We start from the raw sequence: 56,709 nt of genomic DNA, 5'->3' as shown, positions 1-56,709 counted from the left end.
CGCGTCACTTCGCCCGCGCCTTCCAGAGCGAGACCGGTACGACCCCCGGCCGGTACGTCGACCGGGTCCGTCTCGAACACGCCCGCCGCCTCCTGGAGGACACGGGCGACGGCATCGAGGAGATCTCCCGCGCCTGCGGCTACGGCACGCCCGAGGCCATGCGGCGCGCCTTCGTCAAGAGCCTCGGGGCGGCCCCGGTCGAGTACCGCCGCCGGTTCCGCCCCGCCGACGTCCGGTGAACCCGGCCCAAGCCCCTGAGAAAGGGACATCCATGCAGATCGCCATGGTCCTCTACGACCGCTTCACCGCGCTCGACATCGTGGGGCCCTACGAGGTCTTGAGCCGCGTCCCGCACGCGCAGGTCGACTTCGTCGCCGCGCAGGCGGGGCCCGTATACGCCGACACGGGATTCCTCGCCCTCACGGCCGACAAGACCCTGGCCGATGTGCCGCACCCCGACATCGTCGTGGTGCCGGGCGGGCCCGGGACCTTCGCCGAGATCGAGAACAAGGCCCTCCTGGAGTGGCTCAGGGCCGCCGACACCACCAGCACCTGGACGACGTCCATCTGCTCGGGCTCGCTGCTGCTCGCCGCCGCCGGCCTCCTGGAGGGTCGCCGCGCCACCTCCCACTGGCTCACCCTGGACTTCCTGCCGCAGTACGGCGCCGAGCCCACGAGCGAGCGGGTGGTGCCCGACGGCAAGTACGTCACCGCGGCCGGGGTCTCCGCCGGCATCGACATGGGCCTGACCCTGGCCGGGAAGATCACCGGCGACGAACACGCCCAGGCGATACAGCTGTTGATCGAGTACGACCCGCAGCCGCCCTACGACGCGGGCTCCCCGCAGAAGGCGCCCGCCCACCTCGTCGAGGAGTTCCGCACGGACAGCCGATTCAGCCTGACGTAGTCCAGGTGAAGCGCGGCTGCCTGCGCTCCAGGAACGCGGCGACGCCCTCCGCGGTGTCGCCGCTTGCGCGCGCCTGCTCCGCCCAGTGACCGTCCCGGTCGGTTCGCCCGTCCGCGAACTCCTTCGCCGCGGCCTGCGTCAGCTGTGAACGCGACGCCAGGACCCGGGTGACCTCCACGACCCGCTTGCCGAGTTCGCCCGCCGGCAACACCTCGTCCACCAGCCCCGTACGCAGCGCCCGCTCGGTGTCGATCAACTCGCCCGAGAACAACAGGTACTTGGCGGTCGCCGGCCCCACCAGGGACACCAACCGCCGCGTGGAGGACGCCGGATACACGATCCCGAGCTTCGCCGGCGTCACCCCGAACAGCGACCCCTCCTCGGCGAACCGCAGATCACAGGCCGCCGCCAACTGCGAACCACCACCCACACAGTGTCCCCGGACCGCGGCCAGCGTCGGCTTCGGGAACGCGGCCAGCGCCTCTTCGGCGGCCACGGCCAGCGCCTGCGGCTCCTGAGGGGACCCCTGGAGCGTCGAGATGTCGGCGCCCGCGCAGAACGTCCCGCCCTCACCGGTCACCACCAGCGCCCGTACGGCCGGATCGGCGGCCAGCGTGTCGAGCAGCGGCGGCAGCGCCCGCCACATCGCGGCCGTCATCGCGTTGCGCTTGGCCGGATGGTGGATGACGACGGTGGCGACCGAGTCGGCGACGCTGTGCAGCAGCTGGGGCTCCATGGCCCGGATGCTATCCGCCCGCACCGAACGGCCGATCAAGAAGGTCCGTCCGACGGTGCGCGGCCCACGGTTCGCACGGCCCTCAAACCCGTACAACCCGAATAGTTCGCCAAGTCGGCACGAGCGGGACAGGAGCGGTCCCACATCTGACGGCGTCATACGCCAACGGTCAAAAACGCTCGATACCTGCTGACTTGTGTTCAGTTCCACGGTCCGGACGTGCGCGTTACCAACACTCGACGTGTGGTGACAATCGAGCGCGAGGGTGGCGACCGGACGATGGAGAACCACGGGCGGGGGTCCGGCCCACGCCCAGCAGGCGGCGCGGACGAGCCCCTCGGTCAGCGGCCGCCGGATCCACTGCCGTACGAGGGCGTCTGGCGGTTCACCGCTCCCGCCGTCGACGCCTCGGTCCCGCAGGCGCGGCACGCCGTACGGGACCTGCTGTACCGCCAGGGCGTGCCGGTCTCGGACGACCTGGTCCAGGGAGTGTTGCTGATCGTTTCGGAGCTGGTCACGAACGCCGTGCGGCACGCGGCGTTGCTGTCGCCGACGCTCGCGGTGGAGGTCGCCGTCGGCGCCGAGTGGCTGCGGGTGTCCGTCGAGGACAACCACCCCTACCGCCCGACCGCGCTGGAGGCCGACCACGGCCAGACCGGCGGCCGCGGGCTGCTCCTGGTGCGTGAGATCACGCGGGAGGCGGGCGGCGTGTGCGACGTCGAGCACACGGCGAGCGGCGGCAAGGTGATCTGGTCCGCCGTCCCGCTCAAACCCGTGCGCGTGCCCTAGTTCCCGTCACTCCCGTCACCAGTCGGTCGACGGGCCTGTCAGCTCTCTGATCGCGGGACGGGCCGCGTCGAGCACCGTCATGAACCAGGACGAGAAGGTGTCCTTCGCATGGCGCTCCGCCAGCTCGGCGGAGGTCACGAAGGCCGTCGCGCCGACCTCCTCCGCATCCGGCCGCAGCGGGGACTGCACCAGGCCGACGAAGAGATGGTTGTACTCCTGCTCCACCAGACCCGAGTCGGGGTCCGGGTGGTTGTAGCGGACCGTGCCCGCCTCCGCGAGCAGCGACGGCGAGACGCCGAGTTCCTCGTGCGTGCGCCGGGCCGCGGCCGCGAAGGGCGCCTCGCCGGGGTAGGGGTGACCGCAGCAGGTGTTGGACCACACACCGGGGGAGTGGTACTTGCCGAGCGCCCGCTGCTGGAGCAGCAGCCGGCCTCGCTCGTCGAAGAGGAACACGGAGAAGGCGCGGTGCAGCTGCCCCGGCGGCTGATGGGCGGCGAGCTTCTCCGCGGTGCCGATCGTCACACCGTTCTCGTCGACCAGTTCCAGCAAAATCGCGTCTGCGGCGCCGTTCGACGGACTGTGCGTCGCGGTCGCAGGTGTGATCGGCATACCCATCCTTCGCATCGGTCTTGCGCCCCAAGTGTGCCGTACGAAACCGGCGCTCCCGGAAGTTGATCGTGCCCGGCGCGGCGGGCCCGGAACCGCCTGCGGGGACGCTGTGGGCATGAGGACGCGACCGATCACCGGATCGCTGCATTCCGTCCGTACTGGCGTTTTATCGGACCGTGCGTCTGTTTCAGTGACAGAGCCGGGCCTCGTGCTTCGCGTGCCCGACCGGCTCCAGCTGGAAGGTGCAGTGCTCCACGTCGAAGTGGTCGCCAAGGCAGCCCTGGAGCTCGTGCAGCATCTTCTCGTGGCCGATCGCGTTCAGGACGTCGGAGCGCACCACCACATGAGCCGACAGCACCGGCATGCCGGACGTGATCGTCCAGGCGTGCAGGTCGTGGACGTCCTCGACACCGTCCAGGGCGAGTATGTGGGCCCGTACGTCCGCCATGTCGACATCTTTGGGGGCCGACTCCAGCAGCACGTCCAGGGTCTCGCGCAGCAGCTTGAAGGTGCGCGGCACGATCATCAGGCCGATGACCAGCGAGGCGACCGGGTCGGCGGCCTGCCAGCCGGTGGCCAGGATCACCACCGCCGAGATCAGCACCGCCAGCGAGCCCAGCGCGTCCGCGGCCACCTCCAGGAAGGCGCCGCGCACGTTCAGGCTCTCCTTCTGGCCGCGCATCAGCAGCGTCAGCGAGATCATGTTCGCGACCAGGCCGATGGCGCCGAACACGATCATCAGGCCGCCCTCGGTGTCCGCGGGCGTGAAGAACCGCTGGATCGCCTCGTACAGCACATAGCCGCCGACGCCGAGGAGCAGCAGGCAGTTGGCGAGGGCGGCGAGGATCTCCGCGCGGGCGTAGCCGAAGGTCCGCTTCTCGCTCGGCGGGCGGTTCGCGAAGTGGATGGCGAGCAGGGCCATGCCGAGGCCCAGCGCGTCGGTCGCCATGTGCGCCGCGTCCGCGATCAGGGCCAGCGAGTCCGCGAGCACGCCGCCGACGATCTCGACCACCATGACGCCGAGCGTGATCGACAGCGCGACGCGCAGCCTTCCCCGATAGGCGGCCGCCGCCGTGCCGGTCGTGGGCGCGTGCGTGTGCGCATGCCCGTGATCGTGCCCAGCCCCCATGAGAAAGCCGCCCTTCCGTGGTTCGTCCGACGGTCGGAACATCCGCCCGGGATCACAGTGAACTACGGGCGGGGGGTATCGGGCAACGCGGCACTGAACACCGTTGTCATGTGCCCTGACCTGCGGAAACGATCCGCAGGTCAGGGGCCCTGCATGATCAGCCGCTCGACCGGCCGCCGTGGTGCAGCAGCCACCCCTGCCACGCCGACTCGACCATCTCGCGTATCCCGCGCCGAGCCGTCCAGCCGAGTTCCTCGGCGGCCAGCGCGGCCGAGGCGACCGCGCGCGGCGCGTCCCCGGGGCGCCGTGCTTCCACGACGGCGGGGCGCGGGTCGCCGGTGACCTCGCCGATGACGGTGATCAGCTCGCGCACGGAGACGCCCTCGCCGCGACCGATGTTGACCGTCAGATCGCCGCTCGCGTCCGCTGCGGTGAGCCGGCGGGCCGCCGCCAGGTGCGCCTCGGCGAGGTCGGCGACATGGATGTAGTCGCGGACACAGGTGCCGTCGGGCGTCGGATAGTCGTCGCCGAAGATCCGCGGGGCCTCGTCGCGGGTGAGCCGGTCGAAGACCATGGGGACGATGTTGAAGACGCCTGTGTCCGCCAGCTCGGGCGAGGCGGCGCCCGCGACGTTGAAATAGCGCAGGCACACGGTCGCGATGCCGTGCGCCCGGCCCGTCGCCCGCACCAGCCACTCACCGGCGAGCTTGGTCTCGCCGTACGGGTTCACCGGCGCGCACGCCGTGTCCTCCGTGATGAGATCCACATCGGGGTTGCCGTAGACGGCGGCGGACGACGAGAAGACGAATCGTTTCACCCCCGCCTCGGCGACCGCCTCCAGGAGCGTGGCGAGGCCGCCCACGTTCTCCCGGTAGTAGCGCGTCGGCTGCGCCACGGACTCCCCGACCTGCTTGCGCGCGGCGAGGTGCACCACACCCGTCACCGCATGCTCGGCCAGGACCCGCTTCAGCAGGTCACCGTCGAGCGAAGAGCCCTCGACCAGTGCGACGTCCGACGGGAGCCGCTGGGGAAACCCGGCCGAGAGATCGTCCAGTACCAGGACACGCTCTCCGGCATGGGTCATGGCCCGCGCCACATGTGCTCCGATGTAGCCGGCTCCGCCTGTGATCAGCCATGTCATGGTCGCCCACCCTATGTGGAGGAACAGGCGAGACACACAATGTCCGCGATGCCCCGGTCTGTGAGCACGAGTTTGTGGGCGGCCCCCGGGATCCCCGATGATGATCGCGGCAGGGCTCTGGGCGAACCACGTTGATCGCTCCGCCAAACGGCCGGTGAACGCAGGCTTCCCATCATCCGATAGCCTCTGCCGACACGCCGCCCGGCCCGCCCTTCGGGCGGACGACGTCCCCTTGACGACAGGGCCCCGCCAACGGGCGCTGCCACCCACGTACATGACCGGCGCGGACACGCCGGCACCCAGGGAGTGAGTTTTCGGTTGTCGACCGCCATCCTCACCGGTCAGCCGGTCCCCGGATCGTCGATCGAGGGCGATCTGCGGTCCCTCGGCTACGACGTCCGGATCGCCACCGACCCGGCCGACGCCGAGACGCTCCTCGCCCAGGTGCCCGGTGACCAGCGGGTCGCCCTCGTCGACGCCCGCTTCGTCGGCCACCTGCACGCGCTGCGCCTCGGCCTGACCGACCCCCGCTTCCCGCTCGCCGCGATCCCGGGCGCCGTCACCGCCCAGCCCGCCGGCCGCCAGGCCCTGACCCGCGCGGTGGCCCGGGAGAACTCCGCGGGCGGCGGTACGGCGGTGGCCGTCGACAGCCTCGCCGACCGCATCGTCACCGCCCTCGACGACGAAGGCACCGACGTCCACCGCCCCGAGCTCGGCAGCCTGGTCGCCGCCGTCCCCGCCGACCCGCAGGCCCGCAACGAGGCACGGCAGGCCGTCGCGAACGTCGATGACGAGGCCGTACGCCTGAAGTCGGCCGTGAAGTCCCGCGACGGCTTCTTCACCACCTACTGCATCAGCCCGTACTCCCGCTACATCGCCCGCTGGTGCGCCCGCCGGGGCCTGACCCCGAACCAGGTCACCACCGCTTCCCTGCTCACCGCGCTCGTCGCGGCGGGCTGCGCGGCCACCGGGACCCGCGGCGGGTTCATCGCGGCAGGCCTCCTGCTGATCTTCTCGTTCGTGCTGGACTGCACCGACGGCCAGCTCGCCCGCTACTCGCTTCAGTACTCCACGCTCGGCGCCTGGCTGGACGCCACCTTCGACCGGGCCAAGGAGTACGCCTACTACGCCGGACTCGCCCTCGGCGCGGCCCGCGGCGGCGACGACGTCTGGGCCCTCGCCCTCGGCGCGATGGTCCTGCAGACCTGCCGGCACGTCGTGGACTTCTCCTTCAACGAGGCCAACCACGACGCCACCGCCAACACCAGCCCCACGGCCGCCCTCTCCGACAAGCTCGACAGCGTCGGCTGGACGGTGTGGGTGCGGCGGATGATCGTGCTGCCGATCGGTGAGCGCTGGGCGATGATCGCGGTGCTGACCGCGGTCACGACCCCGCGCATCACCTTCTACGCGCTGCTCATCGGCTGTGCCTTCGCGGCGACGTACACCACGGCGGGCCGCGTTCTGCGGTCGCTGACGCGGAAGGCTCAGCGCACGGACCGGGCGGCGCAGGCGCTGGCGGACCTCGCCGACAGTGGGCCGGCGGCCCAGGGCCTGGCCCGGTTCCTCCGGAAGCTTCCGGCCCGGGGCCCGCTCGGATCGCGTGCCTTCGTCGCGCTGCCGGGCGCCGTGCTCCTGGTCGGCGCCGCGGCACTGGAGCCGTACGGCAGCGTGCTCCCCGTCGCCATGGCCGCCCTCTACGTCCTCACCTCGGCCGCCGCCGTGGCCCAGCCCCTCAAGGGCGCCCTGGACTGGCTGGTCCCGCCCCTCTTCCGCGCCGCCGAGTACGGCACCGTTCTGCTGCTCGCGGCCAAAGCGGAGGTGAACGGAGCCCTTCCCGCGGCTTTCGGCCTGGTGGCGGCCGTCGCCTACCATCACTACGACACGGTGTACCGCATCCGCGGCAATGCCGGAGCGCCCCCGGCCTGGCTGGTGCGCGTCATCGGGGGGCACGAAGGGCGGACGCTGCTCGTCATCGTCCTGGCCGCCGCGCTCACCGCCTCGCAGTTCAAGGTCGCGCTCACGGCCCTGGCCGTGGTTGTGGCCCTTGTGGTGCTCGTCGAGAGCATCCGCTTCTGGGTGTCCTCCGGGGCACCCGCCGTACACGATGAAGGAGAACCCGCATGATCGGCCTCGTGCTGGCGGCCGGCGCCGGACGGCGTCTGCGCCCCTACACCGACAGCCTTCCCAAGGCTCTGGTGCCGGTGGGGCCCGCGGGCATAGAGGGCGAACCAACGGTTCTCGATCTGACCCTCGGCAACTTCGCCGAGATCGGTCTCACCGAGGTCGCGATCATCGTCGGCTACCGCAAGGAGGCCGTGTACGAGCGCAAGGAAGCCCTGGAGCAGAAGTACGGCCTGAAGCTCACCCTCATCGACAACGACAAGGCAGAGGAGTGGAACAACGCCTACTCCCTGTGGTGCGGCCGTGACGCCCTCAAGGACGGCGTGATCCTCGCCAACGGCGACACCGTGCACCCGGTCTCCGTCGAGAAGACGCTGCTCGCCGCCCGCGGCGAGGGCAAGAAGATCATCCTCGCCCTGGACACGGTGAAGAGCCTGGCCGACGAGGAGATGAAGGTCGTCGTCGACCCCGAGAAGGGCATGACGAAGATCACCAAGCTGATGGACCCCGCCGAGGCGACCGGTGAGTACATCGGCGTGACCCTCATCGAGGGGGACGCGGCACCCGAGCTGGCCGACGCGCTCAAGACCGTGTGGGAGACCGACCCGCAGCAGTTCTACGAGCACGGCTACCAGGAGCTCGTGAACCGCGGCTTCCGTATCGACGTGGCGCCGATCGGCGACGTCAAGTGGGTGGAGATCGACAATCACGACGATCTCGCCCGCGGACGGGAGATCGCGTGCCAGTACTGACCCGACTGATCCCGTCGCCGCTCGTCGTCGACATCCGCCCGGGTGCCCTCGACGACCTGGCCTGTGTGCTCGCCGACGAGCGCATCTCGCACTCCGGCAAGCTGGCCGTAGCCGTCAGCAACGGCTCCGGTGCCCGGCTGAAGGAGCGGCTCGCTCCCGCGCTGCCCGGCGCGACCTGGTACGAGGTCGGCGGCGGCACCCTCGACGACGCGGTCCGGCTGGCCGGTGACATAAAGTCCGGCCACTACGACGCCGTCGTCGGACTCGGCGGCGGCAAGATCATCGACTGTGCCAAGTTCGCCGCGGCGCGCGTCGGCCTGCCCCTGGTCGCCGTACCGACGAACCTCGCGCACGACGGTCTGTGCTCGCCGGTCGCCACCCTCGACAACGACGCGGGCCGCGGCTCGTACGGCGTGCCGAACCCGATCGCCGTCGTCATCGACCTCGACGTCATCCACGAGGCCCCGGCCCGCTTCGTGCGGGCCGGCATCGGCGACGCGATCTCCAACATCTCGGCGATCGCGGACTGGGAGCTCGCCAACCGTGTCAACGGCGAGAAGATCGACGGCCTCGCCGCCGCGATCGCCCGCCAGGCCGGCGAGGCGGTACTCCGGCACCCCGGCGGCATAGGGGACACCCACTTCCTCCAGGTACTCGCCGAGGCGCTGGTGCTCAGCGGTATCGCCATGTCGGTGTCGGGTGACTCCCGCCCGTCCTCCGGCGCGTGTCACGAGATCAACCACGCCTTCGACCTGCTGTTCCCCAAGCGCGCCGCCGCCCACGGCGAGCAGTGCGGACTGGGCGCGGCCTTCGCGATGTACCTGCGCGGAGCCCACGAGGAGTCGGCCTACATGGCCGAGGTGCTGCGTCGGCACGGACTGCCGGTACTGCCGGCGGAGATCGGCTTCACGGACGACGAGTTCGTCCGCGCCGTGGAGTTCGCTCCGCAGACCCGGCCCGGCCGCTACACGATCCTCGAACACCTCGACCTGACAACCGACCAGATCAAGGACATCTACGCCGACTATGTCAAGGCCATCGGTAGCTGAACTCCGCCCCGTCGTTCACCCCCCGGGGGTGAAGGACCGGCGCAGCGGTGAGCACTGGATGGGACGCCTCTACATGCGTGAGGTGTCCCTGCGGGTCGACCGCTACCTGGTGAACACCAGGGTCACGCCCAACCAGCTCACATACCTGATGACCGTCTGTGGTGTCCTCGCGGCCCCGGCACTCCTGGTGCCGGGGATCCCGGGGGCGGTGCTCGGCGTGGTCATGGTCCAGCTGTACCTGCTCCTGGACTGTGTCGACGGCGAGATCGCGCGCTGGAGGAAGCAGTACTCGCTCGGCGGGGTCTACATGGACCGCGTCGGCGCCTACCTCACCGATGCCGCGGTGCTCGTCGGCTTCGGCCTGCGCGCCGCCGACCTGTGGGGCAGCGGCCGTATCGACTGGCTGTGGGCCTTCCTCGGCACGCTGGCCGCGCTCGGCGCGATCCTGATCAAGGCGGAGACCGACCTCGTCGGTGTCGCCCGGCACCAGAACGGGCTGGCGCCGGTCAAGGAGGCCGCCTCCGAGATGCGCTCCTCCGGCATGGCGCTGGCCCGCAAGGCCGCCGCCGCGCTCAAGTTCCACCGGCTGATCCTCGGCATCGAGGCGTCCCTGTTGATCCTGGTGCTGGCGATCGCCGACCAGGCCCGCGGTGACCTGTTCTTCTCCCGGCTCGGCGTCGCGGTGCTGGCCGGCATCGCGCTGCTGCAGACCCTGCTGCACCTCGTGTCCATCCTCGCTTCGAGCAGGCTGAAGTGAGCGGCATGAAGGTCGGCGCGGTGATCATCACCATGGGAAACCGCCCCGACGAGCTCCGTGCCCTGCTCGACTCGGTCGCCAAGCAGGACGGCGACCGGGTCCAGGTCGTCGTGGTCGGCAACGGCTCCCCGGTGCCCGACGTCCCCGAAGGCGTCCGCACGATCGAGCTGCCCGAGAACCTCGGCATCCCCGGCGGCCGCAACGTCGGCATCGAGGCCTTCGGCCCCAGCGGCCGCGATGTCGACATCCTGCTGTTCCTCGACGACGACGGCCTCCTCGCCCACCATGACACCGCCGAGCTGTGCCGCCAGGCCTTCGAGGCCGACCCCAAGCTCGGCATCATCAGCTTCCGCATCGCCGACCCGGACACCGGCGAAACCCAGCGCCGCCACGTCCCCCGGCTGCGCGCCTCCGACCCGATGCGCTCCTCCCGGGTCACCACCTTCCTCGGTGGCGCCAACGCCGTGCGGACCCAGGTCCTCGCCGAGGTCGGCGGGCTGCCGGACGAGTTCTTCTACGCCCATGAGGAAACCGACCTGGCATGGCGGGCCCTCGACGGGGGCTGGATGATCGATTACCGGTCCGACATGGTGCTGTACCACCCGACGACCGCACCCTCCCGGCACGCGGTCTACCACCGCATGGTCGCCCGCAACCGCGTCTGGCTCGCCCGCCGCAACCTCCCCGCCCCCCTCGTCCCGGTCTATCTGGGCGTCTGGATGCTGCTCACGCTCCTGCGCCGCCCCTCCCGGCCCGCCCTGAAGGCATGGTTCGGCGGATTCAGGGAAGGCTGGACCACCCCGTGCGGTCCCCGCAGGCCCATGAAGTGGCGTACGGTGTGGCGGCTGACTCGACTGGGCCGGCCTCCCGTCATCTGACAAGCTCGACCCTTAGAGCAACCGGGCCGTACCGGGCCCGAGGGTTCATGCCAGGCCCGCACAGGCTGCGCATCTCGAAGACGAAAGTTTCAACTGGTGAGTGAGACAACGCACGACGGTTCAGTCGCGGTGAGCGCGCCTCCGTCGCCCGACGAGGGCCTCACGGCGGCACAGCTCGCCGCCAAGTACGGGCTGTCCGTGAGCGGCGCCCGCCCCTCGCTGTTCGAGTACGTCCGCCAGCTCTGGGACCGGCGGCACTTCATCCTCGCGTTCTCGCGGGCGAAGCTGACCGCCCAGTACAGCCAGGCCAAGCTCGGCCAGCTGTGGCAGGTGGCCACGCCCCTGCTGAACGCGGCGGTGTACTTCTTCATCTTCGGCCTCATCCTCAAGGCCGACCGCGGCATGAACCGCGAGGTGTACATCCCGTTCCTCGTCACCGGCGTGTTCGTGTTCACCTTCACCCAGAGCTCGGTGATGGCGGGCGTACGCGCGATCTCCGGCAACCTCGGCCTGGTCCGCGCCCTGCACTTCCCGCGCGCCTCGCTGCCGATCTCCTTCGCGTTGCAGCAGCTCCAGCAGCTGCTGTTCTCGATGATCGTGCTGTTCGTGGTGGCGGTCGGTTTCGGCAGCTACCCGCGCCTGTCCTGGCTGCTCATCGTGCCGGTGCTGGCGCTGCAGTTCCTCTTCAACACCGGCCTCGCGATGATCATGGCCCGCGCGGGCGCCAAGACCCCGGACCTGGCCCAGCTCATGCCTTTCGTGATGCGTACCTGGATGTACGCGTCCGGCGTGATGTTCTCCATCCCGATCATGCTTGAGGACCGGCCGGACTGGATCGCGACCGTCCTGCAGTGGAACCCGGCCGCGATCTACATGGACCTGATGCGCTTCGCCCTCATCGACGGCTACGACTACTCGAACCTGCCCCACCTCGCCTGGGCGGCCGCGCTCGGCTGGGCCGTGCTGTTCGCCGTCGGCGGCTTCGTCTACTTCTGGAAGGCGGAAGAGAGGTACGGCCGTGGCTGAGCAGAAGACGGATGCCCGCATCCCCACCGTCATCGCCGACGAGCTGCACATCGTCTACCGCGTCAACGGCGCCAAGACCGGCAAGGGCAGCGCCACCGCCGCCCTCAGCCGCATCCTGAAGCGCGGCGAGGAGCGGGGTGTACGCAAGGTGCATGCCGTGCGCGGCGTCTCCTTCGTCGCCTACCGCGGCGAGGCCATCGGCCTCATCGGCTCCAACGGCTCCGGCAAGTCCACCCTGCTGCGCGCCATCGCCGGTCTGCTCCCGCCCGAGAAGGGCAAGGTCTACACCGACGGCCAGCCCTCCCTGCTCGGCGTGAACGCGGCCCTGATGAACGACCTGACCGGCGAGCGCAACGTCATATTGGGCGGGCTCGCCATGGGCATGTCCCGCGAGCAGATCAAGGAGCGCTACCAGGAGATCGTCGACTTCTCGGGCATCAATGAGAAGGGCGACTTCATCACCCTGCCGATGCGCACCTACTCCTCCGGCATGGCGGCCCGGCTCCGCTTCTCCATCGCTGCGGCCAAGGACCACGACGTCCTCATGATCGACGAGGCGCTGGCCACCGGCGACCGCAAGTTCCAGAAGCGCTCCGAGGAGCGCATCCGCGAGCTGCGCAAGGAAGCCGGCACCGTGTTCCTGGTCAGTCACAACAACAAGTCGATCCGCGACACCTGCAACCGCGTTCTGTGGCTGGAACGCGGCGAGCTGCGGATGGACGGTCCTACGGACGAGGTCCTCAAGGAGTACGAGAAGTTCACGGGCAAGTAGTCCACCCGGACATGGGCCGAGCGGCCCAGCAGGCTTCCCACGGCCCCGCCGGAACTGCCCCGGCGGGGCCCGCGTCTGCAAAGGAAACGTCAACTCCGGCTGGCCATAGGAATCTTGACGCCAATCGGTGCGTTGTTGTGATGTGCAGGACACCCGCACGGGTCGCGCCCCGTTGTACAACGTAAGCTGTACCGGTACCGAAACGCGGCAAGTGGGGCGATAACGCGCGACACCCCTCTCTCCGGGCTGCGGCGCCGACAGTCGGGCGGCGTGTCCGAAATAGTGCGCATTGGGTCTGCGGTGTAGAACGGGAGATGTGACGGCAATGGCTACGGAAACTCCCCAGCTCCACGCAGCATGTGCCGTCCCCGCGCCAGGCAGTCCGCGGTGACGGGACCAAGCGCGCGCCCAGGTGATCCGGAGCGCGGCACGCTCGACAAGGCCGCCGCGGAGAACTTCCCCGTGGCGCCGTTCTTCCTGCCCAGGGCCTGGCGCACCGACCTCATGGCCGTCTACGGCTTCGCCCGCCTCGTCGACGACATCGGCGACGGCGACCTCGCCCCCGGCGGCGCCGACGCCCGTCTGCTCGGCGTGTCGCCCGAGGACGCCGAGGACCGCCTGATCCTCCTCGACGCCTTCGAGGCCGACCTGCGCCGCGTCTTCGACGGCACCCCGCGTCACCCCCTGCTGCGCCGTCTGCAGCCGACCGTCCGCCGCCGCTCGCTGACCCCCGAGCCCTTCCTCGGCCTGATCGCCGCCAACCGCCAGGACCAGCTCGTCGGGCGGTACGAGACCTACGACGATCTCCTTGCCTACTGCGAACTGTCCGCCAACCCGGTCGGCCGCCTCGTCCTCGCCGTCACCGGCACCGCGACCCCCGAGCGGATCCGCCGCTCCGACGCGGTGTGCACGGCGCTGCAGATCGTCGAGCACCTCCAGGACGTCGCCGAGGACCTCGGCCGTGACCGGATCTATCTGCCGGCGGACGACATGAAGCGTTTTCACGTCGAGGAAACCGATCTGGCGGCAAAAACAGCAGGCGCATCGGTGCGCGCACTGGTTGCATACGAAGCCGAACGTGCCCGGAACCTCCTGAATGAAGGCACCCCCCTGGTGGGTAGCGTCCACGGCAGGCTCAAGCTGCTGCTCGCGGGTTTCGTTGCGGGGGGAAGGGCGGCGATCCGTGCGATCGCCGCCGCCGAATACGACGTACTTCCCGGCCCGCCGAAGGCCAGCAAGCTCCAGCTGCTGCGCGAGGTGGGCGTGACTCTGCGAGGAGAGGGGTGATCCGGACCGTGGAGTCTGCACCACACGCGTCCGCACCGGTACTCGCCGCCTACAGCTACTGCGAGGCCGTCACCGGACAGCAGGCCCGTAACTTCGCCTACGGCATCAGGCTGCTGCCCACGTCCAAGCGCCGCGCGATGTCGGCGCTGTACGCGTTCTCGCGCCGCGTCGACGACATCGGCGACGGCGCGCTGACCGCCGAGGTCAAGATCGCCAGGCTCGAGGACACCCGGAAGCTGCTGACCCGGATCCGTGACCGGTCGGTCGACGAGGACGACATCGACCCCGTGGCCGTCGCCCTCACGCATGCCGCCGACATCTTTCCGATCCCGCTCGGCGGCCTGGACGAGCTCATCGACGGCGTCCTGATGGATGTGCGCGGCGAGACCTACGAGACCTGGGACGACCTGAAGGTCTACTGCCGCTGTGTCGCGGGCGCCATCGGCCGCCTCTCGCTCGGTGTCTTCGGCACGGAGGCGGGGGTGCGTGGCGCCGAGCGCGCGTCGGAGTACGCCGACACGCTCGGGCTCGCCCTGCAACTCACCAACATCCTGCGCGACGTCCGCGAGGACGCCGAAGGAGGGCGCACCTATCTGCCCTCCGACGACCTGGCCAAATTCGGCTGCTCGAACGGCTTCAGCGGGTCGACACCACCGGAGGGCTCCGACTTCGCGGGCCTCGTGCACTTCGAAGTGCGTCGGGCCCGCGCCCTTTTCGCCGAGGGCTACCGGCTGCTCCCCATGCTGGACCGGCGCAGCGGCGCCTGCGTCGCCGCGATGGCCGGCATCTACCGCCGCCTCCTGGACCGCATCGAGCGCGACCCGGAGGCCGTGCTGCGCGGCCGGGTCTCCCTGCCCGGGCGCGAGAAGGCGTACGTCGCGGTGCGCGGCCTGAGCGGCCTGGACGCCCGGCATGTCACTCGTCGAACCGTCAGTCGTACCGTCAGGAGGCGTGCCTGATGGACATTCCGGTCCAAGGTGATGCCACCGGCGAAAAGTGGCGGGCAACCCTCCGCTGCCGGGCCGCGTCCCTGACTGAGACGACCGGCCGTGCACCGTTCGAGCACCGGCACGGCGGTCGCGCAGGGGAGGGTGCACGATGACCGACGGCATGGGGTCCGAAGGGTCGCTCGCGGACATCCCGGGACGCCCGGGGAGGGACGCCGTCGTGGTCGGCGGCGGGCTCGCCGGCATCACCGCCGCGCTCGCGCTCGCCGACGCCGGAGTGCGTGTCACCCTGATCGAGGGCAGGCCGAGGCTCGGTGGCCTGGCCTTCTCCTTCCAGCGCGGCGAACTGGTCGTCGACAACGGCCAGCACGTGTATCTGCGCTGCTGCACCGCCTACCGCTGGTTCCTCGACCGGATCGAGGGATCGGCGCTGGCACCACTGCAGGATCGTCTCGACGTGCCCGTGGTCGACGTCGCGCGGCCCGAGGGGCGGCGGCTCGGCAGGCTGCGGCGCGACGAACTGCCCGTACCCCTGCACCTGGGCCGGAGCCTGGCGACCTATCCGCATCTGTCGCTCGCCGATCGCGCCAAGGTCGGGCGTGCCGCGCTCGCGCTCAAGGGCCTCGACCTCGCCGATCCGATCCTGGACACGCAGGACTTCGGCAGCTGGCTGACCGCGCACGGTCAGTCGGCGCGTGCCATCGAGGCCCTGTGGGATCTGGTCGGGGTCGCCACCCTCAACGCGGTCGCGGGCGACGCCTCGCTGGGGCTCGCCGCGATGGTGTTCAAGACCGGTCTGCTCTCCGACCCGGGCGCGGCCGACATCGGATGGGCGCGCGTCCCGCTGGGCGAACTGCATGACCGGCTGGCCCGCAAGGCTCTCGACTCCGCGGGCGTTCGTACCGAGGTCCGTACACGCGTCACCTCCATCTCCACTGACGAAAACGGGCGTTGGAGCGTTCAGGTTCCCGGCGAGACGCTCCGGGCGGACGCGGTCGTACTCGCCGTGGCGCAACGCGAGGCGTACGACCTGCTGCCCGGGGGTGCCCTCGACGCGCCGGAACAGCTGCTGGAGATCGGGACCGCGCCGATCCTCAATGTCCATGTCGTGTACGACCGCAAGGTGCTCAGCCGCCCGTTCTTCGCGGCCCTCGGCACCCCCGTGCAGTGGGTGTTCGACCGGACCGACGCCTCCGGGCTCAAGGACGGCCAGTACCTCGCCCTGTCCCAGTCCGCCGCGCAGGACGAGATCGACGAGCCCGTCGCCGCATTGCGCGAGCGGTATCTGCCCGAGCTGGAGCGGTTGTTGCCCAGGGCGCGCGGCGCGCAGGTGAAGGACTTCTTCGTCACCCGGGAGCGGACCGCGACGTTCGCTCCCACTCCCGGCGTCGGGCGGCTGCGGCCCGGCGCCCGTACCAAAGTCCCCGGCCTCTACCTGGCCGGAGCGTGGACCGCCACAGGGTGGCCCGCGACCATGGAGAGTGCGGTCCGCAGTGGCGTGAGTGCGGCCGGCGCCGCGCTGAGCGCCCTGGGCCGGCCCCGCCCCAGCCACCTCTTCGACGTCGAGGAGGCGGCGTGATGCTGAACCAGCGCACGGCGGCAGGCCCCCGCACCCCCGGTACCGCAACAAGAGGAGAGACCGTGCCCACTGTGCCCCCGGCCGAGAAGGCCGCTCGAGAGACCGCGGTGGACGTGACCGCGCTCCTGGAGCGCGGGAGGACCCTGGCCACACCGGTACTGCGGGCGGCGATCGACCGCCTGGCCCCTCCCATGGACACCGTTTCCGCCTACCACTTCGGCTGGATCGACGCCGAGGGCAACCCCACGGCCGGTGACGGCGGCAAGGCCGTACGCCCCGCCCTCGCGGTGCTCTCCGCCGAGGTCACCGGCGCCGCACCCGAGGTCGGCATCCCCGGCGCCGTCGCCGTCGAACTCGTCCACAACTTCTCCCTGCTGCACGACGACCTGATGGACGGCGACGAACAGCGCCGCCACCGCGACACCGTCTGGAAGGTGCACGGCCCCGCCCAGGCCATCCTCGTCGGCGACGCCCTGTTCGCCCTCGCCAACGAGGTCCTGCTGGAGCTCGGCACCGTCGAGGCCGGACGCGCCACCCGCCGTCTGACCACCGCCACCCGCGCCCTGATCGACGGTCAGGCACAGGACATCTCCTACGAGCACCGCGACCGCGTCAGCGTCGAGGAGTGCCTGGAGATGGAGGGCAACAAGACAGGCGCCCTGCTCGCCTGCGCCAGCTCCATCGGCGCGGTCCTCGGCGGCGCTGACGACCGCACCGCCGACACCCTGGAGAAGTACGGCTACCACCTCGGCCTCGCCTTCCAGGCCGTGGACGACCTCCTCGGCATCTGGGGCGACCCGGTCTCCACCGGCAAGCAGACCTGGAGCGACCTGCGCCAGCGCAAGAAGTCCCTGCCGGTCGTGGCCGCCCTCGCGGCCGGCGGTTCCGCCTCCGAGCGGCTCGGCGAGATCCTCGCCGCCGACGCAAAGAGCAGCGACTTCGAGAACTTCTCCGAGGAGGAGTTCGCGGCCCGCGCCGCCCTCATCGAGGAGGCGGGCGGCCGGGAGTGGACCGCCGAGGAGGCGCGCCGCCAGCACGCCGTCGCCGTCGAGGCCCTCGACGCCGTCGACATGCCCGAGCAGGTGCGGGCGCGGTTCACGGCGCTCGCCGACTTCGTCGTCGTACGGAAGAGATGATCACCACCGGGCGAAGAGAGATGATCAATATCGGTCGAATAGCCCTCGCGTAGTCGCCGGCCGGTGTGGCGGGAACCAGCGCACCGGCCGACGGCGGACCCACAGCAGACGCACTACCAGGAGCACTGCACGAAGGGGAAGCCATGACAGCGACGACCGACGGAAGCACCGGGGCACTCCCGCCCCGGGCAGCCGCGGCCAGCGACACCGAGAACCCCGTGGCGGCCGGGGTGCACGAAGCCGCCGTACGCGCGGTCCGGCGCGCCACCGACTTCCTGCTGGCGAAGCAGGACGCCCAGGGCTGGTGGAAGGGCGACCTGGAGACGAACGTCACCATGGACGCCGAGGACCTGCTGCTCCGTCAGTTCCTGGGCATCCGCGACGAGCCGACCACCCACGCCGCCGCCCTGTTCATCCGCGGCGAGCAGCGCGAGGACGGCGCCTGGGCCACCTTCTACGGCGGGCCGGGCGAACTCTCCGCCACCATCGAGGCGTATGTCGCCCTGCGCCTGGCCGGCGACGCGCCGGACGCCCCGCACATGGCCAAGGCCTCCGCCTGGATCCGCGAGCAGGGCGGCATCGCCGCCGCCCGGGTCTTCACCCGGATCTGGCTGGCCCTGTTCGGCTGGTGGAAGTGGGAGGACCTGCCCGAACTCCCTCCGGAGCTCATCTACTTCCCCAAGTGGGTCCCGCTCAACATCTACGACTTCGGCTGCTGGGCCCGGCAGACCATCGTCCCACTGACGATCGTCTCCGCGAAGCGCCCGGTACGGCCCGCGCCGTTCCCGCTCGACGAACTGCACACCGACCCCGCCCACCCCAACCCGCCCAAACCCCTTGCCCCGGCAGCCAGTTGGGACGGAGCCTTCCAGCGGCTCGACAAGGCGCTGCACCAGCTGCGCAAGGTCGCCCCGCGCAGGCTGCGCAGAGCCGCCATGAACAGCGCCGCCCGCTGGATCATCGAGCGGCAGGAGAACGACGGCTGCTGGGGAGGCATCCAGCCGCCGGCGGTCTACTCGATCATCGCCCTGCACCTGCTCGGCTACGACCTCGAACATCCCGTGATGCGCGAGGGGTTGGTGTCGCTGGACCGTTTCGCGGTCTGGCGCGAGGACGGGGCCCGGATGATCGAGGCCTGTCAGTCGCCGGTCTGGGACACGTGCCTGGCGACCATCGCGCTCGTGGACGCCGGTGTGCCCGCCGACCATCCGCAGATCGTCAAGGCCGCGGACTGGATGCTGGGCGAGGAGATCGTCCGGCCCGGCGACTGGGCGGTCAAGCGGCCCCAACTGCCGCCGGGCGGCTGGGCGTTCGAGTTCCACAACGACAACTACCCCGACATCGACGACACCGCCGAGGTGGTCCTCGCGCTGCGCAGGGTCAAGCACCACGACCCGGAGCGGGTGAAGGGCGCGATCGGGCGCGGGGTGCGGTGGAACCTCGGGATGCAGTCGAAGAACGGGGCGTGGGGCGCCTTCGACGTCGACAACACCAGCCCGTTCCCCAACCGGCTGCCGTTCTGCGACTTCGGCGAGGTCATCGACCCGCCGTCGGCGGACGTCACCGCGCACGTCGTCGAAATGCTCGCCGTCGAGGGCCTCGCCCACGACCCGCGCACCCGGCGCGGCATCCAGTGGCTGCTCGCCGAACAGGAGCCGGACGGCTCGTGGTTCGGGCGCTGGGGCGTCAACTACGTCTACGGCACCGGGTCGGTGGTGCCCGCCCTGGTGGCGGCCGGGCTCCCGGGCTCGCACCCGGCGATCCGCCGGGCCGTGACCTGGCTGGAGTCCGTCCAGAACGACGACGGCGGCTGGGGCGAGGACCTGCGCTCCTACAAGTACGTCAAGGAGTGGAGCGGCAAGGGCGCCTCGACCGCCTCGCAGACCGCGTGGGCGCTGATGGCGCTGCTGGCCGCGGGGGAGAAGGACTCCAAGGCCGTCGAGCGCGGCATCGAGTGGCTCGCGGCCACCCAGCGGGAGGACGGCTCCTGGGACGAGCCGTACTTCACGGGGACCGGCTTCCCGTGGGACTTCTCGATCAACTACCACCTCTACCGGCAGGTGTTCCCGCTCACCGCGCTCGGCCGGTACGTCCACGGAGAGCCCTTCTCCGACCGGCACAAGGGCAGCTGATGAGCACCCCGCCCGCTCCGGTGCCGCTGCTGATCGCCTGCGCGCTCGGCATCGAGCAGTTCGCCCTGCGCACCAGCGACCGCGGCGGCGCCGGCGGGCCGGTCACCGTGCTCCGTACGGGCATGGGGCCCAGGGCTGCCGAGCGCTCCGTCACCCGGGTGCTGGCCGACCCGGCCCTGAGCGGGGCCGCGGTGCTCGCCACGGGCTTCTGCGCGGGGCTCGCTCCCGGTATGCACCCCGGCGATCTGGTCGTCGCCGAGGAGACTCGGGATCCGGGCGGAACCGTTCCGTGCGTCGGAACGGACCTACTCGTCAAAGAGCTCGCGCGGGCCGTCCCCGGCCGCACCGTCCACACCGGACCGCTCACCGGTTCCGACCACATCATCCGTGGTCAGGAACGGTCCGATCTGTGCGCGACCGGCGCAATCGCGGTCGACATGGAGTCGGCGGCCACGCTCCTGAGCGCCGTCCGCGCGGGCGAGCGCCCGGTTGCGGCCGTACGAGTGGTCGTGGACGCTCCAGAGCATGAACTCGTCCGGATCGGCACGTTGCGCGGTGGAATATCGGCTTTCCGTGTCCTTCGTTCCGTTCTCCCCGCTTTCTTCGAATGGCACCGTTCTTTGCTGCTCCCCAGGAGGTGAGCCAGATGGCCATGCCGCTGCGTCAATCCATCAAGGTCGCTACATACTTGGCCGAACAGAAGCTCCGCAGGCGGGACAAGTTTCCGCTGATCGTCGAGCTGGAACCGCTCTTCGCCTGCAACCTCAAGTGCGAGGGCTGCGGCAAGATCCAGCACCCGGCCGGAGTGCTCAAGCAGCGCATGCCGGTCGCGCAGGCGGTGGGAGCGGTGCTCGAATCCGGCGCGCCGATGGTGTCCATCGCCGGCGGTGAGCCGCTGATGCACCCCCAGATCGACGAGATCGTGCGCCAACTGGTGGCCAAACGGAAGTACGTGTTCCTGTGCACCAACGCCATGCTGCTGCGCAAGAAGATGGACAAGTTCACGCCCTCCCCGTACTTCGCCTTCGCGGTGCACATCGACGGCCTGCGCGAGCGGCACGACGAGTCCGTGGCGAAGGAGGGCGTCTTCGACGAGGCCGTGGAGGCGATCAAGGAGGCCAAGCGGCGCGGCTTCCGGGTCACCACCAACTCGACCTTCTTCAACACCGACACCCCGCAGACGATCATCGAGGTCCTCAACTACCTCAACGACGACCTCAAGGTCGACGAGATGATGATCTCGCCCGCCTACGCCTACGAGAAGGCCCCCGACCAGGAGCACTTCCTCGGCGTCGAGCAGACCCGCGAGCTGTTCAAGAAGGCCTTCGCGGGCGGCAACCGCAGGAAGTGGCGGCTCAACCACTCGCCGCTGTTCCTCGACTTCCTCGAAGGCAAGGTCGACTTCCCGTGCACCGCCTGGGCGATCCCGAACTACTCGCTGTTCGGCTGGCAGCGCCCCTGCTACCTGATGAGCGACGGGTACGTCCCCACGTACCGCGAGCTGATCGAGGACACCGACTGGGACAAGTACGGCCGCGGCAAGGACCCGCGCTGCGCCAACTGCATGGCGCACTGCGGCTACGAGCCCACCGCCGTCCTGGCCACCATGGGCTCGCTCAAGGAGTCGCTGCGCGCCATGCGTGAGACGGTCTCCGGGACCCGGGAGTGACGCCATGACCGCCATCTCCTTGGGTGTCCCCGAGGTACCCCTCCGGCCGATCGCCGAGCGGCGCGTGTCGCGGCAGATCCAGGTCGGCCCGGTGGCGGTCGGGGGCGGTGCCCCCGTGTCGGTGCAGTCGATGACGACGACCCGTACGTCCGACATCGGCGCCACCCTCCAGCAGATCGCGGAACTCACCGCGTCCGGCTGCCAGATCGTCCGCGTCGCCTGCCCCACGCAGGACGACGCGGACGCCCTCGCGACCATCGCCCGCAAGTCGCAGATCCCGGTGATCGCGGACATCCACTTCCAGCCCAAGTACGTGTTCGCCGCGATCGAGGCGGGCTGTGCGGCCGTACGGGTCAATCCCGGCAACATCAAGCAGTTCGACGACAAGGTCAAGGAGATCGCGCGGGCCGCCAAGGACCACGGCACGCCGATCCGCATCGGCGTGAACGCCGGGTCGCTCGACAGGCGGCTGCTGCAGAAGTACGGCAAGGCGACGCCGGAGGCGCTGGTGGAGTCGGCGCTGTGGGAGGCGTCGCTCTTCGAGGAGCACGACTTCCGGGACATCAAGATCTCGGTGAAGCACAACGACCCCGTGGTGATGGTCAACGCCTATCAGCTGCTCGCCGAGCAGTGCGACTATCCGCTGCACCTCGGGGTGACCGAGGCCGGCCCCGCCTTCCAGGGCACGATCAAGTCGGCCGTCGCCTTCGGCGCGCTGCTGTCGCGGGGGATCGGCGACACCATCCGGGTGTCCCTGAGTGCCCCGCCCGCCGAGGAGGTCAAGGTCGGCATCCAGATCCTGGAGTCACTGGGCCTCAGGCAGCGGCGTCTGGAAATCGTCTCCTGCCCGTCGTGTGGCCGCGCCCAGGTCGACGTCTACAAGCTGGCCGACGAGGTCACGGCGGGCCTCGAAGGCATGGAAGTGCCGTTGCGTGTCGCGGTCATGGGGTGTGTGGTCAACGGCCCCGGTGAGGCGCGGGAGGCGGATCTGGGGGTCGCCTCCGGCAACGGCAAGGGGCAGATCTTCGTGAAGGGCGAGGTCATCAAGACCGTCCCCGAGTCGAAGATCGTGGAGACCCTGATCGACGAGGCGATGAAGATCGCCGAGCAGATGGAGCAGGACGGGGCCGCATCGGGCGCCCCCACCGTCACGGGGACACCAGAAGTGACTGTGAGTTGAAGCAAGGCACGGACCGAGAGGGGGCCCGAGCGTGACGATTCTGGAGAGCATCCGGGGACCACGTGACCTGAAGGCGCTGTCCGAGGCGGAACTCGGTGAACTGTCCGACGAAATCAGGGAGTTCCTGGTGCACGCGGTCGCCAGGACCGGCGGACATCTCGGGCCCAACCTGGGGGTGGTGGAACTCTCCATCGCGCTCCACCGGGTCTTCGAGTCACCGGTCGACCGGATCGTCTGGGACACCGGTCACCAGAGTTACGTACACAAGCTCTTGACGGGGCGTCAGGACTTTTCCAAGCTGCGCGGCAAGGGAGGCCTGTCCGGCTACCCCTCGCGCGAGGAGTCCGAGCACGACATCGTCGAGAACAGCCACGCCTCCACCGCGCTCGGCTGGGCCGACGGGCTCGCCAAGGCCCGTCAGGTGCAGGGGGAGAAGGGCCACGTCGTCGCGGTGATCGGCGACGGGGCGCTCACCGGCGGCATGGCGTGGGAGGCACTGAACAACATCGCGGCCGCCAAGGACCGGCCGTTGATCATCGTCGTCAACGACAACGAGCGGTCGTACGCACCGACCATCGGGGGCCTCGCCAACCACCTCGCGACCCTGCGCACGACCGACAGCTACGAGAAGGTCCTGGCCTGGGGCAAGGACGTACTGCTGCGGACCCCGCTCGTGGGCAACACGATCTACGAGTCCCTGCACGGCGCGAAGAAGGGCTTCAAGGACGCCTTCGCCCCGCAGGGCATGTTCGAGGACCTGGGCCTGAAGTACGTCGGCCCGATCGACGGGCACGACATAGGGGCCGTCGAGTCCGCGCTCAGGCGTGCGAAACGCTTCCACGGGCCCGTCCTCGTCCACTGCCTCACGGAGAAGGGGCGCGGCTACGAGCCCGCCCTCGCCCACGAGGAGGACCACTTCCACACCGTCGGTGTGATGGACCCGCTGACCTGCGAGTCGCTCGCGCCGTCCAACGGGCCTTCCTGGACCTCGGTGTTCGGGGACGAGATCGTGCGGATCGGGGAGGAGCGCGAGGACGTCGTGGCGATCACGGCGGCCATGCTGCACCCGGTCGGGCTCGGCAAGTTCGCGGAGCGGTTCCCCGACCGGGTGTGGGACGTCGGGATCGCCGAGCAGCACGCGGCCGTGTCGGCGGCGGGGCTCGCGACGGGTGGACTGCACCCCGTCGTCGCCGTGTACGCGACGTTCTTGAACCGCGCCTTCGACCAGCTCCTCATGGATGTCGCGCTGCACCGGTGCGGGGTGACCTTCGTGCTGGACCGGGCCGGCGTCACCGGAGCCGACGGGCCCTCCCACAACGGCATGTGGGACATGTCGATCCTCCAGGTCGTGCCCGGCCTCAGGATCGCCGCGCCGCGCGACGCCGACCAGCTGCGGGCACAGCTGCGGGAGGCCGTGGCCGTCGACGACGCGCCGACCCTGGTGCGGTTCCCGAAGGAGTCGGTCGGGCCGTCGATCCCGGCGGTCGACCGGGTGGGCGGGCTGGACGTACTGCATCGGGACACCGGCGAGCCGGATGTCCTGCTGGTCGCCGTCGGCGTGATGGCCCCGGTGTGCCTCCAGGCCGCCGAACTGCTCCAGGCCCGCGGGATCAACTGCACCGTCGTGGACCCACGGTGGGTCAAGCCCGTCGATCCCGCGCTCGCGCCCCTGGCCGTACAGCACCGGTTGGTGGCCGTCGTGGAGGACAACAGCCGCTCGTCCGGGGTCGGCGCCGCCGTGGCGCTGGCGCTGGGCGACGCCGATGTCGACGTGCCCGTACGCCGGTTCGGCATCCCGGAGCAGTTCCTCGCGCATGCCAAGCGGAGCGAGGTGCTCGCCGACATCGGGCTCACGCCCGTCGAGATCGCCGGACGGATCAGCGCGAGCCTGGCCCTCAAGGAGGCCGAGGACGGTCTCGCCGGGGCGAAGCGGGGCGACGGCGGCCAGGGCGGTCGTAGCGTCGTGCCGGTCAACGGAAACGCCGTGCCGGGCAAGGGGAAAGCCGTGCCGGGCAAGGGGAAAGCCGTGCCGGGCAAGGAGAAGGCCGTGTCGGTCAAGGAGAAGGCGGAATGACCACCGAGTTCGACCTCGGCAGACTCCTGTCCGAGCGCGGAGCCGAGCGCTACGAGCTGCACGCCAGGTATCTCAACCACCAGCTCCCGCGCATGCTGCACACCATCGGCTTCGACAAGGTCTACGAGCGGGCCGAGGGCGCGTACTTCTGGGACGCGGACGGCGACGACCACCTCGACATGCTCGCCGGGTTCGGGGTGATGGGCCTGGGGCGCCACCACCCCGTCGTCCGCAAGGCGCTGCACGACGTCCTCGACGCCTCCCTCGCCGACCTCACCCGCTTCGATTGCCAGCCGCTGCCCGGGCTGCTGGCGGAGAAGCTGCTCGCACACAGCCCGCACCTGGACCGGGTGTTCTTCGGCAACAGCGGTACGGAGGCGGTGGAGACCGCTCTGAAGTTCGCGCGGTTCGTCACGGGGAAGCCGCGGATCCTGTACTGCGACCACGCCTTCCACGGGCTGACCACCGGCTCCCTGTCCGTCAACGGCGAGTCCGGCTTCCGGGACGGCTTCGCCCCGCTGCTGCCCGACACGGCCGTACCACTGGGCGATCTCGACGCCCTGGCACGGGAGTTGACCAAGGGTGACGTCGCCGCCCTGATCGTCGAGCCGATCCAGGGCAAGGGCGTGCACGAGGCTCCGCCCGGCTATCTGCGCGCGGCCCAGGAACTGCTGCGCCGTCACAAGGCGCTACTGATCGCCGACGAGGTGCAGACGGGCCTCGGCCGTACCGGCGACTTCTACGCCTACCAGCACGAGGACGGTGTCGAGCCGGACCTGGTGTGCGTGGCCAAGGCGCTGTCCGGTGGCTATGTGCCGGTGGGCGCCACCCTCGGCAAGGACTGGATCTTCAAGAAGGTCTACTCGTCCATGGACCGCGTGCTGGTCCACTCGGCGAGCTTCGGGTCCAACGCGCAGGCCATGGCGGCCGGGCTCGCCGTGCTGTCCGTCATGGAGAACGAGCAGATCGTCGCGAACGCGCGGGCGACCGGGGAGCTGCTGAAATCCCGGCTCGCGGCGCTGATCGACAAGTACGAGCTGCTCGCCGACGTCCGTGGCCGCGGCCTGATGGTCGGCATCGAGTTCGGCAGGCCCCACTCGCTGAAGTTGCGGGGTCGGTGGACCATGCTGCAGGCCGCGCGCAAGGGCCTGTTCGCGCAGATGGTCGTCGTACCGCTGCTGCGGCGGCACCGGATCCTCACCCAGGTCTCCGGCGACCACCTGGAGGTGATCAAGCTGATTCCGCCGCTGATCATCGGCGAGCGGGAGGTGGACCGGTTCGTCGACGCCTTCACGGATGTGATGGACGACGCGCACAGTGGGGGCGGGCTGGTGTGGGACTTCGGCAAGACATTGATCAAGCAGGCGGTTGCCAACCGGTAGGCCCCGAAGATCAGCCTGGGATCTTTTGCCTCTGAGGCAAGGAATTTGCCGCAGAGGCAAGCCTCCGGCTGAATGGAGAGCATGAGCTCTTCCGAGATCGAGCCGGAGGCCGATTCGACGGGGCGGGAGGCCCTCCCCGTCGTCGCGCCCCAGCTCCGTGCGCTGCGCCGCCGCGCCTCCCTCACCCTGGAGGCCGCGGCCCGCGCCGCGGGGCTGTCGCCGGCCCACCTCTCCCGCCTGGAGACCGGGCAGCGTCAGCCCTCGCTGCCGATGCTGCTCGCGCTCGCGCGCATCTACGGTACGACCGTCTCCGAACTGCTCGGCGAAACGGTCGCCGACCGGGACGCCGTCGTGCGCGCCGCCGACATGGAACCGACCGCGGCGGGCGGCTGGACGTACTGGCAGGCAGGCGCGCCCGGGCGCGGGATGCAGGCCCTGCGCGTCCATGTGCCGTACGGCGCGCAGGGCGACATCGTGCGTGTGCACCCCGGCGAGGAGTGGCTCTACGTGCTCCAGGGGCGGCTTCGATTGCGCCTCGGGGACACCACGCACCGGCTCGCGCCCGGCGACAGCGCGCACTTCGACTCCCTGACCCCGCACCGTATCGCCGCCGAGGACCAGGGCGGGGTCGAGCTTCTCTTCGTCCACACCCTGCTGCAGAGCCCCACGGCCACGCTGTGCCTGGGCCCCACCCCTGGAGTGACGCCATGAGGGACATGGAGGAGCGGTTCCCGCGCGCCCTGTGGGTGCGACTCATCATCTACATCGCGGTGGGGCACGTGTTCGCGGCCTTCATCTACCTGCTGTTCGAGGTGGGTGCGAAGTAGATGTGCCGAGCGAGGAAGTAGATGTGCCGAGCGAGGAAGTAGATGTGCCGAGCGAGGAAGTAGATGCGCGGAGCCAAACACAGGTGCGGGGTGGGGGCGAGGCGGCGGCCGGGGGTCAGTCGAGCAGGCGCTCCCGCAGCCGCTCCCGGATCTCCGGGGTGACCCCCAGGCCCTGCTCCAGGTAGGTGTCGACGCCGCCCCACGTCTCCTTGATCGTCTCGAAGGCCGCCATGAGGTATTCGGCGCGTGCGTCGAAGAGCGGGCTGAGCAGCTCCATGACCTCGGGGGAGTAGGCCGAGGCGGAGCTGCTGCTGCGGTGCACCTTGTAGCGGCGGTGCTTGGCGTTGGACTCCAGGTAGTCGGTGAGGATCGCCTCGCGCTCGACGCCGAGAGCGAGCAGCGTCACAGCGATGGACAGCCCGGCGCGGTCCTTGCCGGCCGCGCAGTGCATCAGGGCGGGGACGCTGTCCTCCGCGAGCGCGTGCAGCACCCGGGAGTGCTCGGCGGTGCGCTCCTTGATGATCGTGCGGTACGAGGCGATCATCCGGCCCGCGCCCTTGCCGTCCGCCAGGATCGCCCTGAGCTCGTCGAGGTTGCCGTCCCGGACCATCTTCCAGAACTCGGCGCCGTCCGCGGGATCGGACAGCGGCAGGTTCACATTGCGTACGCCCGGCAGCTCGACGTCCGGCCCTTCGAGCTTCTGGTCGGCCGCGTTGCGGAAGTCGAAGATCGTGTGCAGCCCCAGGGAGTCCAGGAAGGCAGCGTCCTCCTCGGTCGCGTGCGCGAGGTGGCCGCTGCGGAACAGCACTCCGTACCGCACCCGCCGTCCGTCCACTGTCGGCAGTCCGCCCACATCGCGGAAGTTGCGAACTCCGGCCAGTTCGGGCTCGGTCGACGGGATCTGCTGCGTCACGGGGGCTCCTCCCAGTCGGCCCCGCCGACGCGGCTCTGCGGTGCGGCCGACGGGGTGCGTTCTCGACGATACGACATGGCTTCCTGGGCCAATGAGTTGTCCACAGGCGTTGCCTCGGCATCGCGGTGCGCATGATGATGTTGGTACTTGATTGCACCTGTTCGCATCTGTGAGGGCTTGATGCTGGAGATCTCCAACGACGGTCGTACGTGGCTCCTGACCGGGCCGACCAGCAGTTACGCCGTCCATCTGACCGAAGGCGACGAGCTCCTGCACCTCCACTGGGGGCCACGCATCGCCCTCGCCGACGCCGAGGCCCTCGCCGTGCGCCCGCTGCCGGCGTACTGGCCCTTCGAGTCCCCGCTCGATGGACGCGAGGAGTACCCGGTCGAGGGCGGCCCCCGCTTCGTGCGGCCCGCCCTGTCCGTGCGCACCGACGAGCGGCGCGGCACCGAGTGGGGTTTCGAGCGGTACGAGACCGGGGACGACGAACTGCGGTTGCGCTTTTGTGACGGCGGGCTGAGCGTCACCCTGCACTACCGGATGCGCGGGGACGTCGTGGAGCGGTGGGTGACCCTGGACAACCAGGGGCCCGCCCTGGAGGTGCTGCGCGCCGACTCGGCCACCTGGACGCTGCCCGACCGGGAGGACTGGCGGCTGTCCCAGCTGCACGGCCGCTGGGGCGCCGAGTCCCGGCTCGCGCGGTCCCCCCTCACCTACGGCGAGAAGGTCATCGGCAGCCGCCGCGGGCACACCGGGCACCAGCACCTGCCGTGGGTCGCGCTGGACACCGACGCCACCGAGGAGCGCGGCGAGGTCTACGGCTGCGCCCTCGGCTGGTCCGGATCCTGGCGTATTGCCGTGGCTCAACTCCCGGACGCGCGCGTGCAGATCACCGGCGGGACCGGATACGACGACTCGGGCCTGCTGCGGCTGGCCGCGGGGGAGTCCTTCACGACCCCCGTCTTCGCCGGACTGTGGAGCGACGGCGGCTTCGGCGGGGCGAGCCGGGCCTGGCACGCGTACCAGCGCGCGTACGTGATCCCGGACGCGGACCGGGACCGGCCGGTGCTGTTCAACTCCTGGGAGGCGACGGAGTTCGACATCTCCGAGGAGCAGCAGAGCGTGCTCGCGCGGCGGGCGGCGGCCATCGGCGTCGAACTGTTCGTGGTCGACGACGGCTGGTTCGGGACGCGCACCAGCGACCGCGCCGGGCTCGGCGACTGGACGCCCAACCCCGACCGCTTCCCGTCGGGGCTCAAGCCGCTCGCCGAACACGTGCACGCGCTCGGGATGGAGTTCGGCATCTGGGTCGAACCGGAAATGGTCAACCCGGACAGCGAGCTTTACCGCGCTCACCCGGACTGGGTTCAGCACCAAACGGGACGAAAGCGGACGGAGTTCCGCAATCAACTCGTGCTGAACCTGGCGCGCGACGACGTCCAGGAGTACCTCTGGGAGCGGCTCGACGGGCTCCTCTCCAGCGCCCCGATCGACTATGTGAAGTGGGACTTCAACCGCTGCTTCACCGACGCCGGCTGGCCCGGTGAGCCCTATCCGCAGCGCCTGTGGGTCGACCACGTGCGCGCCCTGTACCGCCTGCTGGACCGGCTGCGGGCCGCGCACCCGGGCGTCGCCTTCGAGTCCTGCTCGGGCGGCGGCGGTCGGATCGACCTCGGCGTGCTGAGCCGTACGGACCAGGTGTGGACCTCCGACAACACCGACCCCCTCGACCGGCTCGCCATCCAGCACGGCTTCAGTCAGATCCATCCCGCCCGGGTCATGGCCGCCTGGGTCACCGACAGCCCGAACGCCATGCTCAACCACCGGGCCAGCTCGCTGCGCTTCCGGTTCGTGAGTGCCATGGCGGGCGTGCTCGGCGTCGGCGGTGACCTCTCCGAGTGGAGCGAGGAAGAGCTCGCCGAGGCCCGGAAATGGGTGACGCTCTACAAGGAGATCCGGCCCGTGGTGCAGCGCGGCGACCTCTATCGGCTGCGGCCGCCGCGGGGCGGGCTGAGCGCGGTGCAGTACGTACTCGGGGACGAGACGGTCGTCCTCGCCTGGCTCCAGGCCCAGAGCTACGGCGAATCCCTGCCGGCCTTGCGGCTGCGCGCCCTCGACCCGACAGAGTCGTACGAATGCCTTGAAACGGGCGAAATTCACCGAGGTGCCGTACTGGTGCATCACGGACTGCGCACCGGATTGCAGGGTGACCTTGATGCGACGGTTATCCGACTGCGTCGCATCTAGGGGTTCTGTCCGAATTGGTGCCTTCATTCCAACTCGCTCTGGCGTAAAGGAAGCTGGAGCGGTGTCACGTGAGGAGCGTCATATTCGTGACCGTGCGTCGCCCGTCATGTTCACGTAATTCGCGTGTTTTTCCAGGGGTTTTGGGTCGCGTGACACGCCGATAATCCACGGAGGGTGACCGGGAATTCCCACAAGGGATCAACAGGAACGCATTCGGACGGAACCCCTCACTTGTTCCCGTGCGTCTTCCTCGCTTACGTTCGCCACCAATCCGGACGGACGCCCAATCCTGCCGCCGCCCGGAGCCCGCGCACACTCACCCGACCACGGCAGGAGCGGGGGACCCACAGGTACAACCGCCTGTTCCGGTCTCCGGAACGGCTAGGGGTAAAGCCGCGTTTCGGCGCGGCCGGGCATCTCCAGCCCGCACCCGACAGCTCACCTCGCAGGCGCCGGAGAGGAATTCGCCATGCCCGCGAAGGGTAAGCACCGCCGCCCGAAGTCCCAGCGCTTCACCCGCTCCATCGCCGTCGCCGGAACCGGTGGCGCCGCTCTCGCCCTCCCGCTCATGGGAGCTACCGGCGCCCACGCCGCTCCCTCGCAGTCCACTTCGGAAAAGGCTGTTCAGTCCCTTCCGGCCGCCGAGAAGAAGGCGGTCGAGAAGAAGGCCGCCGAGAAGAAGACGGACGTGCGGACCTATTCGGTGAGAGTCGGCGATTACCTCTCGAAGATCGCCGACGAGCAGAACGTCAGCGGTGGCTGGAAGAAGCTCTACGCCGACAACCGCGAGGTCGTCGGTGAGGACCCGTCGCTGATCCACCCCGGTCTGAAGCTCACGATCGGCAAGAAGGCCACGGCGAGCGCCCCCAAGTCCTCGTCGCCTTCCTCCTCTTCGGCGCCCTCCAAGGACTCGTCCGCTTCGAAGTCCTCCACGAAGTCCTCCACGGAGTCCTCCGCGTCGAAGAAGACGACCACGGCCGCCCGGAGCGCCGACACGGCCACCGGCTTCTCCGCCCCCGTCGCCGGTGCCGCCGTCAGCACCGCCTACAAGGTGGCGGGCAGCATGTGGTCCAGCGGGTACCACACCGGCGTCGACTTCGTCACCCCGACCGGCACCGCACTGAAGGCCGTTGGCGCGGGCACCGTCGTCTCCGCGGGCTGGGGCGGCGCCTACGGCAACCAGGTCGTCATCCAGCTCGCCGACGGCTACTACGCCCAGTACGCCCACCTGTCGTCGCTCTCCGTCTCGGCCGGCCAGACCGTGACCGCGGGCCAGCAGATAGGCCTCTCCGGCGCGACCGGCAACGTGACCGGTCCGCACCTGCACTTCGAGATCCGCACCACGCCGGACTACGGCTCGGACCTGGACCCGGTCGCCTACCTCCGCTCCAAGGGTGTCCCGGTCGGCTGACGACCCTCCTCGGAACCACCTGCCTGACACGCCATCGAAGGCCGGACCTCGATCCCCGGGTCCGGCCTTCGGTGTGTCCGGCTGTGCTCGTTCATGATCGCTCCATTGCGGTCTTGTGGCAGAGCCGGCCAGGGTGTCGACAAGGAGGGGAAGGTGAGGCCACAGTGATCTCCATCATGGTGCAAGCGCTTTCTGCGATGGCTCCTGGAGGTTTCCGTGTCCGGCGTCCACAGACGTACGTCCCTGGCCGCCGCGGTGGCCGTGGGCTTGCTCCACGGTTCCTCGCAGCCCGCCTTCGCGTCCGATGCGTCGACTGTCGTACGCCCCGACGACAGGCGTCTCGTCTACGAGGGGCACTGGGGCCGCACCTCTGAAGCGGCCATCACCGTCAACTCGGGGTCCCGGCTGCGCTTCCGCTTCACCGGGGACAGCGTCCACGCCCTCTTCGGCGTCGCCTCGATCACCGTGCCCGCGCAGATCTACGTGTCGGTCGACGGCGGGCCGAAGCGCCTGCACGCGGTCGACCGGGGCGATCTGCGGATCGCGGCCGACGGCCGGGGGCCCCACTCGGTCGAGATCTCCGTCAAGGACGTCTTCTCCCGGGCCAACCGGTGGACTCCGCCGCTGGAGACGGGCGTCGTGCTGACCGGACTGCGGCTCGACGACGGCGTGCGTCTGCAGCCTCAACGCGCCCCCAGTACCCGGAAGCTGGCCTTCTACGGTGACTCCATCACGCAGGGCGTCATGGCTCTGTGCGAGGTGAACACCTCCGACTGCGCCGACGGTACGGCCGCCTACCCCACCCTCGTCGCCGACGCCCTGCGTGCCTCGCTCACCCAGGTCGGCTTCGGTCGCCAGGGTGTGATCCAGACCGGCAACGGGGGAGTGCCGGCCGCCCCGGACGCGTACGGCTGGAACCACGCGGGCTCCCGGGCCGACTCCGACCGCCGGGCCGACGTGATCGTGGTGAACCAGGGCACCAACGACGCGGCGTACGGCTCGGCCGAATTCCGCGCCGCCTACCGCGCCTACCTGGACAAGCTGCGGGCCGCCGCACCGCGCGCCCGCATCCTCGCGCTGCGCCCGTTCAACGGCGCCCACGCCGACGACATCGCGGCCGTGGTCGGTGAACTCGCGGACCCCCGCATCGAGTTCGTCGACACGACCGACTGGCTCTCGTCGGCGGACGGGGACTTCAACGGCACCGTCCACCCCAGCACTCAAGGCCATCGCAAGGTGGCCACCCGCCTGATCGCCCTTCTCGCAAAAGGGGTTCGAGTGCCCCCGCCTCCACACCCTCGCCCAGAATCCCGAGTGCGGCCTCGGCCGGACCGCGCGGGGTCACCCGCAGCCGACGTACACGCACCACTGCCCGGGCACCGACACCCGTCGCGTGCCGCAGCCCACCTTCACTTCCCGGAAGGGGCCGTCTCCCTTGACGACCACGCGTAGAGCATTCGGAACCCTGGCCGCCGGCGCCGCCCTCGCAGCCTTCGCCCCGGCGTGGACGGCGAGTGCCATGCCCCGTCACCGCCGCCTCATCGCCCACGACGACTTCCGTCATGGCCTGGGGCAATGGGCGGTGGAGCTCGAGAAGGGCGGCACCGTCACCGCCTCCCGCGGGCTCCTGGAGGTCGACGTACCCGCCGGTGCGACGGTCTGGTTCAAGAAGCGGCTGGAAGGGCCGTACGTCATCGAATACACGGCCACGCCCATATCGGAAGGCGGTGTCAACGACCGCGTCTCCGACCTGAACAACTTCTGGAACGCCACCGACGTCCGCTCCCCGGACGACATCTTCGCCACGCCGCGGAGCGGGGCGCTCGCCGAGTACGACTACCTCAAGACGTACTACGTCGGCTACGGCGCCAACACGAACACCACGACCCGGATGCGCCGGTACGTCGGCCAGGCGGGGATCCGCCCGCTGCTCTACGACTACACGGAGCCGCTGCTCGTGGCGAACGAGCCCAATCGGGTCCGGATCGTCTCCGATGGCTCGACGGTGCGCTGGTGGGACAACGGGCGGCTCGTCTTCGACCACACCGACCCGGAGCCGTACACCGGCGGGCACTTCGCGTTCCGCACCACATGGAGCCACTTCCGGATCAGCGACTTCAGGGTGTGGCGGTTGAGCCCACAACGCCCCTGATCAGAGGCTTATTCCAGGTTTGGTCAACGCTTTACAAGTGGCTTATCTCACCGCCCGTCAACCCTTCCTTACGGTCGCGTAGGTCACATTCGAAGGTGAATCATGTGCCGATGTGGCAGACGATTCGAAGAGTGACAGCAGATCAGTGATCGGGTCGTACGTTGCGGTGGGGGACAGCTTCACCGAGGGCGTCGGCGACCCCGGCCCCGACGGAGCGTTTGTCGGCTGGGCCGACCGGTTCGCGGTTTTGCTCGCAGACCGGCGGCCCGAGGGCGACTTCAACTACACGAACCTCGCCGTGCGCGGCAAACTGCTCGACCAGATCGTCGAGGACCAGCTTCCGAAGGCCGTCGAACTGGCCCCGGACCTGGTCTCGTTCTGTGCGGGCGGCAACGACATCATCCGACCCGGAACCGACCCCGACGAGGTGGCCGAGCGCTTCGAGCAGGCGATTGTCAGGCTCACCTCCGCCGTCGGCACAGTCATGGTGACGACCGGCTTCGACACCCGTGGCGTGCCCCTGCTGAAGCATCTGCGGGGCAAGATCGCCACGTACAACGGTCATGTGCGTGCCATCGCCGACCGGTACGGCTGTCCGGTGCTCGACCTGTGGTCCCTGAAGACCGTTCAGGACCGCAGGGCCTGGGATGGTGACCGGCTCCATCTGTCTCCCGAGGGGCACACGCGCGTGGCGCTCCGTGCGGGGCAGGTCCTCGGCCTGGAGGTGCCGGCCGACCCGGACCAGCCCTGGCCGCCGCTCCCGCCCCGCGGCACCCTCGAGATCCGCCGGGACGACGTCCACTGGGCACGCGAGTACCTGGTGCCGTGGATCGGGCGGCGCCTGCGCGGCGAGTCGTCGGGGGACCATGTGACGGCCAAGGGCACGCTGTCCCCGGACGACATCAAGATGCGGATCGACTCGGTGGCTTGAGGCGGCTCGGTGGCTTGAGGCGGCGCCTCGACGGTGTGTGGGCCGAGCCCTGCTCAAGGGGCGCGGCCCACACCGCTGTCATGGCCGGGGTGAACCGGCCCCTCGGCCATCGGCGACCTCACCGCGCCGACGCCGTCAACGCCTCCCGCTCCAGCCCCAGTTCCCGGGCGAGCGCCTCGTCCACCCACTCCTGGGCACGCGCGCGTGACACCGCGCCCGGGTACGACGTCAGCTGTACGGCGAGCCCGTCGAGGAGGGCCGTGAGGCGCAGGGCCGTGCCGGTGGGGTCCGGGCAGCGGAACTCGTTCGCGGCCACGCCCTGCGCGATGACCTCGGTGATGGCCGCCTTCCACTGCCGGTCAAGGTCCCGTGTGACCTCCTGCAACGCGGGCTCGCGCAGCGCCGCCGCCCAGCCCTCGATCCACAGCCGCCAGCCCTTGGCCTGACCGGTCGGCGCATACCAGCGTACGGCCGACCGCAACCGTCGCAGCGCCGTCGTACGGCGGCCGAGGAGTCGGCGCAGATGGCTCAGGTCGCCCTCCGCCGCGTGCGCGAACGCGGCGGCGACCAGCTTCTCCTTCGTGGCGAAGTGATAGAGCACCAGGGCGTTGCTCACCCCGAGCGTCGAGGCCACATCGGCGATCCTGACCGCCGACACGCCGCGCGCCTCTATCTGCTCCACGGCGGCCCGCAGCAACTCCTCACGCCGCTCCGCCACGCTCAACCGCACTCTTGCCACGCCGTCACCCTAAAGCCTCGCCCTGAACGGTTCCCGTGGTCGCGGTCGAGTGGCCCCTCGCTCCGCCGTCACCGGTGCCGGCCGAAGCGCTCGGTGATCAGCGGCAGCCGTTCGGCCGCGAGGGCGTGCGCCGCGGCCCGGGGCGCCGTCCCGTCGGCCTCGGCGCGGGCCAGGACGCGGTCGGTGAGAGCGCGCATCGAGCGCTGCGTGTGGGCGAACGCCTCGTCCGCATCCGCGCCGATGTCGCCGAACAGCGTCCACCACCACCAGGCGTTCGTGGCCGAGTTGACCACGACGTCCGGCAGCACGGTGACGCCCCGCGCGGCCAGCAGTTCCTCCGCGTCGGGCCGTACGGGCATGTTGGCCGCCTCGGCGATCCAGCGGGCGGTGATCCGGGTCTGGTTCGCGGTGTCGATCACGTACGAGACGGCCGCCGGCACCAGCACCTCGGCCTCGGCCGACAGCCAGGCGTCGCCCGGCAGTTCACGGTCGCCGGGGCGCAGCGCGGCGCGGTCGACCGTGCCGTACGGGTCGCGTGCCGCCAGCAGGGTCTCGATGTCGAGGCCCGCGGGGTTGGCGATGGTGCCCTTGATGTCGGCGACGGCCACGACCGTGAGCCCCGCGCGCGTGAGGAAGCGCGCCGTGGACCCGCCCATGGTTCCGAGCCCCTGCACGGCGACGCGCGTCCTCCAGTACGGCACACCGGCCCGGTCCAGCGCCGTGAGCACCGACTCGGCTACCCCGCAGCCACCGACCAGCTCGTCGAGCCCGATGCCGTCCACGTGGACCGCGAACGCGTCCGCGAGCCGCCGACGGGCGCCTGCCTCGTCGTCGAGCAGCGGATACACGGCCTGGACGGACGAGACGAGCCCCACCTCGGCGGCCGCCCGGTCGACCACGTCCTGAGTGAGACCGAGGTCCTCGCCCGTGGTCCAGAAGTTCTCGATGTACGGCCGCATGGTCCGCAGGTAGCGCACCAGGAGCCCGTACGCCTCGGGGTCGCGGGGGTCGCAGTCGATGCCGCCCTTGGCGCCGCCCAGGGGGACGTACCGCGCGTCGGGGTCGTAGTGCAGGGCCTCCTTCATGCTCATGCCGCGGGCGAGCCCGGTGACCTCGTCCAGCGTGCAGCCCGGCCGCATCCGCAGCCCGCCGCTGGACACGCCACGCACCAGCCGGTCGACGACCAGGAAGCCCTGGCGGCCGGTGACGTGGTCGGTCCAGGTGAGCGACAGCAGGGGGGTGGTCATGGGGTCTCCGGAGGAGGGAGGAGGGGGGGCGAGGTCCGTGTGCCGCACGCCTGCTGACGACGGGCGTTACTGAACGACGGGCCAGTATCGAAGCGAAGGCGTGGGCATGTCAACGTACTGAATGGATCTTCATGGGCGAGCCGGTTCGCCCATGGCGGCCGGGTCGTCGCGAGGGGCGGCCGGATTGTTCCCAGGGAGGCGGCCGGGCTTGTCACCAGGGGCGTCCGGGGTTGTCACCAGGGGGCGGCCAGGGATGTCCGAGGGCCCGCCCATAATGGAATTCCTCACCGACTCCACCTGGAGGTACCGTGGCCGGTTTTCGTTTCCCGAGCGCCGGGCTCAGCGCCCTGCGGCCCGAGGCCTTCGGCGTGGACCCGAGCGGTGAGCGCATGGCGCGTATCCGTAGATCGCCGCACTTCCGGGACGGGGTCTTCCAGAACCCCGGCGGTGCCGCCCGGACCAGACCCTCGGGCTCGATGACGGAGTTCGCGAAGGTCTTCTTCGACAAGGACACCCGGCCCCGCCGTGCCCCGAAGGGCACTGTCCCGGTGCACCCCACCACCTACGCCGACCTGGCGAAGCCGCCCGTCGGCGGGCTGCGCCTGACCTGGATGGGGCACTCCAGCGTCCTCGCGGAGATCGACGGTCACCGGGTGCTCTTCGACCCGGTGTGGGGCGAGCGCTGCTCCCCGTTCCCCTTCGCCGGGCCCAAGCGGCTGCATCCGGTGCCGCTGCCGCTCGCCGCGCTCGGGCCGGTCGACGTCGTCGTCATCTCCCACGACCACTACGACCACCTCGACCTGCCCACGATCAAGGCACTCGCCGACACGGACACGCTCTTCGCGGTACCGCTCGGCGTGGGCGCCCACCTCGAACGCTGGGGCGTGTCCGCCGACCGGCTGCGCGAGCTGGACTGGCACGAGACGACGAAGGTCGGCGGCCTCGCCCTGACCGCCACCCCGGCCCGCCACTTCTGCGGCCGCGGACTGCGCAACACGCAGCACACACTCTGGGCGTCCTGGGTCGTCGCCTCGGACGAACACCGGATCTACCACAGTGGTGACACCGGCTACTTCGACGGCTTCAAGGACATCGGCGCGGACCACGGCCCGTTCGACGCCACGATGATCCAGCTCGGTGCCTACTCGGACTTCTGGCCCGACATCCACATGACGCCGGACGAGGGCGTCCGCGCTCACCTCGACCTCCAGGGCGGCGATCCGACCGTGGGCGTCATGCTGCCGATCCACTGGGGCACCTTCAACCTGGCGACACATCCGTGGGCGGAGCCGGCGGAGTGGACGATGCGGGCCACCCACAAGGCCGGGGTCACGATGGCGGCTCCGCGCTGCGGCGAGCCCTTCGAGCCGGCCTCGGTGCCGCCCGTGACGCCGTGGTGGCGGGAGGCGGCCGAGGCACCCGCCGAGGGCTGGCCGACGTGGCCGCCGGTGGCGCCGGGGGCACCGGAGGCGGACAGCGTGGTGGTCGCCTAGGGCGGCGGGGTCCCGGCCTCGCGGGTGGGAGCTGACCCGTCCTGATGCGATGGCTGCGGAACGTTCAAGCGGTCGGGGCGGATCGGGGTGGACCGGGGCGGGGTGGACCGGAGCGCGGCGGGGTGGACCTAGTGGCCCCGGGCGGGGCGGGGTGGACCTAGTGGCCCCGGGCGCGGCGAGGCAGGGCCAAGAAGGGACGCGGGTCCGGGCAGAGACAGGTGGGCTGGTCCATGGGGGAGTGATTCCCACTCCTGTCGGGCCGAGGTGCCGGGCGTCCGTCGGGGCGGGGTCTCCACCCTGGCGTAAAGCGAAACAGCGCGCGCGTTGTTGGCCCCGCGCGCCCCTGCGGGGCGGTTCGCGCGGGGGGCGTGGGAGTGCGTCTGGGCGCCCGCGGGACTGTGTGCGCCGCTACGGCCGGTGACGTTCTGGGCAGCGGACGGCTGGGCGTGCGGGGTGCTGAAATCGTCCCGGCCGGGGCCGGCGATGGCGCGGGAACGGCCGGTCGGCGAGGGGTGGGGCGTGTGAAGTGCCCCGCCCCTCGACTTTTCTTCGTGACCACTTCTGACCAGGCCTGATCGCTGGGTTGCTCCTTATGGGCGAACGGTGGAGCGGGTTATCGGTCTGTCGTACGAGACCTCATACCAGAGCGGGACGTTGCCTGCCGGACTTTGTCAACTGCCCACCGCACATGATGCAGAGGCGACTACTGTCAGTGTCCGTCGGGCGACGCGGAGCCGAATGCGTCGGCTCTGTCGACCGACATCGCGATGGCGCATGCCCCGGGCCGCGCAGACCCGCGCGCACCCCAAGGCCCCGACCGACGGACCAGTACTGAGGACCCCGATGTCTCAACTCCGCGCCCCGGCCGCACGCGCAGACCGCCGTGAGGGCGGGCGGCACGGGCGCCCGGCCGCCCGCACCGCAACCGCGTTGCCCGAGACCCACATACGGCCCCAACTGCTGCGTCTGGCCGTGCTGCCGCCCATCGCGGTGGCGCTCAGCGCCTGCGCAGCCGTGCTGTTCGTCGTGCGCACCACCGGAGTGCGGCCGAGCCTCACGCTGTGGGCGGTGCTCGCCGGCGCGGTCTCAGTGACCCTCGCGGGCATCCTGATCGCCGCAGTGGCCGCCAACCGCACCGCCAAGTCCGTGAGCGACCGCATCGGCGCCCTGCGACGCAGCAGCGCGCGCGGCGAGGCCGATCTGCGAACTCTCGTCGACGCACTGCGGCGCGGCGACGGGCCACCGAAGCGCAAGGCACGCAGCGGTCCGCCCGAGGACGCCGACGACTTCGAACTGCTCGCCGCCGACCTGGCCCGCGCCCACGACGGGGCCGTCACCGCCGTCGTCCAGGCATCCCAACTCTCCAGCCAGACGGGCAGCGAACAGAAGCTCGAGGTCTTCGTCAACCTCGCCCGGCGTCTTCAGTCGCTGGTGCACCGCGAGATCTCGATCCTCGACGAGCTGGAGAACGAGATCGAGGACCCCGACCTGCTCAAGGGCCTCTTCCACGTCGACCACCTCGCCACCCGCATCCGCCGCCACGCCGAGAACCTCGCCGTGCTCGGCGGCGCCGTCTCCCGCCGGCAGTGGAGCAACCCCGTCTCCATGACCGAGGTGCTGCGCTCGGCCATCGCGGAGGTCGAGCAGTACTCGCGGGTCAAGCTCGTGCCGCCGATCGACGGCACCCTGCGGGGGCACGCCGTCGCCGACGTCATCCACCTGCTGGCCGAACTCGTCGAGAACGCCACGGTGTTCTCCGCCCCGCACACCCAAGTGCTGCTCCGAGCCAACCTCGTGACCTCGGGGCTCGCCGTCGAGGTCGAGGACCGCGGCCTCGGCATGCCCCTCGGCGAGCAGAACCGCATGAACGCCTTGCTCGCCGACCCCGACCAGGTCAACGTCGCCAGCCTGCTGGCGGACGGGCGCATCGGGCTGTTCGTGGTGTCGCAACTCGCCAAACGGCACGGCATCCATGTGCGCCTGCAGAACAATATCTACGGCGGTGTCCAGGCCGTTCTCGTGGTGCCGCAGGCGCTGTTGGGGACGGAACCGGGGGCCCGTGGAGGCGCGGCGCGGGCGCAGGAGCCGCCGTCGGCCCCACGGCAAGGAGCTGCGGGAACGTCCGTACCGCCGCGCTCCCCGGCGCAGTCCCGTCCGCAGCAGGCGTCGGTGCCGGTGCCGCCCCAGCAGCAGCGGCAGTCGGCGTCGGCCGGGTCGGAGGGCGGGCAGCGGGGCGGACGGCAGGGCGAGCAGTGGGGTGGGCGGCAGGGCGAGCAGTGGGGTGGGCGGCAGGGCGGACTGCGGGGTACCGCCGAGGCGGCGCCGGGGACGCCGGGTCGGCAGGAGCCGCAGGCCGGTGCCAGGGGCGCGGCACCCAGGACGAACGGCAGCGGACCGGCGCCGTTGCCCGTGCGCGGCGCCCGCGAGGAGCGGGCCAACCCGGCGGAGGCCGTGCCCGGCATCAGGCCCGACGAACGCCGGCGCCTCGAGGAGAACACGGTCACAGCGCTGACCCCGCGCAACGACACCGTCCGCGGCACCATGAGCAAGCCCCAACTGCCCCGTCGCCGCGCCCAGGAACACATCGTCCCCCAACTCCGTGAAGGCCCCGCCCCGCGACAGGAGTCCGACTGCCTCGCCGGGCACGACCCTGGGCTGATGGCGGCCTTCCAGCGGGGGGTCGGGCTTGCGGAGACGCAGCAGCAGATGGAGGCGGCGCATATGGATGCGGCGCACGTGGAGACCGGGCATGTGGAGACCGGGCACGTGGGGGTCAGGCACATGGACGTCGGACACGTAGATGCCGGCCGTATTGATGCCAGGCCCACGGGGGCGGGACCTATGGATGCCGCGCACATGGGGGGCGGGCACATGCCCGACGGGTCCGTGGAGTTGGGGCACGCGGAATCTGAACGAGGGGGACCGGGCCTGGGCGGCGGGCACATTGATGCGCTGCATACGGAGGCAGGACACATGGATGCGCGGCATATGGGCGCCGGCCACATGGGCGCCCCGCACATGGTGTCAGGCCACACGCCGGCCCACACCGCGCCGGGCCACACGACGTCTGGCCACCTGGTCGCGGATCACCTGGTCTCGGGGCACATGGACGCGGGCCACATGGGCTCGGCACACACCCCCACCGCACAACCGACCGCGGTCGCATCCGTATACAAGCGCTCACCGCACACGACCTCTGACACGAGCTCGCCCGACCCCCAACCGACACGCCTGGACCCCAACCCCTCCGAGCCAACCCACCTGGAGTCCGTGCGTCCGGCGACGATCCACCTGGAGCCGACGAGCCTCGACCCGGGTCGACCGCAGCCCACACATCTGCGCCCCACCTCCCTGGATGCACTCCACACCGACGTGGCCCCCATGACCCCCCGGCCGCCCATGGACGTATCGCCCATGGACCCGGCCCACATAAGCGGGACGCACCCCGGGTCCGCGCCCGGCGTCGACCACCCCACCCGGCACGACGGGAGCGCACCGGCCGGATGACCATGCCCCTGACCAGCTCGAAGTCCGCCTGGAAGACCAGCCCCACCCCCAGCGCTCCCGCAGACCTTCGTACCTCAAGGAGTCGATCCATCATGGCGAGCGAAGCGCCGACCGCCCATGTGTCCGATCTCGACTGGCTGATGAGCGGCCTCGTACAGCGCGTACCGCACACCACCAGTGCGGTGCTCCTCTCCTGCGACGGGCTCGTGAAGTCGGTTCACGGCCTCGACCCGGACAGCGCCGACCACATGGCCGCCCTGGCCTCAGGCCTGTACTCCCTCGGTCGCAGTGCCGGGGTCCGTTTCGGCGACGGCGGGGACGTGCGCCAGGTCGTCGTCGAACTCGACTCGACCCTGCTCTTCGTGACCACGGCCGGTTCCGGCACCTGTCTCGCTGTGCTGGCCGGCCGCGAGGCCGACGCGGCGGTGCTGGGCTACGAGATGGCGATGCTGGTCAAGAGCGTCCGCCCCTACCTGGTGACAGCACCCCGGCAGCACTCCGTCGAACCGTCGGCGTTGAGGCCTTGAACGTGACGGCGGCCGGTGACGGGCCTTGGCTCGACGATGCGGCCGGACGGCTGGTGCGCCCTTTCACGGTCAGCAACGGCCGTACCCGGCCCACCGTCGCGCTCGACCTCATGTCGCAGGTGAGGGCCACCGGGGCGACCCCCCTCGGCTACCTCGGCCCCGAGCACGAGCAGGCGCTCGACCTGTGCCGCGGTCCCGTCTCGGTCGCCGAGGTCGCCGCCCACCTGAAGCTGCCGGCGGTGGTCACCAAGGTGCTGCTGTCGGACCTCGTCGACGGCGGGGCGCTCACCACCAAGCCCCCCGAGTTCCACCACAACCCGACAGACCGGGCCCTTCTGGAGGCAGTGCTCGATGGACTACGACGACAGCTCTGACCCGTTCCCCACCGCGCTGAAGATCTTGGTGGCGGGAGGGTTCGGGGTCGGCAAGACGACCTTCGTGGGCGCGGTGAGCGAGATCGCGCCGCTCAGTACGGAGGAACTGCTCACCACGGTCAGCGCCGCGACCGACAGTCTGGAGGGCGTCGAGAACAAGGTCGAAACGACGGTCGCCATGGACTTCGGCCGCATCACACTCGATCCGGAACACGTGCTGTATCTGTTCGGCACGCCCGGACAGGAACGCTTCTGGTTCATGTGGGACGAGCTCTCGGAGGGCGCGCTCGGCGCGGTCATCCTCGCCGACACCCGGCGCCTGGAGGACTGTTTCGCCGCTGTGGACTTCTTCGAGCAGCGAGGCCTCGGTTTCATCGTCGCGATCAACGAGTTCGACGGTGCTCACCGGTACGAACCCGAGGAGGTCCGCGCCGCCATCGACCTCGACCCGGAGATCCCCGTCGTCCGCTGCGACGCCCGGATCTCCAGCTCCAGTGTCCAGACCCTGCTGACCCTCGTCCGGCACCTCATCGCCCACACGCCGGCACACGCGCCGAGCCACGGCGCACACATGTGACACCCGCACATCCCAGGACGGAGCCGCATATGACCTACGCCCACAGCGACGGAATCCGCCCATGAGCTACGGCCCACCCCGCCCGGTCGCTCGCCTGCTGCTCACCCCCGAGGACAAGGAGGCCCCCGCCCGCGCACGGCGGCTGCAGAGACTGGGCCTGGGAGAGCACGCGGACCCGGCTCTCGATGTCGTCGCGGACCATCTGGCCGCACTCACCGGGGCGCCCTACGCCATGGTGAACTTCATCGGCGAGGATCGGCAGTTCTTCGCCGGGCTGCATGTACGGCACGCCGTGAGCCTTGCGCGGGCTGCCGACATCAAGCCGCAACTGGGCCGCCATATGGAGCGCGACCATGGGTTCTGCCCCCATGTGGTCGTTCGACGCAAGGCGCTGGTCCTGGAGGACGTCTGCGACTATCCGCGGTTCGCGGGAAATCCGATCGTCGACGAGTTCGGTATCCGCTCCTATCTGGGCGCTCCGCTGATCGACTCCACGGGGATGGCGCTGGGCACGGTGTGCGTGGTCGACGTGGAGCCGCGGCCGTGGGGGAAGGCCGGGCTGGAGACGATCAAGGCATCGGCGGCGGAGCTGGTGATACGGCTGGAGCGGCGGGCGGCGGACGGGCTGCCGCTGTAGGCGTCAAGCTCGTTGCCGTACAGGGGAATTGATGGCTCGGACCGCCTCGGAACTCCCATGGAAGAGGGGCATCATGACCGACCTGCGTCTCGGCGCCCTCGGCTTCGGCCTGCGCGGTTCCCTCGCCCGTACCGCGCACCGCCCCGGCCAGGGCTCCCGCGTGAGCCTCGTCGCCGACCCCGACCCGGCGCGACGGGACGAGGCCACGGCCCGCCTTCCCGGCGTGCACACGGTCGACGACCACCGCAAGGTGATCGACGCCCCCGACGTGGACGCCGTCCTCGTCCTCACACCGGACCACACCCACGCCGACCTCGCCTGCGAGGCCCTGCGCGCGGGCAAGCCCGTCTTCGTCGAGAAGCCCCTGGACATCACCGTCGAGCGCTGCGACCGCATCCTGCGCACCGCCCGCGAGACCGGAACCCGGCTGTACGTCGGGCACAACATGCGGCACATGCCGGTGGTCCGGCTCATGCGCGACATCGTCGCACGGGGCGAGGTCGGCGCGGTCAAGACGGTCTGGGTGCGCCACTTCGTCGGCTATGGAGGCGACTGGTACTTCAAGGACTGGCACGCCGAACGCCGGTACACCACCGGGCTGTTGCTGCAGAAAGGCGCCCACGACCTCGACGTACTGCACTGGCTCGCGGGCGGGTACACGCGCCGCGTGCAGGCGTTCGGCGACCTCATGGTGTACGGCGACAACCCGCACCGCCGGGCGCCGGGCGAGCCGAAGGCGGCCGACTGGTACACGGAGGACGGCCACTGGCCGCCGCACACACAGCGGGCGCTCAACCCCGTGATCGACGTCGAGGACGTGTCCCTGGTCAACATGTGCCTGGACAACGGGGTGTTGGCCGCCTACCAGCAGTGCCATTTCACCCCGGACTACTGGCGCAACTACACGGTCATCGGTGACACGGGCCGCCTCGAGAACTTCGGGGACGGGCCGGGCGCGGTGGTGAAGGTGTGGAATTCCCGCCGCTCCCTCCACCGCGAGCAGGCCGACGCCGCCCATGTGGTCCCGGAGGTGGCGGACGGCGCCGGGCACGGCGGGGCGGACGCGCTGATCATCGACGAGTTCCTGCGCTTCGTACGGCAGGGAGGGCGCACGGACACCTCGCCGGTGGCCGCGCGGATGGCCGTCGCGGCGGGATGCCGGGCGACCGAGTCCCTGCGTGCGGGGGGTGTCGTACGGGATATCCCGGACCTGGATCCGGAGCTGGTCGCCTACTTCGAACGAGGGCAGGCGTGAAGCAAAGCTGTGGCGCCGCTTAAGAAATCCTCGATGGACCGGGGCGGCGCCGTACGGCAGATTGCTACGCGATTCCACCCCTCTCCCCGGTTGCGGGCTCCCTCGGCATGCCCGGGGCGCCCCAGCCGGGACTCACCCTCAGGAGCCGTAGCGTTGAAGGCGCTGGTCAAGGAGAAGGCGGAGCCCGGGCTCTGGCTCGCGGACGTCCCGGAACCGGCCGTCGGACCCGGCGACGTACTGATCAAGGTGCTGCGCACCGGGATCTGCGGCACCGATCTGCACATCCGGTCCTGGGACGGCTGGGCCCAGCAGGCGATCCGCACCCCGCTCGTGGTCGGGCACGAGTTCGTCGGTGAGGTCGTGGAGACCGGCCGTGACGTCGCGGACATCGCCGTGGGCGACCGGGTGAGCGGCGAGGGCCACCTCGTCTGTGGCAAGTGCCGCAACTGCCTCGCCGGACGGCGCCACCTGTGCCGGGCCACCATCGGCCTCGGCGTCGGCCGCGACGGTGCCTTCGCCGAGTACGTCGCCCTGCCCGCAGCCAATGTGTGGGTGCACCGCGTGCCCGTCGACCTCGATATCGCGGCGATCTTCGACCCGTTCGGCAACGCCGTGCACACCGCGCTGTCGTTCCCGCTGGTCGGCGAGGACGTCCTGATCACGGGCGCCGGTCCGATCGGCCTGATGGCGGCCGCGGTGGCCCGGCACGCGGGCGCGCGCAACGTCGTGATCACCGACGTCAGCGAGGAACGGCTGGACCTGGCGCGCAAGGTGGGCGTGAGCCTCGCACTGAACGTGTCGCGGTCGAGCATCGCCGAGGGGCAGCGCGAACTCGGTCTGCGCGAGGGCTTCGACATCGGTCTGGAGATGTCCGGCCGCCCCGAGGCCATGCGCGACATGATCGCCAACATGACCCACGGCGGCCGTATCGCCATGCTGGGCCTGCCGGCGCAGGAGTTCCCGGTCGACTGGGCCCGGATCGTCACCTCGATGATCACCATCAAGGGCATCTACGGCCGCGAGATGTTCGAGACCTGGTACGCGATGTCCGTCCTGCTGGAGGGCGGTCTCGACCTCGCGCCCGTGATCACCGGCCGGTACGGCTACCGCGACTTCGAGGCGGCGTTCGCCGACGCGGCGAGCGGCCGTGGCGGCAAGGTCATCCTCGACTGGACCGCGTAACCCACTGCTGCGTAACCCCCCTCAATCGCGAGCACCTTCAGGAGATTTCCGATGTTCGACTCTGTGCGCGACGACCTGCGCGCCACCCTCGACGAGATCCGCGCGGCCGGCCTGCACAAGCCCGAGCGCGTGATCGGCACCCCGCAGTCGGCGACCGTCGGCGTCACCGCGGGCGGCCGCCCGGGCGAGGTCCTCAACTTCTGCGCCAACAACTACCTCGGACTCGCCGATCACCCCGAGGTGATTGCCGCCGCCCACGAGGCCCTGGACCGCTGGGGCTACGGCATGGCCTCGGTCCGCTTCATCTGCGGCACGCAGGAGGTGCACAAGGAACTGGAGGCGCGGCTGTCCGCCTTCCTCGGCCAGGAGGACACGATCCTGTACTCCTCCTGCTTCGACGCCAACGGCGGCGTGTTCGAGACGCTGCTCGGCCCCGAGGACGCGGTGATCTCCGACGCGCTGAACCACGCGTCGATCATCGACGGCATCCGGCTGTCCAAGGCCCGCCGCTTCCGCTACGCCAACAGCGATCTGGCCGACCTGGAAGCCCAGTTGAAGGACGCGTCCGACGCCCGACGCCGACTGATCGTCACCGACGGCGTGTTCTCCATGGATGGCTATGTGGCCCCGCTGCGCGAGATCTGCGACCTCGCCGACCGCTACGACGCCATGGTCATGGTCGACGACTCGCACGCCGTCGGCTTCGTCGGCCCCGGCGGCCGCGGCACGCCCGAGCTGCACGGCGTCATGGACCGCGTCGACATCATCACCGGCACCCTCGGCAAGGCACTCGGCGGCGCCTCCGGCGGCTACGTGGCGGCCCGCGCCGAGATCGTCGCCCTGCTGCGCCAGCGCTCACGGCCGTACCTCTTCTCCAACACGCTCGCCCCGGTGATCGCGGCGGCCTCGCTCAAGGTCCTCGACCTGCTGGAGTCGGCGGACGACCTGCGTGTGCGGCTGAACGAGAACACCGCGCTGTTCCGCCGCCGGATGACCGAGGAGGGCTTCGAGATCCTCCCCGGCGAGCACGCCATCGCGCCCGTGATGATCGGCGACGCGGCCAAGGCGGGGCGGCTGGCGGAGCTGCTGCTGGAGCGGGGCGTGTACGTCATCGGCTTCTCGTACCCGGTCGTGCCGCAGGGCCAGGCCCGCATCCGCGTCCAACTGTCCGCCGCGCACTCGACGGACGACGTCAACCGTGCCGTGGACGCCTTCGTAGCGGCCCGGGCGGAACTGGAAGCCTGACGTCCGGCCGGCTCGGACATATTGCGATAATCGATCCCATGATCGAAGCGCGGCGGCTCCACATTCTCCGTGCGGTGGCCGACCACCGTACGGTGACGGCGGCTGCCGCCGCGCTGTATCTGACCCCGTCGGCGGTCTCCCAGCAGCTGACGGCGCTCGAGCAGGAGACGGGCCACCGCCTGGTGGAGCGCGGCGCCAAGGGAGTACGGCTGACCCCGGCCGGCGAGATCCTGCTCAGCCACACCAACGCCGTCCTCGCCCAGCTGGAGCGCGCGGAGGCCGAGCTCGCGGCGTACGGCTCGGGCGCGGCCGGCACGGTCACGGTGGCCTCCTTCGCGACCGGCATCGCCCAGGTCGTCGCGCCGGCGGTGGCCCGCCTCGCCGAGACGTCCCCCGGCATCCGCATCCGCGTCCAGGACGCCGAGGGCGACGCCAGCCTGCCGATGGTGCTGGACCGGCAGGTCGACATCGCGGTGGCCGTCGAGTATCGGGGGGCGCCGCCCGCCGACGACCCGCGCCTGTCCCACGTACCGCTGTACGCCGAGCCCTTCGACGCGGTCGTCCCGGTGAGCCACCGGCTGGCCGACGCGGCCGAGGTCCCGCTCGCCGAGCTGGCCAAGGACCCGTGGATCGGCCCGTACCCCGGCAACCCCTGCCACGACGTGGTCGTCCTGGCCTGCGAGAACGCCGGTTTCCAGCCCTGCCTGGAACACTCCTCGGACGACTTCCGCGCGGTCGTGGCCCTCGCCTCGGCCGACGCGGGCGTGGCGCTCGTCCCGCGCTCGGCGCTGCGGGGCATGGACCTCACGGGCGTCGTCGTACGGCCCGTGGACGGGGTCGCGCCCACGCGCAGGGTCTTCGCGGCCGTGCGGCGAGGTGCCGAGGAGCACCCGCTGATCCGGCCGGTGCTGGAAGCGCTCGGAGAGGCGGCGGGGGAGTGAGCCTCCCGTAACACGGGCGTTTCATATACGGGATAGCGTCCCGGATATGAGACAGACCTCAGGCTGGGACGGTGACGCCCCGGACCCCATCCCGCCCGACCCCGCCCCGGACACGGTCGACACCCGCCTCGGTAGCCGCCTTGCCGAGCTGCGGGCCGAACGTGGCTGGTCGCTCGGGGAGTTGGCGGAACGCACCGGTATCAGCCGCTCGACCCTGTCCCGGGCCGAGCGGGCGGAGATCAGCCCCACCGCCTCGCTGCTGAACCGCCTGTGTCACGTCTACGGCCGGACCATGTCCCAACTGCTCAGCGAGGTCGAGTCCGAGCCCGCGCTGCTGGTGCGGGCGGCCGAGCAGCCGGTATGGGAGGACCGCGCCTCCGGATTCGTACGCCGTTCGGTGTCGCCGCCGCACGCCGGGCTGCGCGCCGAACTCGTCGAGGGACAGCTCACCGCGGGCGCCGACATCGCGTACGACAGGCCGCCCGTACCGGGGTTGGAGCAGCACATCTGGGTGTTGGAAGGGGAGCTCGGCGTGACGGTTCAGGAGGTCGAGCACCGTCTCGGTGCCGGGGACTGTCTGCGGATGCGGGTGTGGGGGCCGACGCGGTTCCGGTGCGCGGGGCCCGGAGCGGTGCGGTACCTGCTGGCGGTGGTGCTGCCGTGATCGTGACGCGACTGGACGAGGCCCAACTGCTCGACAGGATCGAGGAGTTGGCTGACCTGCTGGTGGACACCGTGCAGGACGGTGCCTCGGTCGGCTTCCTCGCGCCCCTCGACCGTACGGCGGCCATGGCCTGGTGGAAGGGGCGCGCGGCCGGCGTCGGCGCCGGGCGGCTGGCCGTGTGGGTGGCGCAGGAGGGCGGGCGAACCGTTGGCACGGTCAGCCTGGACTTCCCCGACAAACCGAACAGCCGCCACCGCGCCGAGTTGGTCAAGCTGATGGTGCACCGGAACGCGCGGGGGCGGGGCCTCGGCCGCAGACTCCTGACGACCGCGGAGCAGGCGGCGATCGGCGCCGGTGTCACCCTCCTCCACCTGGACACCGAGACCGACAGCCTCGCCGAGCGCCTGTACGACTCGGCCGGCTGGACCCGCGCCGGGGTGATCCCCGACTACGCGGCGAGCCCGGCCGGAGTGCTGCGGCCCACGACGATCTACTACAAGTACCTGTGACCGGTCGCCCGACTGTCAGCGCCGCGGCCCGATTGTCAGTGCCGCATGGAACACTCCCCGTCGTTGATCGACAAAGGGCCCAAAGGGTCGAACGAGCGGTACGCCAAGGGGGATTGCCTGGCATGAGTGTGAGCATTTCGTTCATCAGCGCGACGACGGAGGAGCTGGACAGGGCGGAGCGGGAGCCGAGTTGGGCCGAGGAATACGTCGACCAGCTGTACGACGGCGACAACTTCCCGGCACCGGACCGCCCCTTCGGCGGGCCCGACAAGGCTTGGGGCGGCCTCCAGTTCCTGTTCGACGAGGCGGAGGTGCCTCTCGAATTCCTGATGGACGGGTTCATGATCCTGGAGGACGGCACACTGTTCGGGTGGGACGCGGAACAAATAGCGAGCCTGGCCCGGCAGTTGAGGGAAACCCCGTGGGAGCGGTTGGCGGCCCACTATGATCCGGAGCGGATGGCGAAGGAGGACGTGTACCCCAATATGTGGAAATTCGACCCCGAGGGCGAGCTCGGCTGGCTCGAGTACGCCTACGAGGGGCTGGTCGAGTTCTTCGGCGCGGCGGCCGAGCGCGGCCTCGGGGCGTTCATGAACTTCAGCTTCTAGGGTCCGTTACCGGGGGCCGTCGCGTCGGGGGGCAGTCCGGGCCCTCTCACCAGGTGATTGTCAGTGCCGGCCGCTACCGTGCCTCTCATGCCGGATGCCGAAGACGTACGCCGTATCGCCCTCTCTCTGCCGGACACGACGGAGAAGATCGCCTGGAGCATGCCCACGTTCCGGGTCGCGGGCAAGATGTTCGCCACACTGCCCGAGGACGAGACCTCCATCGCGGTGCGCTGCCCCAAGGAGGAGCGCGACGAACTCGTCCTGGCCGAGCCGGAGAAGTTCTGGATCGCCGACCACGAGGCGCAGTTCGCCTGGGTGCGGGTCCGGCTCGCCGCCGTCGAGGACGAGGACGAACTGCGCGACATCCTCGCCGACTCCTGGCGCCAGGCCGCACCGTCGCGCCTGCTGGATGCCTACCCCGAGTTGGGCCTGCCGACGGCAGAGTGATCATCCGCCCGGTATGCCGTGGACATCCCGGGCACCCCGGATAAAGGAGTGCGCGACCACCGACCCGAGTGCGGTATTGTTTCCATGCGCGTTCGGCCGGGGGAAACCCCAGGTCAGACGGCACCGGGACGTGGCGCAGCTTGGTAGCGCACTTGACTGGGGGTCAAGGGGTCGCAGGTTCAAATCCTGTCGTCCCGACGGTGTCGACCAGCGGGTTTGCCGATCATGGCAGGCCCGCTGATCGCTTTTGTGTGACAGGTGGGGGATGTTGTCGCATCCGTACCTTGCGCATCCTGTGGTCGTGGTCGTGGTCGTGGACAGTGCCCGCCATTCATCTTCTTCCGGCACCATCGGCTCATGCCCCGCTCCGAAGCACGCGTCGTCACCGACCGACCGCACCGCTATGCCAAGCAACTCGCCTCCCACCTGGGCCGCCGCAGCCAGACCAGCTGGGACGAAGAGGCGGGGGAGGGCCGGATCGTCTTTCAGGGCGGCACCGGCACCCTTGCCGCGACCGAGGGGGCCCTCCTGCTGTCGGTGGAGGCCGACGCCGAGCGCTTGGGGCTGTTCGAGGACGTCGTGGGTCGGCATCTGGTCCGCTTCGGCACGAAGGACGAGCTGGTGGTGGAGTGGCACCGGGACAGCGGAGAGCCGGGCACGGTCCAGCGCAACGCCGGGGAGCCGGGGGCGGTCCGGCACGACTCCGGCAAGTCGGAGTGAGCGTGTGAGGACCGCGTAGCCGACTGTCGAATCGCTCTTCCGAGGGCGTTCTGTCGCTTCGCCGTCTCAGGTGGCGCTCCTCGGTCGGCAGCGGCGCAGCTCGGCGGCGGCTTCGCCGGTGACGAGTCCCCGCGCGACCAGCCGTCCGCCCCGTGGAAGGCCGCTTGCAGACGGCTCAGCGCGGTGCTCCTCTCGGACGGCCGCGGGACGGTCATCAGCAGCTGCCCCTCCCGCCCTTCCCGCACCTCGAAATCCGGACCCGCGACGATCGTGCGCACCAGCCCGGGCGGCGCCGCAAGACGCACCAGGCAGGCGAGGGATGCGCCGATGGGCAGCTCGACGCCCAGCGGCGCGACCAGCTAGGGGACCGCGGTGCCGGCCGCCAGGACCACCGTCGACGCAGGATCGAACCCTTCGGACGAACTCCGGCCGCACCGAGGACCACCTGCGCCCCCAGCGCGCGAGCGGCTCGCCCCAGCGCCCGTGACCGCCACCGGATCCACCCCGCCCGTGTGATCTCGTCGGCCCCCACCCGGAACCGGCCCTCGGCCAAGTCGGGCCCCGGAGTGGCGCCCCATGTCAGCGAACCGCTCCAGTGCACCGTGACGTCCGGCAGCTCGGCCGCCAGCCGCCGGTAGTCCGCCAGTACCGAACCCCGCAGATCCTGTGCGCCACCGGGCCACTCGCTCGCCGTCCGAGCCCCCGATCCACGCGAAGGAGCCGCCGGCCCCCCGGTCGCCGGTGCGGCGCCCCGGTCGATCAGGGTCACGGGGGCTCCACAGCGCGCCAGGTGGTACGCCAGGGACGCACCGACGATCCACGGAGCCGACTACGACGACGGACACGCCCCACCGTCCCCCTTCGCCGGTCAGTCCACGCAGCCCACATGCGCCAGCGCCTGCTTCAGCAGCACCCCGTGCCCGCCCGGCATCTCGCTCTGCACCGCCGGCGACAGGGCCTCCTGCGGGCTGAACCAGACCAGGTCGAGGGCGTCCTGGCGGGGGCGGCAGTCGCCGGTGACCGGGACGACGTAGGCGAGGGAGACCGCGTGCTGGCGCGGGTCGTGGTACGGCGTGATGCCCTGTGTCGGGAAGTACTCCGCGACGGTGAACGGCTGCAGGGAGGTCGGGACGCGGGGGAGCGCCACCGGGCCGAGGTCCTTCTCCAGGTGGCGCAGAAGGGCGTCGCGGACCCGCTCGTGGTGCAGCACGCGGCCGGAGACCAGGGTCCGGCTGACCGTACCGTCCGGTCCCATGCGCAGCAGGAGGCCGACGCTGGTGACCTCGCCGCTGTCGTCGACGCGCACGGGCACGGCCTCGACGTACAGGATCGGCATGCGGGCGCGTGCCATCTCCAGGTCGTCGGGGGACAGCCAACCGGGCGTGGTTTCGGTCATGTCAGACATTGCTTGATCATACTTTCCGGGAATTGCGAACGCTCAGTCGCGGGGCTGACGGGGTTCGGGGGCGGGCAGTCCGTAGGGGCAGGTCTCCAGCGCCTCCGCCGCGAGGACCGGGTCGGCCGGGTCGGCCACCGACTGCCCGGCCATCCCGTGCGGTCCCTGCTGCACGTCAGGGTTTCACGGCCACGGCGCCGTACTGCGGCACCGGGGCGGGGGAGCCGGGGGCGCGCCACTGCGAGCAGGACACCATGCCAGGCTCCAGCAGCTCCAGCCCGTCGAAGAACGCGGTGATGTCCGTGCCGCTGCGGGCCGTGATCGGCGGTGTGGCGTTCTCGTTCCAGAACTTCATCGCCGGGATCTGGCCCTCGCCGCCGAGCTCGGAGTCGAAGGTCGGGTGGGTCAGGACGAGGTGGCTGCCGGAGGGGACCGCGGCCAGGACGCGCCGTACGATCTCGCGGGCCTTGTCGTAGTCCAGGACGAAGTTGAGGATGCCCAGCATCATCACGGCGACGGGCTCGGTGAAGTCCAGGGTCTGCCCGGCGCGTTCGATGATGGCGTCCGGGTCGTGCACATCGGCGTCGATGTAGGCGGTGACGCCCTCACGGGTGCCGGTGAGCAGCGTGCGGGCGTGCACGAGGACGATCGGGTCGTTGTCGACGTACACGATCCGTGAGTCGGGCGCGACGAGCTGGGCGATCTCATGGGTGTTCTCCGCCGTGGGCAGCCCGGTGCCGATGTCCAGGAACTGCCGCACGCCTCGCTCCTCGGCCACGAAGCGCACCGCCCGGCCGAGGAACTCGCGGTCCGCGCGGGCGATGTCCCGGATGATCGGGAACATCCCGGCGACCTGCTCGCCGACCTGCTGGTCGACCTCGTAGTTGTCCTTGCCGCCGATCCAGTAGTTCCACACGCGCGCGTTGTGCGCCACACCGGTGTTCAGCTTCGCCGACCCGCCCGACGGGGTGTGGCCATCACTCACGACTCGTCCTCTCCTCGCACGAACGACCGAAACCGGCCATCGCCGCCATTGTGCCGTCCCGTTGATCACGCTGTCCCGGGAATCGGCAGAGCCGGTGGCCGGTACGGCTGTTGGCGTGCGGCGGGGAGAACTGCCGGAGGTGTCACTCGATCTAGCTGGGGCTCGCCGCGGGCGTCTTGCCGGCCCGAACGTCCTTGAGGCGCTGGGTGCCGTTCTCCAGGGCCTCCTTGACGGAGTCGTCCTCGCCCCCGTCGAGGCCGCCCGCCGTGACGGTGATCGCGTCGGCACCGACGCGTACGGCTGCCACGTTCAGGGTGAGCGTGGCGGGCGTGTCGTCGACCGTGCCCTTCACCGTCACCAGCAGGCCCTCACGGGCGTCGCCCACGTCGGGCAGCGAGGTTTCGACGACCTGAACGGTGCGCTGCTCGCCGTTGTCGTTCGCGGTGAACTGATCACACTTCTGAGGCAGGGTCGCCATCCAGTCCAGGGAGTCCTGCGGGTCGGTCCGGTCATAGGCGGCGACCTGGTACAGCAGGCGCGAGTCGCCCGCCTCGAAGCCGCGCAGCGCGGACGCGCCCGACGGTCTGCCCAGCAGGTCGTCGTCGAAGAGGGAGTTGAGGAGCCGCTGACAGTCGGCCGCGTCGGCCTTGGCGGTGAGGAAGTCCGAGATGTCGACGGTGCCGATGAGCAGGCTGTCGTGCCAGTTCTCGGCCGTGGTGTCCTTGACCTGCGTCCAGTCGTCCTCGATGTCCGCCTCGGTGATCAGCGCGGTCTGTGCGCCGTCCTCGCTGAGAGTGGGGCTGGGAGAGTAGGTCGGCTGCTTCCGGGCGAGGGGGGACGCGGAGACCTCCGAGGTCCGTGAACCGCTTCCGGCGTCGTCGTCCGAGCAGGCCGCGGTGGTCAGCAGCGCGCCTGCCGCCAGGGCAGCGGAGACGACACGGACGGGGCGGGAAGGACGACGGCTCATCGCGGGGCCTCCTGAGACACGGGACAGGTGTCCTCAGGGCACCACTGGCCCTCTCGGCCCACCAGCGGCACCGGCCCGTTCGGGTGAGCACGGCCGGGCGGGGCGACGGGTCATGTGCCGGGCTGCCCGTACCCGTGCTGCCAGGCCCAGGCGGCGATCTCGACACGGTTCCGGGCGGACAGTTTGAGCTGCACGCTGGACAGGTGCGTCTTGACCGTGGACAGGGAGACGTACAGCTCGGCGGCGATCTCGGCGTTCGTACGGCCGAGGGCGACCAGGCGGACGACGTCGAGCTCGCGGTCGGTGAGGGGCTCCGAGGGCGGGGCGGGCTTCGCCGGGACAGGGCCGGCGGAGAGGGTCTGCGGGGCCGTTACGTGCTTGAGCAGGCGGACCGTGACCGACGGCGAGACCAGCGAGTCGCCGGCCGCGGCGGCGCGGACCGCCTCCGCGAGGAGGGTGGGCCCCGAGTCCTTCAGCAGGAACCCGCACGCGCCGCCGCGCAGCGCCCCGTACACGTATTCGTCGAGGTCGAAGGTCGTCACCACGACCACCCGCATCGGGTCCGCCACCTGGGGACCCGCCAGCAGCCGGGTCGCCTCCAGGCCGTCCAGCTTCGGCATCCGGATGTCCAGCAGACACACGTCCGGCCGCTCCCGCCGGGCCAGCGCCACCGCCTCCTCGCCGTCGGCGGCCTCGGCCACCACGGTGATGTCGGGCTGGGCGTCGAGGAAGAAGCGGAAGCCGGTGCGGACCATCTCCTGGTCGTCGGCGATGAGGACGCGGATGGGCGCGCCGGGCGAGGTCGGGGCGGTCATGGGTCGATCATGCCTTACGGGGTTGACGGGTGGGGCGGCCCCGAGCAGGCCTGGTGGAGTCCCCTGCGGTTCGGCAGTGCGCCAAGGATGGCGGGCGCGGGCGGTGGCCTCGCTGGGTGGCATGCCCTCCAGCACCGGTGGCAGGGCGACGTGCCCGGCAACTTGCTGCGCTGCATCGCGTACGCCTGATGTCCGTGGGTCCGTAAGTCCGTGGGTTCCGTAAGCCCGTGGTGAGGATGCGGCCCGTGGTGAGATGCGGCCCGTGGTGAGGATGCGGCCCGTGGTGAGGATGCGGATCCACCCTCGCCCGCGCGCCCGGGCGCGCGCCTCGGCCATGAGGTCGGCGTCGGCGGCGGGCCCCTCGGCCGTTCGGCCGATCCCGCCGGGCACGGCCTCACCTACCGTGATCGGCATGAAGTCCGTTTCCCCCCGCGGCTGCGCCCGGGGCTTCGCCGTCGGTGTCCTGCTCGCGGCCTGTGTCGTCGACGTCCTCACGGCGGGAGCCGACGGGACGAGCGTCCTGCCGATGGCGAACCCCGTCTGGCCGACGTCGGCCGTGCTGGCGGTGGGGCTGGCCGGCGTGCTGTGGCCGGCCGGGCGGCGGCCCGAGTGGCTCACGCCGCAGGTGCGCACCGCCGTGCCCGCACTCGCCTCGATTCTCTACTCGGCGGGCACGCTGCTGACCCTCAAGGCGAACACCTTCGGTCCCGGCGAGGTCCTGATCCTGCTGTGTCTGCTGTTCGTCGCGGTACGGCACTGCCCGCCGCGCTGGGCCTGGGGATGCGGCGCCCTCGACGTGGGTGCGCTGCTGCTGTTGCCGGTTCGGTATTCCGGGCCGTTGGACGCCGGTGTGCTGGGCTTCATGATGGCCGGCCTGGTCCTGGTCGGTCTCTTCGCCGGGCTCGCCGTATACCTGCGCACGATGGACTACCGGCGGACGCTCGCCGTCAGCGAGACCCGGCGCGGCGAACGTGTGGCCATCGCCGCCGATCTGCACGACTTCGTCGCCCACCATGTCACCGGGATCCTCGTGCAGACACAGATGGCCCGCATGATGGCGCAGAGCCAGCCGCAGGAACTCGACCCTGTCCTGGCCGGCATCGAACGCGCCGCCACCGAAGCCCTCGCCTCGATGCGCCGCACGGTCGGTGTGCTGCGCGACAGCGGCGACGAGGCGACCGACCGCCGCCCGGTCGGTGACCTGGCGGCCATCGCCGAGCTGACGGACGGGTTCGCGAGCCCGGTCCAACAGGTCACCCTGCGCCGCGACCCGGCCGTGTCCGACGACCTCCCGCACGAGGTGCAGGCCGCGGCCTTCCGGGTCGTGCAGGAGGC

54 protein-coding genes, 1 tRNA gene, 1 pseudogene and 1 riboswitch (2 of these 57 only partly in view) are annotated in these 56,709 nt (G+C 70.6%); of the genes and pseudogenes, 45 read left to right on the top strand and 11 right to left on the bottom strand.

Features of this window, described 5'->3' with window-relative positions; genetic code table 11:
* Window positions 1-239, top strand: the 3' end of a protein-coding gene (locus ACTMVF_RS16330) for a GlxA family transcriptional regulator (RefSeq protein ID WP_441271741.1). 721 nt of this gene lie to the left of the window's left edge; only the last 239 of its 960 coding nucleotides appear in the window; its start codon lies beyond the left edge, outside the window; it ends in the stop codon at window positions 237-239.
* A gap of 32 nt (window positions 240-271) precedes the next feature.
* Complete coding sequence (locus ACTMVF_RS16325) at window positions 272-907, top strand: DJ-1/PfpI family protein (RefSeq protein ID WP_441271740.1); 636 nt, start codon at window positions 272-274, stop codon at window positions 905-907.
* On the opposite strand, the gene ACTMVF_RS16320 is transcribed toward ACTMVF_RS16325, so the two are convergent.
* Window positions 894-1,643: an enoyl-CoA hydratase/isomerase family protein gene (locus tag ACTMVF_RS16320; RefSeq protein WP_441271739.1), complete on the bottom strand. Its 750-nt coding sequence runs from the start codon at window positions 1,641-1,643 to the stop codon at window positions 894-896. The genes ACTMVF_RS16325 and ACTMVF_RS16320 overlap by 14 nt on opposite strands.
* Window positions 1,644-1,922: 279 nt before the next feature.
* Between ACTMVF_RS16320 and ACTMVF_RS16315 the strand changes: the two genes are divergently transcribed.
* A complete protein-coding gene (locus ACTMVF_RS16315; RefSeq protein ID WP_441271779.1) occupies window positions 1,923-2,432 on the top strand; it encodes an ATP-binding protein in 510 nt (169 codons plus the stop codon).
* Window positions 2,433-2,447: 15 nt separating this feature from the next.
* Here the strand turns inward: ACTMVF_RS16315 and idi are convergent, their stop codons facing one another.
* From idi to galE, 3 genes are all read right to left on the bottom strand, one after another.
* Entirely contained in the window at window positions 2,448-3,041 is a 594-nt protein-coding gene (gene idi / locus ACTMVF_RS16310; protein WP_441271738.1) for an isopentenyl-diphosphate Delta-isomerase, read from the bottom strand.
* Window positions 3,042-3,228: 187 nt separating this feature from the next.
* On the bottom strand, window positions 3,229-4,170 hold the full coding sequence (locus ACTMVF_RS16305) for a cation diffusion facilitator family transporter (RefSeq protein WP_441271737.1): 942 nt from the start codon (window positions 4,168-4,170) through the stop codon (window positions 3,229-3,231).
* Window positions 4,171-4,327: 157 nt separating this feature from the next.
* Window positions 4,328-5,311, bottom strand: coding sequence for a UDP-glucose 4-epimerase GalE (galE, locus tag ACTMVF_RS16300; RefSeq protein ID WP_441271736.1), 984 nt, complete (start codon window positions 5,309-5,311; stop codon window positions 4,328-4,330).
* A 318-nt stretch (window positions 5,312-5,629) separates the two neighbouring features.
* On the opposite strand from galE, the gene ACTMVF_RS16295 reads away from it, so the two are divergent.
* From ACTMVF_RS16295 to ACTMVF_RS16200, 20 genes are all read left to right on the top strand, one after another.
* The gene (locus tag ACTMVF_RS16295) at window positions 5,630-7,438 is read left to right on the top strand and encodes a DUF5941 domain-containing protein (protein ID WP_441271735.1); all 1,809 of its coding nucleotides are present in this window, start codon (window positions 5,630-5,632) and stop codon (window positions 7,436-7,438) included.
* Complete coding sequence (locus tag ACTMVF_RS16290; protein ID WP_441271734.1) at window positions 7,435-8,187, top strand: sugar phosphate nucleotidyltransferase; 753 nt, start codon at window positions 7,435-7,437, stop codon at window positions 8,185-8,187. Before ACTMVF_RS16295 ends, ACTMVF_RS16290 begins: the two co-directional genes overlap by 4 nt.
* A complete protein-coding gene (locus ACTMVF_RS16285) occupies window positions 8,175-9,236 on the top strand; it encodes an iron-containing alcohol dehydrogenase family protein (RefSeq protein ID WP_441271733.1) in 1,062 nt (353 codons plus the stop codon). Before ACTMVF_RS16290 ends, ACTMVF_RS16285 begins: the two co-directional genes overlap by 13 nt.
* Window positions 9,214-9,993, top strand: coding sequence for a CDP-alcohol phosphatidyltransferase family protein (locus tag ACTMVF_RS16280; protein WP_403341091.1), 780 nt, complete (start codon window positions 9,214-9,216; stop codon window positions 9,991-9,993). The genes ACTMVF_RS16285 and ACTMVF_RS16280 overlap by 23 nt, the downstream gene beginning before the upstream one ends.
* A gap of 5 nt (window positions 9,994-9,998) precedes the next feature.
* The gene (locus ACTMVF_RS16275) at window positions 9,999-10,871 is read left to right on the top strand and encodes a glycosyltransferase family 2 protein (RefSeq protein ID WP_441271778.1); all 873 of its coding nucleotides are present in this window, start codon (window positions 9,999-10,001) and stop codon (window positions 10,869-10,871) included.
* 96 nt (window positions 10,872-10,967) lie between these two features.
* Entirely contained in the window at window positions 10,968-11,897 is a 930-nt protein-coding gene (locus ACTMVF_RS16270) for an ABC transporter permease (RefSeq protein WP_441271732.1), read from the top strand.
* Entirely contained in the window at window positions 11,890-12,669 is a 780-nt protein-coding gene (locus tag ACTMVF_RS16265; RefSeq protein WP_441271731.1) for an ABC transporter ATP-binding protein, read from the top strand. Before ACTMVF_RS16270 ends, ACTMVF_RS16265 begins: the two co-directional genes overlap by 8 nt.
* A gap of 357 nt (window positions 12,670-13,026) precedes the next feature.
* Window positions 13,027-13,956, top strand: a complete 930-nt coding sequence (gene hpnC / locus ACTMVF_RS16260; RefSeq protein WP_441271730.1) for a squalene synthase HpnC — start codon at window positions 13,027-13,029, stop codon at window positions 13,954-13,956.
* Entirely contained in the window at window positions 13,953-14,915 is a 963-nt protein-coding gene (gene hpnD, locus ACTMVF_RS16255) for a presqualene diphosphate synthase HpnD (RefSeq protein ID WP_441271729.1), read from the top strand. Before hpnC ends, hpnD begins: the two co-directional genes overlap by 4 nt.
* Window positions 14,915-15,058, top strand: coding sequence for a DUF6380 family protein (locus ACTMVF_RS16250; protein WP_441271728.1), 144 nt, complete (start codon window positions 14,915-14,917; stop codon window positions 15,056-15,058). The genes hpnD and ACTMVF_RS16250 overlap by 1 nt, the downstream gene beginning before the upstream one ends.
* Window positions 15,055-16,482, top strand: coding sequence for a hydroxysqualene dehydroxylase HpnE (gene hpnE, locus ACTMVF_RS16245; RefSeq protein ID WP_441271727.1), 1,428 nt, complete (start codon window positions 15,055-15,057; stop codon window positions 16,480-16,482). Before ACTMVF_RS16250 ends, hpnE begins: the two co-directional genes overlap by 4 nt.
* Window positions 16,482-17,618, top strand: coding sequence for a polyprenyl synthetase family protein (locus ACTMVF_RS16240; RefSeq protein WP_441271777.1), 1,137 nt, complete (start codon window positions 16,482-16,484; stop codon window positions 17,616-17,618). Before hpnE ends, ACTMVF_RS16240 begins: the two co-directional genes overlap by 1 nt.
* Window positions 17,619-17,761: 143 nt before the next feature.
* Window positions 17,762-19,750, top strand: coding sequence for a squalene--hopene cyclase (gene shc, locus ACTMVF_RS16235; RefSeq protein ID WP_441271726.1), 1,989 nt, complete (start codon window positions 17,762-17,764; stop codon window positions 19,748-19,750).
* Complete coding sequence (locus ACTMVF_RS16230; protein ID WP_441271725.1) at window positions 19,750-20,391, top strand: phosphorylase family protein; 642 nt, start codon at window positions 19,750-19,752, stop codon at window positions 20,389-20,391. The genes shc and ACTMVF_RS16230 overlap by 1 nt, the downstream gene beginning before the upstream one ends.
* Window positions 20,392-20,396: 5 nt before the next feature.
* Window positions 20,397-21,419, top strand: coding sequence for an adenosyl-hopene transferase HpnH (gene hpnH, locus ACTMVF_RS16225; RefSeq protein ID WP_441271724.1), 1,023 nt, complete (start codon window positions 20,397-20,399; stop codon window positions 21,417-21,419).
* Window positions 21,420-21,423: 4 nt separating this feature from the next.
* Complete coding sequence (gene ispG / locus ACTMVF_RS16220) at window positions 21,424-22,599, top strand: flavodoxin-dependent (E)-4-hydroxy-3-methylbut-2-enyl-diphosphate synthase (RefSeq protein ID WP_441271723.1); 1,176 nt, start codon at window positions 21,424-21,426, stop codon at window positions 22,597-22,599.
* A gap of 31 nt (window positions 22,600-22,630) precedes the next feature.
* Complete coding sequence (gene dxs, locus ACTMVF_RS16215) at window positions 22,631-24,673, top strand: 1-deoxy-D-xylulose-5-phosphate synthase (RefSeq protein WP_441271722.1); 2,043 nt, start codon at window positions 22,631-22,633, stop codon at window positions 24,671-24,673.
* Window positions 24,670-26,055: an aspartate aminotransferase family protein gene (locus ACTMVF_RS16210; RefSeq protein WP_441271721.1), complete on the top strand. Its 1,386-nt coding sequence runs from the start codon at window positions 24,670-24,672 to the stop codon at window positions 26,053-26,055. The genes dxs and ACTMVF_RS16210 overlap by 4 nt, the downstream gene beginning before the upstream one ends.
* An 81-nt stretch (window positions 26,056-26,136) precedes the next feature.
* Window positions 26,137-26,766, top strand: coding sequence for a helix-turn-helix domain-containing protein (locus tag ACTMVF_RS16205; RefSeq protein ID WP_441271720.1), 630 nt, complete (start codon window positions 26,137-26,139; stop codon window positions 26,764-26,766).
* Window positions 26,763-26,882: a DUF6126 family protein gene (locus tag ACTMVF_RS16200; RefSeq protein WP_441271719.1), complete on the top strand. Its 120-nt coding sequence runs from the start codon at window positions 26,763-26,765 to the stop codon at window positions 26,880-26,882. The genes ACTMVF_RS16205 and ACTMVF_RS16200 overlap by 4 nt, the downstream gene beginning before the upstream one ends.
* Before the next feature lie 115 nt (window positions 26,883-26,997).
* On the opposite strand, the gene ACTMVF_RS16195 is transcribed toward ACTMVF_RS16200, so the two are convergent.
* Window positions 26,998-27,795, bottom strand: a complete 798-nt coding sequence (locus ACTMVF_RS16195; RefSeq protein WP_441271718.1) for a tyrosine-protein phosphatase — start codon at window positions 27,793-27,795, stop codon at window positions 26,998-27,000.
* Between the two features lie 180 nt (window positions 27,796-27,975).
* Here ACTMVF_RS16195 and ACTMVF_RS16190 point away from each other — a divergent pair, with 180 nt between their 5' ends.
* The 5 genes from ACTMVF_RS16190 to ACTMVF_RS16170 all read left to right on the top strand — a co-directional run bounded on the left by ACTMVF_RS16190 (window position 27,976) and on the right by ACTMVF_RS16170 (window position 34,539).
* The gene (locus ACTMVF_RS16190; RefSeq protein WP_441271717.1) at window positions 27,976-30,045 is read left to right on the top strand and encodes an alpha-galactosidase; all 2,070 of its coding nucleotides are present in this window, start codon (window positions 27,976-27,978) and stop codon (window positions 30,043-30,045) included.
* Window positions 30,046-30,352: 307 nt separating this feature from the next.
* A riboswitch (cyclic di-AMP (ydaO/yuaA leader) is annotated at window positions 30,353-30,510 on the top strand.
* Window positions 30,511-30,514: 4 nt separating this feature from the next.
* Window positions 30,515-31,456 (top strand): peptidoglycan DD-metalloendopeptidase family protein, encoded by a 942-nt coding sequence (locus ACTMVF_RS16185; RefSeq protein WP_441271716.1) that lies wholly within the window; start codon window positions 30,515-30,517, stop codon window positions 31,454-31,456.
* Between the two features lie 216 nt (window positions 31,457-31,672).
* Complete coding sequence (locus ACTMVF_RS16180; RefSeq protein WP_441271715.1) at window positions 31,673-32,908, top strand: GDSL-type esterase/lipase family protein; 1,236 nt, start codon at window positions 31,673-31,675, stop codon at window positions 32,906-32,908.
* A complete protein-coding gene (locus ACTMVF_RS16175) occupies window positions 32,892-33,608 on the top strand; it encodes a DUF6250 domain-containing protein (RefSeq protein WP_441271714.1) in 717 nt (238 codons plus the stop codon). The genes ACTMVF_RS16180 and ACTMVF_RS16175 overlap by 17 nt, the downstream gene beginning before the upstream one ends.
* A 145-nt stretch (window positions 33,609-33,753) precedes the next feature.
* Window positions 33,754-34,539 (top strand): SGNH/GDSL hydrolase family protein, encoded by a 786-nt coding sequence (locus ACTMVF_RS16170; protein WP_441271776.1) that lies wholly within the window; start codon window positions 33,754-33,756, stop codon window positions 34,537-34,539.
* Window positions 34,540-34,657: 118 nt separating this feature from the next.
* On the opposite strand, the gene ACTMVF_RS16165 is transcribed toward ACTMVF_RS16170, so the two are convergent.
* Together ACTMVF_RS16165 and ACTMVF_RS16160 are read right to left on the bottom strand one after the other, a co-directional pair.
* The gene (locus tag ACTMVF_RS16165) at window positions 34,658-35,278 is read right to left on the bottom strand and encodes a TetR/AcrR family transcriptional regulator (protein ID WP_441271713.1); all 621 of its coding nucleotides are present in this window, start codon (window positions 35,276-35,278) and stop codon (window positions 34,658-34,660) included.
* Between the two features lie 68 nt (window positions 35,279-35,346).
* Window positions 35,347-36,525 (bottom strand): Glu/Leu/Phe/Val dehydrogenase dimerization domain-containing protein, encoded by a 1,179-nt coding sequence (locus tag ACTMVF_RS16160; protein ID WP_441271712.1) that lies wholly within the window; start codon window positions 36,523-36,525, stop codon window positions 35,347-35,349.
* A 308-nt stretch (window positions 36,526-36,833) separates the two neighbouring features.
* Between ACTMVF_RS16160 and ACTMVF_RS16155 the strand changes: the two genes are divergently transcribed.
* The 16 genes and pseudogenes from ACTMVF_RS16155 (at window position 36,834) to ACTMVF_RS16080 (ending at window position 51,211) form a co-directional block, all read left to right on the top strand.
* On the top strand, window positions 36,834-38,018 hold the full coding sequence (locus ACTMVF_RS16155; protein ID WP_441271711.1) for an MBL fold metallo-hydrolase: 1,185 nt from the start codon (window positions 36,834-36,836) through the stop codon (window positions 38,016-38,018).
* Window positions 38,019-38,861: 843 nt separating this feature from the next.
* Window positions 38,862-40,562 (top strand): annotated as a pseudogene (locus ACTMVF_RS16150) (ATP-binding protein); the annotation flags it as partial.
* A gap of 1,055 nt (window positions 40,563-41,617) precedes the next feature.
* Entirely contained in the window at window positions 41,618-42,052 is a 435-nt protein-coding gene (locus tag ACTMVF_RS16145) for a roadblock/LC7 domain-containing protein (RefSeq protein WP_399106822.1), read from the top strand.
* Between the two features lie 2 nt (window positions 42,053-42,054).
* Window positions 42,055-42,426 (top strand): DUF742 domain-containing protein, encoded by a 372-nt coding sequence (locus ACTMVF_RS16140; RefSeq protein WP_441271775.1) that lies wholly within the window; start codon window positions 42,055-42,057, stop codon window positions 42,424-42,426.
* On the top strand, window positions 42,404-43,003 hold the full coding sequence (locus tag ACTMVF_RS16135) for a GTP-binding protein (protein WP_301995278.1): 600 nt from the start codon (window positions 42,404-42,406) through the stop codon (window positions 43,001-43,003). The genes ACTMVF_RS16140 and ACTMVF_RS16135 overlap by 23 nt, the downstream gene beginning before the upstream one ends.
* A 61-nt stretch (window positions 43,004-43,064) precedes the next feature.
* Entirely contained in the window at window positions 43,065-43,640 is a 576-nt protein-coding gene (locus tag ACTMVF_RS16130) for a GAF domain-containing protein (protein ID WP_441271710.1), read from the top strand.
* Window positions 43,641-43,713: 73 nt separating this feature from the next.
* Entirely contained in the window at window positions 43,714-44,895 is a 1,182-nt protein-coding gene (locus ACTMVF_RS16125; protein ID WP_441271709.1) for a Gfo/Idh/MocA family protein, read from the top strand.
* Between the two features lie 153 nt (window positions 44,896-45,048).
* The gene (gene tdh, locus ACTMVF_RS16120) at window positions 45,049-46,077 is read left to right on the top strand and encodes an L-threonine 3-dehydrogenase (RefSeq protein WP_441271708.1); all 1,029 of its coding nucleotides are present in this window, start codon (window positions 45,049-45,051) and stop codon (window positions 46,075-46,077) included.
* A 51-nt stretch (window positions 46,078-46,128) separates the two neighbouring features.
* Window positions 46,129-47,322 (top strand): glycine C-acetyltransferase, encoded by a 1,194-nt coding sequence (locus ACTMVF_RS16115; protein WP_441271707.1) that lies wholly within the window; start codon window positions 46,129-46,131, stop codon window positions 47,320-47,322.
* 38 nt (window positions 47,323-47,360) lie between these two features.
* Window positions 47,361-48,263, top strand: a complete 903-nt coding sequence (locus tag ACTMVF_RS16110; protein WP_441271706.1) for a LysR family transcriptional regulator — start codon at window positions 47,361-47,363, stop codon at window positions 48,261-48,263.
* A 46-nt stretch (window positions 48,264-48,309) separates the two neighbouring features.
* Window positions 48,310-48,927 carry a helix-turn-helix domain-containing protein gene (locus ACTMVF_RS16105; RefSeq protein WP_441271705.1) on the top strand — a complete coding sequence of 206 codons (618 nt, stop codon included), beginning with the start codon at window positions 48,310-48,312 and terminating at the stop codon, window positions 48,925-48,927.
* A complete protein-coding gene (locus ACTMVF_RS16100; protein WP_441271704.1) occupies window positions 48,924-49,436 on the top strand; it encodes an N-acetyltransferase family protein in 513 nt (170 codons plus the stop codon). The genes ACTMVF_RS16105 and ACTMVF_RS16100 overlap by 4 nt, the downstream gene beginning before the upstream one ends.
* A 122-nt stretch (window positions 49,437-49,558) precedes the next feature.
* Window positions 49,559-50,044 (top strand): YfbM family protein, encoded by a 486-nt coding sequence (locus ACTMVF_RS16095; RefSeq protein ID WP_441271703.1) that lies wholly within the window; start codon window positions 49,559-49,561, stop codon window positions 50,042-50,044.
* A gap of 87 nt (window positions 50,045-50,131) precedes the next feature.
* Window positions 50,132-50,491 (top strand): MmcQ/YjbR family DNA-binding protein, encoded by a 360-nt coding sequence (locus ACTMVF_RS16090; protein WP_441271702.1) that lies wholly within the window; start codon window positions 50,132-50,134, stop codon window positions 50,489-50,491.
* Window positions 50,492-50,615: 124 nt separating this feature from the next.
* A tRNA-Pro gene (locus ACTMVF_RS16085) sits at window positions 50,616-50,689 on the top strand.
* A gap of 159 nt (window positions 50,690-50,848) precedes the next feature.
* On the top strand, window positions 50,849-51,211 hold the full coding sequence (locus tag ACTMVF_RS16080) for a DUF2218 domain-containing protein (RefSeq protein ID WP_441271701.1): 363 nt from the start codon (window positions 50,849-50,851) through the stop codon (window positions 51,209-51,211).
* Window positions 51,212-52,079: 868 nt separating this feature from the next.
* Here the strand turns inward: ACTMVF_RS16080 and ACTMVF_RS16075 are convergent.
* The 4 genes from ACTMVF_RS16075 to ACTMVF_RS16060 form a co-directional block, all read right to left on the bottom strand.
* Window positions 52,080-52,607 carry an NUDIX hydrolase family protein gene (locus tag ACTMVF_RS16075; protein WP_441271774.1) on the bottom strand — a complete coding sequence of 176 codons (528 nt, stop codon included), beginning with the start codon at window positions 52,605-52,607 and terminating at the stop codon, window positions 52,080-52,082.
* 175 nt (window positions 52,608-52,782) lie between these two features.
* Window positions 52,783-53,592, bottom strand: coding sequence for an SAM-dependent methyltransferase (locus tag ACTMVF_RS16070; protein WP_441271700.1), 810 nt, complete (start codon window positions 53,590-53,592; stop codon window positions 52,783-52,785).
* A 151-nt stretch (window positions 53,593-53,743) separates the two neighbouring features.
* The gene (locus ACTMVF_RS16065) at window positions 53,744-54,559 is read right to left on the bottom strand and encodes a hypothetical protein (protein WP_441271699.1); all 816 of its coding nucleotides are present in this window, start codon (window positions 54,557-54,559) and stop codon (window positions 53,744-53,746) included.
* A 110-nt stretch (window positions 54,560-54,669) separates the two neighbouring features.
* Window positions 54,670-55,374 carry a response regulator gene (locus ACTMVF_RS16060; protein ID WP_441271698.1) on the bottom strand — a complete coding sequence of 235 codons (705 nt, stop codon included), beginning with the start codon at window positions 55,372-55,374 and terminating at the stop codon, window positions 54,670-54,672.
* 412 nt (window positions 55,375-55,786) lie between these two features.
* On the opposite strand from ACTMVF_RS16060, the gene ACTMVF_RS16055 reads away from it, so the two are divergent.
* Window positions 55,787-56,709: the 5' portion of a sensor histidine kinase gene (locus tag ACTMVF_RS16055; RefSeq protein ID WP_441271697.1), read on the top strand. 268 nt of this gene lie beyond the right edge of the window; 923 of the gene's 1,191 nt are visible here — the first part of the coding sequence; its start codon is at window positions 55,787-55,789; the stop codon falls past the right edge of the window.

This window comes from Streptomyces sp. SD31, assembly GCF_052068475.1.
Lineage (GTDB): Bacteria > Actinomycetota > Actinomycetes > Streptomycetales > Streptomycetaceae > Streptomyces.
The sequence above is the reverse complement of the archived record's forward strand: the minus strand, read 5'-3'. Positions and strand labels throughout refer to the sequence as shown.

Excerpts from the sequence above, each read along its gene's own strand:
- ACTMVF_RS16325 (WP_441271740.1), top strand. The coding sequence starts at position 272 with ATGCAGATCGCCATGGTCCTCTACGACCGCTTCACCGCGCTCGACATC.
- ACTMVF_RS16320 (WP_441271739.1), bottom strand. The coding sequence starts at position 1,643 with ATGGAGCCCCAGCTGCTGCACAGCGTCGCCGACTCGGTCGCCACCGTC.
- ACTMVF_RS16315 (WP_441271779.1), top strand. The coding sequence starts at position 1,923 with ATGGAGAACCACGGGCGGGGGTCCGGCCCACGCCCAGCAGGCGGCGCG.
- idi (WP_441271738.1), bottom strand. The coding sequence starts at position 3,041 with ATGCCGATCACACCTGCGACCGCGACGCACAGTCCGTCGAACGGCGCC.
- ACTMVF_RS16305 (WP_441271737.1), bottom strand. The coding sequence starts at position 4,170 with ATGGGGGCTGGGCACGATCACGGGCATGCGCACACGCACGCGCCCACG.
- galE (WP_441271736.1), bottom strand. The coding sequence starts at position 5,311 with ATGACATGGCTGATCACAGGCGGAGCCGGCTACATCGGAGCACATGTG.
- ACTMVF_RS16290 (WP_441271734.1), top strand. The coding sequence starts at position 7,435 with ATGATCGGCCTCGTGCTGGCGGCCGGCGCCGGACGGCGTCTGCGCCCC.
- ACTMVF_RS16280 (WP_403341091.1), top strand. The coding sequence starts at position 9,214 with ATGTCAAGGCCATCGGTAGCTGAACTCCGCCCCGTCGTTCACCCCCCG.
- ACTMVF_RS16275 (WP_441271778.1), top strand. The coding sequence starts at position 9,999 with ATGAAGGTCGGCGCGGTGATCATCACCATGGGAAACCGCCCCGACGAG.
- hpnC (WP_441271730.1), top strand. The coding sequence starts at position 13,027 with ATGTGCCGTCCCCGCGCCAGGCAGTCCGCGGTGACGGGACCAAGCGCG.
- ACTMVF_RS16250 (WP_441271728.1), top strand. The coding sequence starts at position 14,915 with ATGGACATTCCGGTCCAAGGTGATGCCACCGGCGAAAAGTGGCGGGCA.
- hpnE (WP_441271727.1), top strand. The coding sequence starts at position 15,055 with ATGACCGACGGCATGGGGTCCGAAGGGTCGCTCGCGGACATCCCGGGA.
- ACTMVF_RS16240 (WP_441271777.1), top strand. The coding sequence starts at position 16,482 with ATGCTGAACCAGCGCACGGCGGCAGGCCCCCGCACCCCCGGTACCGCA.
- shc (WP_441271726.1), top strand. The coding sequence starts at position 17,762 with ATGACAGCGACGACCGACGGAAGCACCGGGGCACTCCCGCCCCGGGCA.
- ACTMVF_RS16230 (WP_441271725.1), top strand. The coding sequence starts at position 19,750 with ATGAGCACCCCGCCCGCTCCGGTGCCGCTGCTGATCGCCTGCGCGCTC.
- hpnH (WP_441271724.1), top strand. The coding sequence starts at position 20,397 with ATGGCCATGCCGCTGCGTCAATCCATCAAGGTCGCTACATACTTGGCC.
- ispG (WP_441271723.1), top strand. The coding sequence starts at position 21,424 with ATGACCGCCATCTCCTTGGGTGTCCCCGAGGTACCCCTCCGGCCGATC.
- ACTMVF_RS16210 (WP_441271721.1), top strand. The coding sequence starts at position 24,670 with ATGACCACCGAGTTCGACCTCGGCAGACTCCTGTCCGAGCGCGGAGCC.
- ACTMVF_RS16205 (WP_441271720.1), top strand. The coding sequence starts at position 26,137 with ATGAGCTCTTCCGAGATCGAGCCGGAGGCCGATTCGACGGGGCGGGAG.
- ACTMVF_RS16200 (WP_441271719.1), top strand. The coding sequence starts at position 26,763 with ATGAGGGACATGGAGGAGCGGTTCCCGCGCGCCCTGTGGGTGCGACTC.
- ACTMVF_RS16190 (WP_441271717.1), top strand. The coding sequence starts at position 27,976 with ATGCTGGAGATCTCCAACGACGGTCGTACGTGGCTCCTGACCGGGCCG.
- ACTMVF_RS16185 (WP_441271716.1), top strand. The coding sequence starts at position 30,515 with ATGCCCGCGAAGGGTAAGCACCGCCGCCCGAAGTCCCAGCGCTTCACC.
- ACTMVF_RS16160 (WP_441271712.1), bottom strand. The coding sequence starts at position 36,525 with ATGACCACCCCCCTGCTGTCGCTCACCTGGACCGACCACGTCACCGGC.
- ACTMVF_RS16145 (WP_399106822.1), top strand. The coding sequence starts at position 41,618 with ATGGCGAGCGAAGCGCCGACCGCCCATGTGTCCGATCTCGACTGGCTG.
- ACTMVF_RS16135 (WP_301995278.1), top strand. The coding sequence starts at position 42,404 with ATGGACTACGACGACAGCTCTGACCCGTTCCCCACCGCGCTGAAGATC.
- ACTMVF_RS16130 (WP_441271710.1), top strand. The coding sequence starts at position 43,065 with ATGAGCTACGGCCCACCCCGCCCGGTCGCTCGCCTGCTGCTCACCCCC.
- ACTMVF_RS16125 (WP_441271709.1), top strand. The coding sequence starts at position 43,714 with ATGACCGACCTGCGTCTCGGCGCCCTCGGCTTCGGCCTGCGCGGTTCC.
- ACTMVF_RS16115 (WP_441271707.1), top strand. The coding sequence starts at position 46,129 with ATGTTCGACTCTGTGCGCGACGACCTGCGCGCCACCCTCGACGAGATC.
- ACTMVF_RS16110 (WP_441271706.1), top strand. The coding sequence starts at position 47,361 with ATGATCGAAGCGCGGCGGCTCCACATTCTCCGTGCGGTGGCCGACCAC.
- ACTMVF_RS16105 (WP_441271705.1), top strand. The coding sequence starts at position 48,310 with ATGAGACAGACCTCAGGCTGGGACGGTGACGCCCCGGACCCCATCCCG.
- ACTMVF_RS16095 (WP_441271703.1), top strand. The coding sequence starts at position 49,559 with ATGAGTGTGAGCATTTCGTTCATCAGCGCGACGACGGAGGAGCTGGAC.
- ACTMVF_RS16090 (WP_441271702.1), top strand. The coding sequence starts at position 50,132 with ATGCCGGATGCCGAAGACGTACGCCGTATCGCCCTCTCTCTGCCGGAC.
- ACTMVF_RS16080 (WP_441271701.1), top strand. The coding sequence starts at position 50,849 with ATGCCCCGCTCCGAAGCACGCGTCGTCACCGACCGACCGCACCGCTAT.
- ACTMVF_RS16075 (WP_441271774.1), bottom strand. The coding sequence starts at position 52,607 with ATGACCGAAACCACGCCCGGTTGGCTGTCCCCCGACGACCTGGAGATG.
- ACTMVF_RS16065 (WP_441271699.1), bottom strand. The coding sequence starts at position 54,559 with ATGAGCCGTCGTCCTTCCCGCCCCGTCCGTGTCGTCTCCGCTGCCCTG.
- ACTMVF_RS16060 (WP_441271698.1), bottom strand. The coding sequence starts at position 55,374 with ATGACCGCCCCGACCTCGCCCGGCGCGCCCATCCGCGTCCTCATCGCC.